This is a genomic window from Cohaesibacter haloalkalitolerans, assembly GCF_003574655.1.
GTDB classification, from domain to species: Bacteria; Pseudomonadota; Alphaproteobacteria; order Rhizobiales; family Cohaesibacteraceae; genus Cohaesibacter; species Cohaesibacter haloalkalitolerans.
On sequence record NZ_QNUM01000001.1, the window covers coordinates 230,687 to 288,041 of the forward strand.

Annotated in this window: 51 protein-coding genes and 1 pseudogene (2 of these 52 cut by a window edge); 20 read left to right on the forward strand and 32 right to left on the reverse strand. The window is 57.5% G+C overall.

The features are described from left to right. The 9 genes and pseudogenes from dut (DSL70_RS01020) to ubiE all read right to left on the reverse strand — a co-directional run. Positions 1-195 carry the 5' portion of a dUTP diphosphatase gene (gene dut, locus DSL70_RS01020; protein ID WP_119306029.1) on the reverse strand. 258 nt of this gene lie to the left of the window's left edge, so 195 of the gene's 453 nt are visible here — the first part of the coding sequence; the start codon lies at positions 193-195; its stop codon lies beyond the left edge, outside the window. Next, positions 192-677 carry an NUDIX hydrolase gene (locus tag DSL70_RS01025; protein WP_119306030.1) on the reverse strand — a complete coding sequence of 162 codons (486 nt, stop codon included), beginning with the start codon at positions 675-677 and terminating at the stop codon, positions 192-194. Before DSL70_RS01025 ends, dut (DSL70_RS01020) begins: the two co-directional genes overlap by 4 nt. Then, positions 674-2,725 carry a site-specific integrase gene (locus DSL70_RS01030; protein ID WP_119306031.1) on the reverse strand — a complete coding sequence of 684 codons (2,052 nt, stop codon included), beginning with the start codon at positions 2,723-2,725 and terminating at the stop codon, positions 674-676. Before DSL70_RS01030 ends, DSL70_RS01025 begins: the two co-directional genes overlap by 4 nt. Further along, complete coding sequence (locus tag DSL70_RS01035) at positions 2,722-4,959, reverse strand: hypothetical protein (RefSeq protein WP_119306032.1); 2,238 nt, start codon at positions 4,957-4,959, stop codon at positions 2,722-2,724. The genes DSL70_RS01030 and DSL70_RS01035 overlap by 4 nt, the downstream gene beginning before the upstream one ends. Next, positions 4,956-6,314: a site-specific integrase gene (locus DSL70_RS01040; RefSeq protein ID WP_119306033.1), complete on the reverse strand. Its 1,359-nt coding sequence runs from the start codon at positions 6,312-6,314 to the stop codon at positions 4,956-4,958. The genes DSL70_RS01035 and DSL70_RS01040 overlap by 4 nt, the downstream gene beginning before the upstream one ends. Positions 6,315-6,409: 95 nt before the next feature. Then, positions 6,410-6,697 (reverse strand): annotated as a pseudogene (gene dut / locus DSL70_RS01045) (dUTP diphosphatase); the annotation flags it as partial. A 52-nt stretch (positions 6,698-6,749) separates the two neighbouring features. Beyond that, positions 6,750-7,967, reverse strand: a complete 1,218-nt coding sequence (coaBC, locus tag DSL70_RS01050) for a bifunctional phosphopantothenoylcysteine decarboxylase/phosphopantothenate--cysteine ligase CoaBC (RefSeq protein ID WP_119306035.1) — start codon at positions 7,965-7,967, stop codon at positions 6,750-6,752. Between the two features lie 11 nt (positions 7,968-7,978). Beyond that, positions 7,979-9,565 (reverse strand): 2-polyprenylphenol 6-hydroxylase, encoded by a 1,587-nt coding sequence (gene ubiB, locus DSL70_RS01055; RefSeq protein WP_119306036.1) that lies wholly within the window; start codon positions 9,563-9,565, stop codon positions 7,979-7,981. Positions 9,566-9,581: 16 nt separating this feature from the next. Next, positions 9,582-10,373 (reverse strand): bifunctional demethylmenaquinone methyltransferase/2-methoxy-6-polyprenyl-1,4-benzoquinol methylase UbiE, encoded by a 792-nt coding sequence (gene ubiE / locus DSL70_RS01060; protein ID WP_119306037.1) that lies wholly within the window; start codon positions 10,371-10,373, stop codon positions 9,582-9,584. 170 nt (positions 10,374-10,543) lie between these two features. Here ubiE and DSL70_RS01065 point away from each other — a divergent pair, with 170 nt between their 5' ends. Continuing rightward, complete coding sequence (locus tag DSL70_RS01065) at positions 10,544-11,713, forward strand: aminotransferase class V-fold PLP-dependent enzyme (protein ID WP_119306038.1); 1,170 nt, start codon at positions 10,544-10,546, stop codon at positions 11,711-11,713. Positions 11,714-11,722: 9 nt separating this feature from the next. Next, positions 11,723-12,610 (forward strand): bifunctional DNA-formamidopyrimidine glycosylase/DNA-(apurinic or apyrimidinic site) lyase, encoded by an 888-nt coding sequence (gene mutM / locus DSL70_RS01070; protein ID WP_119306039.1) that lies wholly within the window; start codon positions 11,723-11,725, stop codon positions 12,608-12,610. A 44-nt stretch (positions 12,611-12,654) separates the two neighbouring features. On the opposite strand, the gene DSL70_RS01075 is transcribed toward mutM, so the two are convergent. The 7 genes from DSL70_RS01075 to rpmH form a co-directional block, all read right to left on the reverse strand. Further along, a complete protein-coding gene (locus DSL70_RS01075; protein WP_119306040.1) occupies positions 12,655-13,518 on the reverse strand; it encodes an aldo/keto reductase in 864 nt (287 codons plus the stop codon). A gap of 370 nt (positions 13,519-13,888) precedes the next feature. Then, entirely contained in the window at positions 13,889-14,791 is a 903-nt protein-coding gene (gene argB / locus DSL70_RS01080; protein WP_119306041.1) for an acetylglutamate kinase, read from the reverse strand. 131 nt (positions 14,792-14,922) lie between these two features. Then, positions 14,923-15,639 carry a ribosome biogenesis GTP-binding protein YihA/YsxC gene (gene yihA, locus DSL70_RS01085; RefSeq protein WP_119306042.1) on the reverse strand — a complete coding sequence of 239 codons (717 nt, stop codon included), beginning with the start codon at positions 15,637-15,639 and terminating at the stop codon, positions 14,923-14,925. A 90-nt stretch (positions 15,640-15,729) separates the two neighbouring features. Further along, positions 15,730-16,410, reverse strand: coding sequence for a CatB-related O-acetyltransferase (locus tag DSL70_RS01090; protein ID WP_119306043.1), 681 nt, complete (start codon positions 16,408-16,410; stop codon positions 15,730-15,732). Positions 16,411-16,729: 319 nt separating this feature from the next. Further along, positions 16,730-18,529: a membrane protein insertase YidC gene (gene yidC / locus DSL70_RS01095; RefSeq protein WP_119306044.1), complete on the reverse strand. Its 1,800-nt coding sequence runs from the start codon at positions 18,527-18,529 to the stop codon at positions 16,730-16,732. 228 nt (positions 18,530-18,757) lie between these two features. Then, entirely contained in the window at positions 18,758-19,201 is a 444-nt protein-coding gene (rnpA, locus tag DSL70_RS01100; RefSeq protein ID WP_119306562.1) for a ribonuclease P protein component, read from the reverse strand. A gap of 130 nt (positions 19,202-19,331) precedes the next feature. After that, complete coding sequence (gene rpmH, locus DSL70_RS01105; protein ID WP_119306045.1) at positions 19,332-19,466, reverse strand: 50S ribosomal protein L34; 135 nt, start codon at positions 19,464-19,466, stop codon at positions 19,332-19,334. Between the two features lie 390 nt (positions 19,467-19,856). Between rpmH and DSL70_RS01110 the strand changes: the two genes are divergently transcribed. The 3 genes from DSL70_RS01110 to arfB all read left to right on the forward strand — a co-directional run bounded on the left by DSL70_RS01110 (position 19,857) and on the right by arfB (position 22,700). Then, the gene (locus DSL70_RS01110; protein WP_119306046.1) at positions 19,857-20,654 is read left to right on the forward strand and encodes a TVP38/TMEM64 family protein; all 798 of its coding nucleotides are present in this window, start codon (positions 19,857-19,859) and stop codon (positions 20,652-20,654) included. A 61-nt stretch (positions 20,655-20,715) separates the two neighbouring features. Further along, positions 20,716-22,185: a dihydrolipoyl dehydrogenase family protein gene (locus DSL70_RS01115; protein WP_119306047.1), complete on the forward strand. Its 1,470-nt coding sequence runs from the start codon at positions 20,716-20,718 to the stop codon at positions 22,183-22,185. An 86-nt stretch (positions 22,186-22,271) separates the two neighbouring features. Next, positions 22,272-22,700: an alternative ribosome rescue aminoacyl-tRNA hydrolase ArfB gene (gene arfB / locus DSL70_RS01120; RefSeq protein ID WP_119306048.1), complete on the forward strand. Its 429-nt coding sequence runs from the start codon at positions 22,272-22,274 to the stop codon at positions 22,698-22,700. Positions 22,701-22,871: 171 nt separating this feature from the next. Here the strand turns inward: arfB and DSL70_RS01125 are convergent, their stop codons facing one another. Next, complete coding sequence (locus DSL70_RS01125; RefSeq protein WP_119306049.1) at positions 22,872-24,398, reverse strand: YifB family Mg chelatase-like AAA ATPase; 1,527 nt, start codon at positions 24,396-24,398, stop codon at positions 22,872-22,874. Between the two features lie 164 nt (positions 24,399-24,562). On the opposite strand from DSL70_RS01125, the gene DSL70_RS01130 reads away from it, so the two are divergent. Beyond that, the gene (locus tag DSL70_RS01130) at positions 24,563-25,090 is read left to right on the forward strand and encodes a methylated-DNA--[protein]-cysteine S-methyltransferase (RefSeq protein WP_205563124.1); all 528 of its coding nucleotides are present in this window, start codon (positions 24,563-24,565) and stop codon (positions 25,088-25,090) included. A 3-nt stretch (positions 25,091-25,093) separates the two neighbouring features. On the opposite strand, the gene DSL70_RS01135 is transcribed toward DSL70_RS01130, so the two are convergent. The 5 genes from DSL70_RS01135 to rsmI all read right to left on the reverse strand — a co-directional run bounded on the left by DSL70_RS01135 (position 25,094) and on the right by rsmI (position 29,583). After that, entirely contained in the window at positions 25,094-25,627 is a 534-nt protein-coding gene (locus tag DSL70_RS01135) for a methyltransferase family protein (protein ID WP_119306050.1), read from the reverse strand. Positions 25,628-25,673: 46 nt separating this feature from the next. Further along, complete coding sequence (locus tag DSL70_RS01140; protein ID WP_245418083.1) at positions 25,674-26,819, reverse strand: cytochrome-c peroxidase; 1,146 nt, start codon at positions 26,817-26,819, stop codon at positions 25,674-25,676. A 208-nt stretch (positions 26,820-27,027) separates the two neighbouring features. Next, a complete protein-coding gene (gshB, locus tag DSL70_RS01145; protein ID WP_119306052.1) occupies positions 27,028-27,981 on the reverse strand; it encodes a glutathione synthase in 954 nt (317 codons plus the stop codon). A 125-nt stretch (positions 27,982-28,106) separates the two neighbouring features. Then, positions 28,107-28,547: a YraN family protein gene (locus tag DSL70_RS01150; protein WP_119306053.1), complete on the reverse strand. Its 441-nt coding sequence runs from the start codon at positions 28,545-28,547 to the stop codon at positions 28,107-28,109. Positions 28,548-28,551: 4 nt separating this feature from the next. Beyond that, the gene (gene rsmI, locus DSL70_RS01155; protein WP_245418055.1) at positions 28,552-29,583 is read right to left on the reverse strand and encodes a 16S rRNA (cytidine(1402)-2'-O)-methyltransferase; all 1,032 of its coding nucleotides are present in this window, start codon (positions 29,581-29,583) and stop codon (positions 28,552-28,554) included. A gap of 403 nt (positions 29,584-29,986) precedes the next feature. Between rsmI and DSL70_RS01160 the strand changes: the two genes are divergently transcribed. Continuing rightward, positions 29,987-31,261 (forward strand): penicillin-binding protein activator, encoded by a 1,275-nt coding sequence (locus DSL70_RS01160; protein WP_162916268.1) that lies wholly within the window; start codon positions 29,987-29,989, stop codon positions 31,259-31,261. A 73-nt stretch (positions 31,262-31,334) separates the two neighbouring features. Here the strand turns inward: DSL70_RS01160 and hemW are convergent, their stop codons facing one another. The 3 genes from hemW to rph are packed head-to-tail and all read right to left on the reverse strand — an operon-like array spanning position 31,335 to position 33,954. Beyond that, positions 31,335-32,531 carry a radical SAM family heme chaperone HemW gene (gene hemW, locus DSL70_RS01165; RefSeq protein WP_162916269.1) on the reverse strand — a complete coding sequence of 399 codons (1,197 nt, stop codon included), beginning with the start codon at positions 32,529-32,531 and terminating at the stop codon, positions 31,335-31,337. Between the two features lie 24 nt (positions 32,532-32,555). Further along, on the reverse strand, positions 32,556-33,197 hold the full coding sequence (rdgB, locus tag DSL70_RS01170) for an RdgB/HAM1 family non-canonical purine NTP pyrophosphatase (RefSeq protein ID WP_119306056.1): 642 nt from the start codon (positions 33,195-33,197) through the stop codon (positions 32,556-32,558). Positions 33,198-33,228: 31 nt separating this feature from the next. Then, the gene (gene rph, locus DSL70_RS01175; RefSeq protein ID WP_119306565.1) at positions 33,229-33,954 is read right to left on the reverse strand and encodes a ribonuclease PH; all 726 of its coding nucleotides are present in this window, start codon (positions 33,952-33,954) and stop codon (positions 33,229-33,231) included. 295 nt (positions 33,955-34,249) lie between these two features. Between rph and hrcA the strand changes: the two genes are divergently transcribed. Then, positions 34,250-35,362, forward strand: coding sequence for a heat-inducible transcriptional repressor HrcA (gene hrcA, locus DSL70_RS01180; RefSeq protein ID WP_119306057.1), 1,113 nt, complete (start codon positions 34,250-34,252; stop codon positions 35,360-35,362). Between the two features lie 156 nt (positions 35,363-35,518). After that, positions 35,519-36,178 carry a nucleotide exchange factor GrpE gene (gene grpE, locus DSL70_RS01185; protein ID WP_119306058.1) on the forward strand — a complete coding sequence of 220 codons (660 nt, stop codon included), beginning with the start codon at positions 35,519-35,521 and terminating at the stop codon, positions 36,176-36,178. Between the two features lie 523 nt (positions 36,179-36,701). On the opposite strand, the gene DSL70_RS01190 is transcribed toward grpE, so the two are convergent. Continuing rightward, positions 36,702-37,634, reverse strand: coding sequence for a LysR substrate-binding domain-containing protein (locus DSL70_RS01190; protein WP_119306059.1), 933 nt, complete (start codon positions 37,632-37,634; stop codon positions 36,702-36,704). A gap of 227 nt (positions 37,635-37,861) precedes the next feature. After that, positions 37,862-41,566 carry a bifunctional proline dehydrogenase/L-glutamate gamma-semialdehyde dehydrogenase PutA gene (gene putA / locus DSL70_RS01195; protein WP_119306060.1) on the reverse strand — a complete coding sequence of 1,235 codons (3,705 nt, stop codon included), beginning with the start codon at positions 41,564-41,566 and terminating at the stop codon, positions 37,862-37,864. Between the two features lie 232 nt (positions 41,567-41,798). Here putA and DSL70_RS01200 point away from each other — a divergent pair, with 232 nt between their 5' ends. Next, complete coding sequence (locus tag DSL70_RS01200; RefSeq protein WP_119306061.1) at positions 41,799-42,248, forward strand: winged helix-turn-helix transcriptional regulator; 450 nt, start codon at positions 41,799-41,801, stop codon at positions 42,246-42,248. A gap of 56 nt (positions 42,249-42,304) precedes the next feature. Beyond that, positions 42,305-42,679 carry a hypothetical protein gene (locus tag DSL70_RS01205; protein ID WP_119306062.1) on the forward strand — a complete coding sequence of 125 codons (375 nt, stop codon included), beginning with the start codon at positions 42,305-42,307 and terminating at the stop codon, positions 42,677-42,679. 325 nt (positions 42,680-43,004) lie between these two features. Here the strand turns inward: DSL70_RS01205 and DSL70_RS01215 are convergent, their stop codons facing one another. The 4 genes from DSL70_RS01215 to DSL70_RS01230 form a co-directional block, all read right to left on the reverse strand. Next, positions 43,005-43,919 (reverse strand): diacylglycerol/lipid kinase family protein, encoded by a 915-nt coding sequence (locus DSL70_RS01215; protein ID WP_162916270.1) that lies wholly within the window; start codon positions 43,917-43,919, stop codon positions 43,005-43,007. A 38-nt stretch (positions 43,920-43,957) separates the two neighbouring features. Further along, entirely contained in the window at positions 43,958-45,184 is a 1,227-nt protein-coding gene (locus tag DSL70_RS01220; RefSeq protein WP_119306065.1) for a glycosyltransferase family protein, read from the reverse strand. 29 nt (positions 45,185-45,213) lie between these two features. After that, complete coding sequence (locus DSL70_RS01225; RefSeq protein WP_119306066.1) at positions 45,214-46,017, reverse strand: HAD-IIB family hydrolase; 804 nt, start codon at positions 46,015-46,017, stop codon at positions 45,214-45,216. Between the two features lie 188 nt (positions 46,018-46,205). Beyond that, on the reverse strand, positions 46,206-46,799 hold the full coding sequence (locus DSL70_RS01230; RefSeq protein WP_245418056.1) for an alpha-ketoglutarate-dependent dioxygenase AlkB family protein: 594 nt from the start codon (positions 46,797-46,799) through the stop codon (positions 46,206-46,208). Positions 46,800-47,162: 363 nt separating this feature from the next. Between DSL70_RS01230 and dnaK the strand changes: the two genes are divergently transcribed. From dnaK to pyrF, 6 genes are all read left to right on the forward strand, one after another. Then, a complete protein-coding gene (gene dnaK / locus DSL70_RS01240; protein ID WP_280955330.1) occupies positions 47,163-49,130 on the forward strand; it encodes a molecular chaperone DnaK in 1,968 nt (655 codons plus the stop codon). A gap of 109 nt (positions 49,131-49,239) precedes the next feature. Next, positions 49,240-50,142 (forward strand): FkbM family methyltransferase, encoded by a 903-nt coding sequence (locus DSL70_RS01245; RefSeq protein WP_119306070.1) that lies wholly within the window; start codon positions 49,240-49,242, stop codon positions 50,140-50,142. 4 nt (positions 50,143-50,146) lie between these two features. Then, the gene (gene dnaJ / locus DSL70_RS01250) at positions 50,147-51,271 is read left to right on the forward strand and encodes a molecular chaperone DnaJ (protein WP_119306071.1); all 1,125 of its coding nucleotides are present in this window, start codon (positions 50,147-50,149) and stop codon (positions 51,269-51,271) included. A 265-nt stretch (positions 51,272-51,536) separates the two neighbouring features. Beyond that, complete coding sequence (locus DSL70_RS01255) at positions 51,537-52,139, forward strand: class I SAM-dependent methyltransferase (protein ID WP_119306072.1); 603 nt, start codon at positions 51,537-51,539, stop codon at positions 52,137-52,139. A 170-nt stretch (positions 52,140-52,309) separates the two neighbouring features. Continuing rightward, positions 52,310-52,894, forward strand: coding sequence for an NADPH-dependent FMN reductase (locus DSL70_RS01260; protein ID WP_119306073.1), 585 nt, complete (start codon positions 52,310-52,312; stop codon positions 52,892-52,894). Between the two features lie 88 nt (positions 52,895-52,982). Further along, on the forward strand, positions 52,983-53,693 hold the full coding sequence (gene pyrF / locus DSL70_RS01265; protein WP_119306566.1) for an orotidine-5'-phosphate decarboxylase: 711 nt from the start codon (positions 52,983-52,985) through the stop codon (positions 53,691-53,693). Between the two features lie 112 nt (positions 53,694-53,805). Here the strand turns inward: pyrF and DSL70_RS01270 are convergent, their stop codons facing one another. After that, on the reverse strand, positions 53,806-54,438 hold the full coding sequence (locus DSL70_RS01270; RefSeq protein WP_119306074.1) for a DUF3592 domain-containing protein: 633 nt from the start codon (positions 54,436-54,438) through the stop codon (positions 53,806-53,808). A 565-nt stretch (positions 54,439-55,003) separates the two neighbouring features. Between DSL70_RS01270 and DSL70_RS01275 the strand changes: the two genes are divergently transcribed. The 3 genes from DSL70_RS01275 to dapB all read left to right on the forward strand — a co-directional run. Next, positions 55,004-56,092 (forward strand): polysaccharide pyruvyl transferase family protein, encoded by a 1,089-nt coding sequence (locus tag DSL70_RS01275; protein WP_162916271.1) that lies wholly within the window; start codon positions 55,004-55,006, stop codon positions 56,090-56,092. 74 nt (positions 56,093-56,166) lie between these two features. After that, a complete protein-coding gene (locus DSL70_RS01280) occupies positions 56,167-57,171 on the forward strand; it encodes an ELM1/GtrOC1 family putative glycosyltransferase (protein WP_119306076.1) in 1,005 nt (334 codons plus the stop codon). A gap of 126 nt (positions 57,172-57,297) precedes the next feature. Beyond that, positions 57,298-57,355 carry the beginning of a 4-hydroxy-tetrahydrodipicolinate reductase gene (gene dapB, locus DSL70_RS01285; RefSeq protein ID WP_205563125.1) on the forward strand. Its footprint extends 755 nt past the window's final position, so the window shows 58 of its 813 coding nt (coding positions 1-58); the start codon lies at positions 57,298-57,300; the stop codon falls past the right edge of the window.

A 57,355-nucleotide genomic window follows, 5' to 3' on the forward strand; every position in this document is an offset into this window, starting at 1 on the left:
GATCTGCATTTCCGTTCCGGAAGGTATTTCGACGGAAAATCCGGTGGGAACCAATGCTATGCAACCGGGACCGACCATCACATCTCCATCAGGAAGGCATGCCTGGAGATCCATTCCTGCCGCCCCTGGTGTCGCATAGGACGGAAGCGGGAGGTCGAGGTTCTCGGGCAGGCGCATGAACTTCACATTGGTCATTTGTTTTTCCTCGGGTCCAAAAGTACTATCTTGTTGCCGTCGTTGGACGACATATTCGCTATCTGGGTTTTCAATCGTTCTACTTGTTTGACCAGATCGTCGTGGGCGGCTTTCCACATGGCAGTTTCTGTCGCCAATTCCTTGAGGGTCTGTTCATAGTACCGGATAGTTTCTCGCCGGACTTTCTCCGCCTCAGGTTTTGAAGATGCGCCGGTTTTCTTTTTCTGGACAGCGAGCCATTGCCGAACATCTTCTCGTAGGTCGGCATGTCTCGCATTGCGGAGATAGGCCTCGCTGACCCCGGCCCGGCGTTGGATCTCTTGCATGGAAAGCCGACGGGGCTTGTCCGGATCCTCTGGATCGCAATAGTATCCCCGCTCGTCGATTTCGGCTTCTATGTCCTTCATCGCCCCAAGAATGGACTGCCGAGAAGCTTCCATTCGTTCCTTGTGATGTTTGGCCAATTGGTTTTCGTCAGTCATTGGCTGTTATCCAGATAGGCGATCAATTTGTCTCGTGTCCGACCCGGTAACCTATCGATATACCGACGGTCACATCCCCGGAGAGCGTCGCACAAGCGATCGTCCGTGACAAAATTATCAAGCGTTTTCTCGAACGACGCCAAGTTGGCGACGATCTGGTTTTGGAAGAATGTGCGACTTCCGTCAAAACTGACGTTGCTTTGTAACTGTTTTATAGCCATCTCGACCGTTCGGCGACGATCCTGTTCAGCGGCGGCAGCTTCTAGGCGGAATACACAACTTGGCGAGCATTTCCCTACGTCCCGTTTGCCGGTTACCTCCGAACAGAGGCCCTTCTGCTTAGCTGTTTGGCTAGTACAATAAATATCGTTACGGACCTTATGGATTTCCGGCAGGATTGCCATGAGGGAGCCCTCGTCATCCAAACTAGCATCCAAACTGGCCGCTTTTTTGCTCACTTCCAGCTTCGCTATCCGGAGGGTTTCGGCGGCATGACCACCATTATCATCGGCCTCAGCGATCAGCCTTTGTCGACGGACATACTGAACTTCCCTGCGGACGCGATCTGCGTCTGCTCGAAAGTCGGGATCCGAAAGCATATAGCCCATCGTCGTATTGAGATCCGTATGGCCGAGTACGGTATAGAGAACGTCGCTTGCGCCCTCTACAGCAAGACCCACAAGGCGGGCCGTGGTGTACCTGAATCGATGGGCTGTAATTCTTCCATCGATTTTACCGAGCGGCACGCCTTTAAGAGTTTGCACTTTTTTGCCGAATTCGCACACGAGGTTATCAAGAACAGCGACTCCAGTTGTATTTTTTGGCCCTACTATCCAGAGGAAATCGCCTTGATAGTCGAAGGTCTCAATTAGGCTTTGTTGTCGTTCAATTGCCTGGACCGCAAGAGCGGGCAACGGCCAATGCCGACTAGTTCCTTTAGGATCCTCTGATTCCTTGAATGTGTAGCCGGTAAGGTTCTCTGATCCGTTGATTCTGACTAACGGTTCCCGGGATAAAGTCATCATTTCGGAGATTCGTCCGCCGGTGGCCGTATTAAGGATAATCGCGTTAGCTGATTGACATACCCATAACAAGGACTTCACGCCACTAGGATTATCGACAGGCCACGACCCAAATTGCTTTTTTTCACGCGACGCACCAGTTTTCTTTCTTCGGCTACTGCCAGCCATATATATCGAGAGAGGAAATAGACGGCCCGGATAGAGTGTATCGCCGGTCCATTGGGCTATTAGTTGGTTTCGATATTTACTTATATTGCCCGATCGTCGTCCGCCATCTTGATCACATTTTATTGAAGAGATAAAAGTATAACAGGCTTCTAAGTCTTTCTGTATGCTAGCAAAGAAATGAGCTGCTTTAAGAATTTCAGTGAAGGCTTGGTCGGAGAACGGCCGTATGTGGTCTACTCCAGGCTTTATTGCCTTGACATCACCTGCAGGCCAATCATCGAACAGATGCGCATTAAATAGACCGTTCAAACGATGGACACAGAACTGAAAAAATGTCGGATGTATATCACGAAGTTCGTCAAAGGCCTCAGCTGACAGGTTCGCAAAGATTGGTCCCGGATCGGGGCAAGTCATGTCTCCAGTCGTTACTCGATCAGTCAGTTCCATCGCGGATCGAGCGGCTCTCAATAAAAAATTTGTATGCTTTACCCAGGTCCGTGGTTCTGGAGGCTCAAGCCTTTGTTTGGCACCAGAAACCGATTGTGTCATGTTCAACAACGCGATCCGTTTCAAACGCCTGACCAGATGTTCCGAACGAGCTTCGCCTCGGGACCAGCCCTCAGGGAGTACGTTTGCAAAATTGATCTTCCGATTGTTTTCTGCATAGTAATTTGGATTGACGAATGATTTCGGAACGATCCATTCATCATCGCCAATGATGACACCCTCGGAAGGCCCAAAAATTGAAAAATCAGCAAGGTCTTTCCACGGTAATGTCCAGGCTTGGTCAATCACAACAGATGCAGATGCGACAAGCTCTAGAGGCCCGTTCACACAACTTATATCAGACGAAATCATTGGTTCAGATCCTGTTCGCCCATTTGTTTAATACTACTAAGTTGAATGTCTTCAAAGATGTATGCATCACCTGACAAGAGTGCCTTGGTATGGGCCTCGACTATGGCGTCAAAGTCATGAGCGAGAATATCGTCTCGCAAAGCTTCACGAACCATTTCGATTCCCTTAAGTTCAACCAACAAACTGCTAGTATCGAACTCTTGCGGTGGTATTGTACGGCTCAGTTCGCGGAGTTCGGCATAACGGTTAGCCAGCGGATCTAGAGCGTCCGGCAAGAATATGGCTTGTTGGCAAAGTAGGCATCGTTGCGCCGGGCAAATGGTGCCAGCAAGATGATTGTGAACGATGCTTGCGGGAGGATTAAACGGGGCCTTGCACCCCATTCCGAATCTTCCGCGAAAGCCTTTTCCTATTCTATAGACTTCTAGCGCTTGCCGATCTCCCTCCGTAATTCCCCCTGTTGTCATCTCGATACGTAAGATGGTGGGATCGATAGAATGTCCATCTTGCGTTTCTCGAAGAATCGCTCCAGCTAGAACACGGTGTTTTTTGAACAATTCCTTTATCTGTCGCTTTTGGCGCAGATAATGTCGAGTAGACGCGATCGATTTGTGATTGAGGATGTTTTGAACTGCGAAGATATCACTACCGCTGGCATCATAGACGAAGGCGGCGTAGCCGTCACGAATGTCGCTAGGCCGCAGCAATTTGATCGCTTGGCTAAGCGTGTCCACGTTGTTGCCCCGCCGTTCCGCCCATTCGATAGCGAGCGGCTTTAGAGCTTTGTTGAAGGGAATTGAGACCGCAATGGTTTCCCCCAGAAGTCCTATGCATTCTTGACCTTTACCTTTTGGGTTGAAGTAGATCCAAGGCGAGCGCAGCTTACGTTCGATGAGGGCAATTTCTGCTCGGATTTCTGACGTTTGCGCCTCAGAAAGGAGGCGTAGTCTTACATCCCTAAGCAGCTCCCTTAGGAAACGTGTTCGGTCGATCTGCGTTTTGATAACCGCATAGGGTTGATACCGGGAACTCTTGAGGCTGAGAGCCGAATGCATGCGTTTAGTTTTCGGTCTGATAGCTCCGATATCGACTGTATCTTCTTTGCCCTCTTCCGATTCTTCTACGGCGACCAGAATCATCATGCTGCCGCGCCTGTCCTGACCCTTCGTTTCCTGCCCGGTTCGGTCGGAAAACCAATCATCGCTTTCCTCGAATGTCCCGTCGACGACGGTAATGGCTCGCGCAGTATCCAACCAACCTGTATGGAAACTTACTAAAGAATAGGCTGCCATGGTGTCATTCACTGAAGGTGCTATCATTCTGTACAGCGCATCTATCGAAGGGACAGGCCAGCCGCGATCTTTCCAGCCATTTTTACTTGCCCATGTTTCAATCTTGTGTAGTGCATTATTGATACGCACAATGTCAGATCGACTAATGTCATTTTCAAAAGCGACACGGTGTCGGATTCGCTCGCGGAGCAATACGAGAATGTTGCGCCAGCGATACCAAACTATGTTTCGTTGCCCACCTTTGCTCCCACGAGTGCCACCTCGGTGCCCGGTTTGGCCAAAGATGCGAGGATCCGTTCCGCGTAGGAGAGCTTTCTCGCCGCGTTCATGTTGTTTCCAACTGTTGTCGTGAACACGTTTCGCGGCATTGTAGACCGCCTTAAGTGCCCTCGGCTCAACATCTCGATGTTCCTTTACTTCTTTGGGAACTTCAATCTTTGGCCATCGGAGAGCGGCTTCTCCCTTCTCTTTACGGACTTTATCGACGCATATTCGGATATAACTTAGACATTTCGATTTTGATTTCAGATGTTCTCCTAGTCCATCAAGAAGGAATCGTTTATAGCCATGGCCATCGGCTGATGTGAGATCGTGACAACTAATGATGTTCCGCCCCTGCACCTGTTGCAGTTCGGTAAGGAATCGAAAGAATTTGACAATGTATCCCACTTTCGTGGCGAGCGTACCCAAGGATCTTCCATGTGTGTCGGCGCGAAAGATTGGGGCAAGTTCAAAAATCAACCTCGGACGACCGATGATTTCCATTTGATCGCTTCCGTCGTGGAACATTGTAAGGTCGACTTGCTTGAGTTCGTTTCTGTCCGTCCAATGCTCCCAAACCAAGGAGTTCGCTGGCAGCTCGACGACAGGTGCCGCTGGATTCAAAGTTCGGCTCTCAATCGTAAAGAGAGCGTCCGTTTGCGCCTTCTTGAATCGACTCATGAGATTTCTCCATCCAACCAATTAGACCAATCCCGAGAATATTTATTTCTGCCGAGTTGGCTTCGAAGCCAACGCAAGTAACGTTCCGTCGTCTCGGAAGAGACATGGCCCATGGCTGGCCGGATTATTTGCTCAATGAGATCACGAGCCATACCGTTGACCGTCGTCGAGGAGGGGATGTGGTTGTCGCTTCCCGCAAAACGAACTTCTTCCTTGATTAAAACCAATTCCGCATCAATGCGCCTGAGCACCTCGTAACAGGCCCAGGCATGGCGTCCCAGATGTATGGACCACCCCGGAAATGGCATTGTCTCCCTGCGGTTTTTGGATTTTTCCTGAGCCCAAATCTCCAAGAAACGCCGGTGAGAATACGGCCTGCCTGTCGAAGGAGACAAGAAAAGTTCCTTTGGCAAGGATTTCCCTTCGTTTCTCGCCTTGAAGACCTCTATGGCGCGTTTTCTGGGGCCTCTTATGTAGGCGTCTAGCCGAAACAGCAGGTTTCGATCTATCGATATTTTGCGGGGTTTGCCTTTCTTTTCGGGGTCACCAATCATACGATCCCCTTTTGTTCCATAATAGATTTTGACTCCGACCTCGGTTACGTCACCCGCGACCTGTTCGGGATCGCGAAGGTTCGGGATTTGCCGGGCACGGATCAGCCGCACCTCTTCGGATCGCATTCCGGTTTCAATTACCGTGCGGCACATTAGATAACCGGTATTCCCATGGTCACCTGGATGTTCGGCATGGATGCTTTCCAGCCAAGTGACGATTTCGGGGCGGGTAGGCAACCTGAGATCCTCGGGATCTTGACGTACTCTTCCCACCCGTCGGGATTGTGTCGTAGTCGGTTTGCCGGTCCTTGCCTGATTCTGGTAATGTATATGGGCTGGGAGCGAGTCTTGTGAGATTTCGAATGGGTCCCGCATGCCATGGTACGCGGCAAACGTCAAAAAATCCCCCACAGTCCCCATGCGCCGGTTAATGGTTGAGGCAGATAAGGGGTTGCCATCCGCAGTGCATTTCCCGAACTGCATGGCTGTCTGGTAAGTTTCCAGCAGTTGAATGTAACTGACCGTTTTCCAGTCGAGACGATACCGTTCACAATAAGTGTAAAAATGCTCAAGATCCCGACCATAGGCTTTCATGGAATTTTCGGACGGCTTTTTGTATCCGGAATACGCGCTTGCGGCACCTTTGTCGGCGGACCATCTCCCTGCCCCCCTTGCCACCAAGTATTCGTAGGCCTCGTGCAGCAATTTCCATTTGAATGTAAAAAGGATCGGAATGTGGGCCAGGGATGGACGGCCACATTTCTCGCAAGTAGCCCTATGAGGCATAACAAGAAAGGCCATGACGCAGACTCCCAAATGTTCTTACATACGTACACAAGAACATTTAGGGAACGAAATGTCAATATGAAAAACGGAATTTCTTAGGTGCGCGAGTATCCGCGGTAGTCGGAATCGATGGTGCCGGGGGTGTTGAGCAGGGTCACGCCAAACTTCAGCGCCAGACCGGAGCGCGGGCGGATCTGGGCTTCAAAGCCGCGTTCCATGGCCATGCAGAAGCCGGTCGGCACCAGCGCCCGGCCGCCGTTGGCCTTGAGGATCACCGGTTCGTCCGCCGGATTGGCGGCCTGAAGATCGAGCCCGGCAGCCTCCTTGCTCTGGTAGCGGGGCAATTCCAGCCCCTCGAAATGCGCAAGCGGCATGATGCTAAGACGTGGTTTGGCCATGTGATGTTTCCCCGTAAGACTTGAAACCGAGAGGCAGCCCGCCCGTCGGCTGTCAGATTTCGATGATCTCGTCCAGCGCTTCGCCGATGCGGGTAATGAGGCGGGTGGCAACCTCGCCCTTGCTCATGTCCTGCCAGGCCTCGATGCTGTCGGCGCGGATGATCTTGATCATGTTGTGATCGCCGCCCATGATACCGGTCTGAGGTGACACATCGTTGGCAATGATCCAGTCAACACCCTTTTTCGCCAGCTTTCTGGTGGCATTCTCTTCCAGATTCTGGGTTTCGGCTGCAAAACCGACCACCAGCTTCGGGCGCTTGTCCGGATGGGTGCCAACAAAGCGGGCGATGTCGGGGTTTTCCTCGAACTGCAACGCCGGAAAGCTGCCATCAGCCTGCTTCTTGATTTTCTCTGCGCCTTCGTTGGCCACATGCCAGTCAGCCACCGCAGCGGCCATGATGGCCACATCGGCGGGAAGATGGGCTTCGACGGCCGCATGCATCTGCCGGGCGGTTTCAACCCTGATGATCTCAACACCCTTTGGCGGATCAATTGCAACAGGACCGGACACGATCGTGACCCGCGCCCCAGCTGCGCGCGCGGCGACGGCAAGAGCATAACCCTGTTTGCCCGATGAGCGGTTGGCGATGTAGCGCACCGGATCGATGGGCTCATGGGTTGGACCGGCGGTGATCAGCACATGCTTTCCGGCGAGCGGCTTTGGGGTGTCATCGAGCAACGACCTGATTTCGGAGACGATCTCCTCAGGCTCGCTGAGACGGCCCGGGCCTTCCTCGTTGCAGGCCATCATGCCGACAGCCGGACCGACAAAGTGCAAGCCATCCTGATGCAGGGTGGCGAGATTGCGCTGGGTGGCCGGGTGGTACCACATGCGCACATTCATCGCAGGGGCAACCAGCACCGGCTTGTCGGTTGCCAGCAACATGGTGCTGGGCAGGTCATCGGCAATGCCGTTGGCCATCTTGGCGATCAGATTGGCGGTTGCTGGCGCGACGACCACCAGATCGGCGGCACGGGACAACTCGATATGGCCGATCTCGCTTTCCCTTGTCAGGTCAAACAGCTCGGTGAGCACCGGCTTGCCGGTCAGCGTCGCGATGGTTAGCGGGGCAACAAATTCCGTCGCCGCTCTGGTCATGATGACCTGAACCCCGGCGCCCTCCTTGAGCAACAGGCGGATGATGTCGAGCGCCTTGAAGGCGGCAATGCCGCCGGAAATGACGAGCAGGATGCGCTTGTTGGCCAGCATGAGACGAACTCCTAACTCCAGATGCGAACAGCGATGGCGGCAAGGGCGATGGCAATCACCCACAGGGCAAGGCGACCGGACCGGCCCTTGCGGGCCTCGGCGCGTCCGATGGCGGAAACCGTTTCGGAATCGAGACGGAGGCCATCGCGACCCATTTCATCAAAGCTTGCAGAAAGGCGCTCGGCGCGACGCGCCATCTCGGGTAGCTGCGCCGACAAGGTGCCGAGCACCGTCAGCCCTTCGGCCATCTCTTTGGCCTTGGCGATAGGGCCGAGATTCTTTTCCATCCAGTCCTTGACCACCGGTTCGGAGGTGTTCCACAGATTGAGGCTGTCATCAAGCATTCGCGCAACACCTTCGGCGACGACCATGGTCTTTTGCAACAGGATCAGTTCGGTGCGGGTGGCCATGCCAAACAGCTCGGTGAACTCGAATAGCTGCTGCAACAGACCTGCCATCGAGATTTCGGCAGAATCCCGGCCATGGATCGGCTCCCCGATCGACCGCAGGGCCTGAGCGAAGGTGTCGACATCCTGCGTCGAGGGTACATAACCCGCCTCGAAATGCACCATGGACACCCGGCGATAATCGCGCTTGATGAAACCATAGAGGATTTCAGCAAGGAAGCGCTGTTCCTTCATGCCGAGCCGTCCCATGATGCCAAAATCTACGGCGACCAGCTTGCCATCGGTGCCAAGAAACAGGTTGCCCGGATGCATGTCGGCATGGAAGAAGCCGTCGCGCAGGGCATGGCGCAGGAAAGACTGGATCACCGTGCGGCCAAGGGCGCTCAAATCATGGCCGGAGGCTTTGAGCGCGGCCATGTCGTTGAGCTTGATGCCGTCAATCCATTCCATGGTCATGACTGTCTTTTCCGACTTGCCCCAATAGATCGTCGGCACCCGGAAATTTTTATCCCCGGCACAATTCTCGGCCATTTCACTCATCGCGGCGGCCTCAAGGCGGAAATCCATTTCCAGACGGATCGACTGGGCCAGCGTGTCAACGACACCCACGGGCTTCAGGCGGCGGGACGGCACATGGACGGCTTCGATGAGACGGGCGGCGAGATAGAAACCGGCCAGATCATCCTGAAAGCGCTGGGCGACATTGGGGCGCAGGATCTTGACGGCAACATCCTGCCGCTCGCCGCTGGCGTCAACAAAGGTGGCGCGGTGCACCTGAGCAATGGACGCTGCGGCAATCGGCTCGGAGAAACTTTCAAACAGCGCTTCGACCGGTTTGCCAAGCGCGTCCTTCACGGCCTTTCGGGCTTCCTGCATGCTGAAGGCCGGTACGCGATCCTGAAGGGCCGTCAGCGCTTCGGCCAACTCGGGGCCGACCAGATCGGGGCGGGTTGCCAGAAACTGGCCCATCTTGACATAGCTCGGCCCCAGACGGTTGAGCGCAGCGCTCAGACGTTCGCCCTTGTTGCGGGCAGAGGCATTCCGGCGCTCGAACAGCTTGAGGAAAGAGAGCGCAATGCGGGGCCCTGTCGGCAGGTCCGCCGGTGGTTCGATGATGGAAAAGACGCCCTCACGAGCCAGAATATAGCCCGTATGCGCAAGGCGGAGCAGAGCAGATGACGCACCAATCATAATTGTCTTCCGATCCTTACAGCTTCCAGCCCGAATGCATGGCGGTGATGCCGCCGGACATGTTGCGGAAGGTCACCTGCTGGAAACCGGCATCCTCGATCATCATTTTGAAGCGTGCCTTGTTGGGAAACTTCCGGATCGACTGCACGAAATACTCATAGCTGGCCCGGTCGCCGGTCACGACATCACCGATGGTGGGGATGGCATTGAAGGAAAACAGGTCATAGGCCTTGTCGAGCAGCGGCATGTCAACATTTGAGAATTCCAGACACATGAAGCGGCCGCCCCGTTTCAGCACGCGATAGGCCTCGGACAGGGCCTTGTCGATGCGGGGCACATTGCGAATGCCATAGGCGATGGTATAGGCGTCGAAACTGTTGTCTTCAAACGGCAGTTCCTCGGCATTGCCCTCGACGAATTCAAGATTGTTGATGAGACCATTGGCCTTGGCGCGGTCCTTGCCGACGGCAAGCATGGAGCCGTTGATGTCGAACACCGTGCACCGGGCGTTGCCACGCGAGCGTTCAACGACGCGGAAGGAGATGTCGCCCGTGCCACCGGCCACATCAAGCAGCCTGAACGGCACGCGTCCACTCTGGGGCGGATTGAGCCAGGCCACGAAGGCATCTTTCCAGAGCCGGTGCATGCCGCCGCTCATCAGGTCGTTCATCATGTCGTAGCGATCGGCCACGTGATGGAAAACTTCGTTGACCCGCGGTTGCTTTTCGCCCTCTCCGACCTGTTCAAAGCCGAAGGAAGTCGCCATTTCGGTGACCTTTTCCGTGCGATCCCTGTTTTGTGCCGCCATGATTTACGTCCTCAGCTCAACCGGTTGCGGGAGCGATTGTCATTTCGTTTCCGCCGGACAATAGCCCATCTGATCCGTAAATACCATGTTTCGAAATGGCTTTTCTTGTGTTGCTTTCGTCCCATTGTTAAGCTGGCCATCTCGTTATCGGCTCACGTTTGGGGGTTCCCATGGATATTGAAAAACTGCGCAGCGAAACACCGGGACTGACCCATGGCATTCATCTGATGGCCTGCGGCTCGGCGCTGGCACCACAGCCGGTTCTCAATGCTGTGATGGCCTATCTCGATCTCGAGGCAAAGGTCGGCGGATACGAAGCTCATGCGCAACAGGCAGAGATGCTCGACGGGGTCTATGAATCTGTCGCCCGCCTGATCGGAGCCAAACGGCACGAGATCGCCATCATGGAAAATGCAACCGCCGCCTGGTGCCAGCCCTTCTATGCGCTGCCGCTCAAGCCAGGCGACCGCATCATCACCTGTCAGGCGGAATATGCGGCCAACTATGTGGCCTATCTGCATCGCCAGAAGAAGGACGGGATTGAAATCGACGTCGTGCCCAATGACGAGACCGGAGCGATGGATCTGGCTGCCCTCGAAAACCTGATTTGCGACAAGACTGCGCTCATCACCATCACCTGGGTGCCAACCAACGGCGGGCTGGTCAATCCAGCAGCCGCTGTCGGGGCGATCGCCAGAAAGCACGGCATCCCCTATCTGCTGGACGCCTGTCAGGCAGTGGGGCAGATGCCGGTTGATGTGGAGGCATTGCAGTGCGATTTCCTGTCGGCGACGGGGCGGAAGTTCCTGCGTGGGCCACGCGGCACCGGCTTTCTTTATATTCGCGAAAAGTGGCTTCAAAGCATGGAGCCGGTAGCGCTTGATCACTTCTCCGCGCCTTTGGTTGACAGCGGCCACTATGCGGTCCGGGAGGATGCACGACGGTTCGAGACCTGGGAGAACAGCTACGCCTTGCGCGCTGGTCTGAAGGTGGCCTGCGACTATGCCATGGCCATCGGGCTGGAGGCGATCCAGCAGCGGGCCTGGAGACTGGCCGCTGAGCTGCGACAAAAACTGGCCGGGTTGCCCGGATGCCGTATCATGGATCTGGGGGCCGAGAAATGCGCCATCATCAGCTTCACCATCGACGGGCTGGACCCGCAATTGGCGGTCCACAGCCTCAGGACCGAGGGCATCGCCATCGGCATGACGCGACCCACCAGTTCGCTTCTGGATGCGGAGCAGCGGCAGTTGCCGGTGATGCTCCGCGTATCGCCGCATTACTACAACAACGAAGCCGATCTCGATGCCTGCGTTGCTGCCCTCAAATCGCTCCTGTGAGACCTGATCATGCCTGAATTGCCAGAGGTGGAAACCGTGCGGCGCGGCCTGCAGCCGGTGCTTGAGAATGCAACCATCGAGCGGGCCGAAATTCGCCGCGAGAATCTGCGCTTTGCCTTTCCGGAAGGTCTCGCCGAGCGGCTTGCCGGGCGGCAGGTCATTGGCCTTGGCCGGCGGGCGAAATATCTGTTGGCCGATCTCGATGACGGCATGGTTCTTGTCATGCATCTGGGCATGTCGGGATCGTTCCGCGTGGTGACGCCCGAGGAGCAGCATCTGATTGCGGAAGCGAGCTTTCATCTTGCCCGCGGCAAGCTTCCCCAGCACGATCATGTGGTGCTGCACCTCACATCTGGAGCCTCGATCCTTTACAATGATCCGCGCCGCTTCGGCTTTTTCGACCTCATCGCCCGCGTGACACTGGCCGAGCATCCCTATTTTGCCAAACTTGGCGTCGAGCCGGTGGGCAATGCTCTTGATGCGGCCTATCTGGCGGAGAAGTTTGCGGGCCGGAAGACGCCGCTCAAGTCGGCATTGCTCGATCAGCATGTCATTGCCGGGCTCGGCAACATCTATGTCTGCGAGGCGTTGTTCCGTTCGGGGCTCGACCCGAGGCGGGCGGCGGGTACACTTGTCACCAGGAACGGCAAGCCATCGGCGAAACTTGGGCTGCTGACAGACGAGATTCGCGCCACCATTGCCGAAGCGATCGAGGCGGGTGGGTCGACCCTGCGCGACCACACAAGAGCAGACGGTAGCCTTGGCTATTTCCAGCATCGCTTCAAGGTTTATGACCGGGAAGGCGCGCCCTGCCCAAATGAGGGCTGTTCCGGCACCATCGAACGGATCACCCAGAGTGGGCGCTCGACCTTCTTCTGCCCGAATTGCCAAAAATAAAGGGGCGCGAGCGCCCCTTTATCTAATCACAATGACCCGTTGGCTTACATCTTGCCGCCATAGACCGGGAACATGCTGGCGTCGCCATAGTCCTTGATCCGGTCGATGGTTTTCAGGGCTTCCATGTCGTCTGCGGAAATCTCGAAATCCACGTCCGCATTGGACTTCATGTGGGCCGGATTTGCAGTTTTCGGCAGGGGCAGCAGGCCCAGTTCCAGACAGTAGCGAATGCAGAGCTGCGGAACGCTGACGCCATATTTCTTTGCCATTTCGGCGATTTCCGGATTGTCGAGAATCTTGCCATGCGCGACCGGAGAATAGGCCTCGACCAGAATGCCCTTGCTCTGGCTGTAGTCAATCAGCTCGAACGGGGTGTTGGAAACATGGGCAAGGATCTGGTTGATCATCGGCTTGATCTTGGCGTTGTCGATGATGTTGTCCAAGTCTTCCTTCTGGAAGTTGGAAACACCGATTGCGCGGATCTTGCCAGCTTCATAGGCTTCTTCCAGAGCACGCCATGCTTCGAGGTTGCCTTCAAAGAAGCGTTCTTCGCCAGCGAAATCACCCCAAGGCTGCGGGCTGTGAATGATCATCAGGTCGATATAGTCGAGACCGAGCGTCTTTAGCGAGCCTTCGATGGCAGCCTTCGAATCGGCATAATTCTTATGCGATGCATCGAGCTTGGTCGTGACAAACAGTTCTTCACGGGCAACGCCACAGGCGCGGATGCCTTCGCCGACACCTCGCTCGTTGGCATAGGCCTGAGCAGTGTCGATGTGGCGGTAACCGAGTTTGACGGCCGCGACAACAGCATCGGCAACAGCATTGTCATCGATCATCCATGTGCCGAGGGCCAGCTTCGGAATCTTGACATCGTTGGACAGGGTAAAGGTTTCTTGCAAAATCATTGTTCACGTTCCTCGAAAGGGTTGGTGCATTTTGTCTGCGGATCGGACTGACGGTGCCAGGCGTTCTGCTTGCCGTGCCTGCATCTCGTCTGCCCGGACAAAAGGCCTTGCAGCATTGAAATTCACTTCGGTCCAGATTGCTCCGTGACCGTTACCATTAAAATAGTCTGCGTGGGGCTAGAGGATAATCCGCGCCGGATAGATTTGACTTATGAATCCCACGCATCAATCAAACGCAAAACCTTGGTAAATCCCGCCGGGTGCCAATAGTCGCCCCGCACGCCAGCCTTCAGGTCGTCGCAAACCAAAACGGGGTGCCGAGGCACCCCGTTTATCAAATTGACTTAATACAGCCTTGTAAGGACGAACCTCAGCGCGTCAACAGAGTGCCCGCGCCACCTTCGGTGAACAGCTCCAGAAGCACCGCGTGGGGCACCTTGCCATCGAGAATGACGACGCCCTCGACGCCCTTGTTGAGCGCATCGATGCAGGTCTCAACCTTCGGGATCATGCCGCCGGAGATCGTGCCATCGGCAATCAGCCTGTGGGCCTCGGTGATTGTCAGGGCCTTGATGAGATTGCCTTCCTTGTCCAGCACGCCCGGAACATCCGTCAGGAACAACAGGCGCTTGGCGTCGACCGCACCGGCAATCGCACCGGCAAAGGTATCGGCATTGATGTTGTAGGTAGCACCGTCAATGCCCGGCGCGACCGGTGCAATCACCGGAATGAGCGCGTCCTTGGCCACGATATCCAGCACGGAGCGGTCCACCTTCTTGGGGTCGCCCACAAAGCCCAGATCCACCACTTCCTCGATCTTGCTGTCCGGGTCGCGGATGGTGCGGGTCAGTTTTTCAGCCAGCACCATGTTGCCATCCTTGCCGCACAGGCCGATGGCCCGGCCGCCTTCGGCATTGATGTTGCGCACGATGGACTTGTTGATGGAACCAGCCAGCACCATCTCGACCACTTCCACCGTGTGGGCATCGGTCACGCGCAGGCCACCCTTGAACTCGGACTTGATTCCGAGTTTGTCGAGCATCGACTTGATCTGCGGACCTCCGCCGTGCACCACGACGGGTTTGACGCCAGCCTGCTTGAGCAGCACGATGTCACGCGCAAAGGCCTGGCTGAGTTCGGCTTCACCCATGGCATGACCGCCGTATTTGACCACGACCGTCTGGCCATCATAGCGCTGCATGAAGGGAAGCGCTTCAGAAATGGTTCTGGCACGATTGGCCGGGGAGCTGGATGGAGTGGATGTCTCGGACATGGCGCTTCTCTACTTCGAGCAGGTTGGAAAACTGAGACCGCTGTATAGCGTCTTATTTCACGAGACGCAAGAAAGACGGAGTGATATGCCGAATTTATCACCGTTCATGAAACATTATTTGGACATCGAAATCACATACCGTCTGCCAACAGCTGCATTTCTGCCCGTAACCGATTGATTCCTATCTTCTTGTCGGAAGATGTCAGCAGGATTTCCGGATGCGCCGCAGGCCGCTTCTTCAGGCCGAGCTGCACCTTCTCCATCACCTTCACGAGATCCGACAGTTTGGTCTTGTCCACCTTGGTCAAGACCACCTGATAGTTGACAGCGGCCTTGTCCAGCGTGGTCATGACTTCGGTGTCATTTTCCTTGAGGCCATGACGGCTGTCGATCAGCACATAGACCCGGCGCAGGTTCGGGCGACCGCGCAGATAGTCCAGAATCAGCTCGTTCCAGGCGGCGACTTCCTTCTTGGACGCCTTGGCATAGCCATAGCCCGGCATGTCGCAGATCACCAGCGAGGCTTCCTTCTCGGGACGGAAAAAGTTGAGCTCCTTGGTGCGGCCGGGCGTGTTGGAGGTGCGCGCCAAGGTCTTGCGCCCCGTGATGGCATTGAGCAAGGACGACTTGCCAACGTTGGAGCGACCGGCAAAGGCCACCTCGACCCCCTCGATCGGCGGTAACTGGTGGAAGAATTTCGTGCCCCACATGAAGTCCCAGGTCTGGGCAAACAGCAAGCGGCCACGCTCGGCCAGAGCCGGATCTACCTCATCATCACCCACAAGCTCAGCAAGGCTGGAGGCGCCTTCAGCAGTGGGAGCGATATCCTCATCATGTTCTTCGGTCATCGGTGCGGTCTTCCTAAGCGGTCTTCAAAAGGGAAAGGGCAGGCTTTGGTTAGCCTGCCTTTTACAGGGAAACAAGCGCGAAAGCGAGTTCTATGCGCCTTCGCCGCTCGAAAAGCTCTGGCAAGCCGCTTCCAGTGCTGCCACATCGGCCCCCTGGATCAGTTGGCGATGGCGGGTGATCTGCTCGATGGGCCAATCCCACCAGGCCAGCGCCAGCAGACGCTCCACCACATCATCCGCAAAGCGCCTGCGGATTACCCGTCCCGGATTGCCGACAACGATGGCATAGTCCGGCACGTCGCTGGCCACAACAGCCTCGGCGCCAATGATAGCCCCGGACCCGATGGTCACGCCGGGCATGACCCGAGCATTGCGCCCCATCCAGATGTCATTGCCGAGACGGGTGTCACCACGGGACAATTGCCGGAAGGCATCAATATCGAACCCTTCCCCCCAGCTACCGCCCATGATGGCAAAGGGATAGGTGGAGATGCCGCGCATATCATGGTTGGCACCGTTCATGATGAAGGTGACGCCAGTGGCCAGAGCGCAGAATTTGCCGATGATCAGGTGATCTCCGAGGAAGTCATAATGATAGAGCACGTTCTTGTGCTCGAAGGCTTCCGGTGCCTCCGGGTCATCATAATAGGTGTAGTCACCCACTTCAATCAGCGGGTTGGTGATCAGGGGCTTGAGGAAGGCAGTGCGTTTGAAGGCAGGAATCGGATAGGGATCATCCGGGTCTGGATAGGTGAAAAGCTGGTCTTGCATGAGACGGAACCCTTTGGCTGGGAAGACTGATGAACGGGACGGCGGGCAACAGATGCATCACGCGCATCCGCCCTCTCGCGAGCCCTGAAACGGGCGAGGACGGCGGGCGGCAAGGATCGGATCTGTTGCGGTCAGTTGTTCATCGAACCGGTTCGCTCTTGGTTGCAAGAATGGGCAGGACAGACGCAGAATAGCACGATTGCCGGAGAGGTCCAGCGTTTCAGCCGCCTTCTGGCTGCAGTTGCCATCCGGCGTTGTTTTACTGCAACAAAAAGGGCGGCCAATGGCCGCCCGATTGTTTCTTTCAGGGATCCCGAGCCTATTCGCTCTTCGGCTTCGAGCGCGAGAAGGTATCCTTGATATTCTGCCAGATCTCGATCTTGGTCCCATGCTTCTTCATGATGGTTGCCTGCTGGATGATGGACAGCGAGTTGTTCCATGCCCAGTAGATCACCAGACCGGCCGGCATGCGGGCCAGCATGAAAGTGAACATGATCGGCATCCAGGTGAAGATCATCTTCTGGGTCGGATCCGGAGGCGTCGGGTTCAGTTTCATCTGAACGAACATGGTCACACCCATGATCAGCGGCCAGATGCCGATGGCGAGGAAGGCAGGCGTATCCCACGGAACCAGACCGAACAGGGTGAACAGGTTGGTCGGGTCCGGAGCGGACAGGTCCTGAATCCAGCCAAAGAACGGCGCATGGCGCATTTCGATGGTGGTGTAGAGCACCTTGTAGAGGGAGAAGAAGACCGGAATCTGAATGGCGATCGGCAGACAGCCAGCCAGCGGATTGACCTTCTCTTCCTGATAGAGCTTCATGATAGCCTGCTGCTGAGCCTGCTTGTCATCGCCCATGTTCTTCTTGATTTCTTCCATCTTCGGCTGCAGCAGCTTCATCTTGGCCATGGAAGCATAGGACTTGCTGGCCAGTGGGAAGAAGATCGCCTTGACGATGACGGTGATCAGCAGCACGGCAATACCGAAGTTGCCGACCAGACCATAGAGTTGGTCGATGGCCCAGAACATCGGCTTGGTGATGAAGTAGAACCAGCCCCAGTCGATCATCAGGTCGAAGTTGAGAGCGCTGGTTGTGTCTTCAACCTTGCGCAGAGTTGCAACTTCCTTGGCCCCTGCGAACAGGTTGGTCTTGTAGGACACGCTGGCACCGGCGGCCACATTGACCGCATCGCCCAGATAGTCGGACTGATAGGCCGGCTTGCCGGCGATTTCATTGTAGCGGAAGCTTGGCTGGAAGGTCTGGCCCTGCGGCGGAATGACGGCCGTTGCCCAGTATTTGTCGGTGATGCCAACCCAGCCCTTTGCCGTCTTGGAAGGCTGCTCGATCTTCTTCTCGGCAATATCCTTGTATTTGACTTCCTGCAGGCCGTCTTCGCCATCAACGCCGATCAGGCCTTCATGCAGAATGTAGATGCCGGAGGTATTGATGGTGCCGTGACGCGAAATCAACCCGTAGGGATAAAGCGCAACCGCTGCATCGGTGGTGTTTTCAACTTTCTGGTCGATGGTAAACAGATAGTTGTTATCCACAGAGACGGTCCGCACGAAGGTCAGGCCAGTGCCATTGTCCCAAGTCAGCACAAGCGGCTTGTCAAGGGTCAGCTTGGCGCCTTCAGGGGCAGTCCATACGGTGTTGGCGTTTGGCAGGGCGATGTCGCCGGAGCCGGAAACCCAGCCGAACTCGGCGTAATAGGGGTTCTGGGAGCCGGAAGGTGCCATCAGCGTGATGGTCGGGCTGCCCTCGTCCAGGGTTTCGCGATACTCGTTCAGATGCAGGTCATCGATACGGGCGCCGGTCAGGTTGATGGAACCGGACAGCTTGGGCGTATCGATATCGATGCGAGCCGATTGGGACAGGGCTGCCTGCGGGCTGAGCGGAACGGCGCCTGCCGTCGTTGCCGCTGCGGGTGACGTGCCCGGAGCTGGTGCGGTGTTGGTCTGTTCGGTGGTTCCTGCTTGCTCTGCCTGCTGGGCTGCAAGTTGTTCCTGCCGAGCCTTCTCTGCTTCCATGCGCGGTCCGGCGACAAAATACTGCCATCCCAGCAACACAATGAAAGACAGGGCAATGGCAAGGAAGAGATTGCGATTATTTTCCATCGACTTTCTTCATCCCATTATTGAGTGCCGAACTTGCTTTCCGACCCGTGTGGTTAAGATCTGACAAATCCGACTTGATACACACCCAATTGGCGGCTTGATGCTGCCGAGTCAAGTGTTTCGTTTCATTTTGAGCGCCTCGACCCGGCTACCCGGTGGCAGGGATCAGGACAATTTCGTAAGCTTGTTGATGAACTGCATCCTGACGTGACTGACGTAGACAGGAGATCAGTTCCGGTCTTGCACCTCTTCATAACCCGGCTTGCCGGTTTGAGAAGGGCTTCTTGATGACTGGTCGGCCTTTACGGTTCGAATGGGCGTACGACGTCCCCTATCGGTCTTGCCAGAAGCAAGATCGCGCACACATCCCTTGAAATCTGCACAGAGAGAATCGAAAGGCAGATGCAACGCGCCTATACGCCCGATGAGAACATAGTCCCAACCGGATTGAAGAATCTCCGGCCCCAGAAGTCTCGCCACTTCGCGCAACCGGCGTTTCACCCTGTTGCGAATCACTGCGTTGCCGACCTTCTTGGTCACCGTGAAACCGACACGAGCCGGATCCTTGTCTTCTGGCACGCGCTTGATGGCCTGAAGCACAAAACCGCGACGCGAGAGTCGTCCCCCCTTGGCCGCGGCTAAGAATTCGCTGCGCTTTTTCAATCGAAGCATGTTGCCTCCTTGAAGCGCTTCTTGGGACAGCATCAAGAGGGAGACCCTCGCAAAATGGTTGTCCCGGACATGCAAAACCGCCAGATTTGAAGCACGACAGCTTAAATTCTGGCGGTTGATGCGATTTGCCTTAGGCAGAGAGACGCTTGCGTCCTTTTGCACGGCGGCGAGCCAAGACCTCACGGCCATTTTTGGTTGCCATGCGAGCCCGGAAGCCGTGGCGGCGCTTGCGCACCAGTCGGCTTGGCTGATAAGTCCGTTTCATGGGCTTTATACCGCTTGCGCGGCCCCTTATTTGATTTTCTCAAATCCTACCAGAGCGGTAAAAAGAAGCGCCTCCAGAGAGACGCTTTCCGCTATCCTGATACACTTGGTCCGGCTTATACGGAGATGCGGGCTTTGAGTCAATCGTCAGCAACGAAAAAACGCCAAATTTTGCCCCTGTTGCACGCAACAATCGACTCATTCACCGCAAACACCGTCGATAATCACATGATGAGGCGTTCCGGTCACGCTGCCGTGACGCGCCATCAACCGCCGATCAAATGACGGTGAGAGGCCCCTCAAGGCGTAATTTTCAGGCTATATACGACTTATCTGGAATTTAGCCTTCAGGGCTTATCCTTCATTGTAGAGGCAGCAAGGACATGTGTTGATGACCGATCAGGCCAACCAAATCAGTCAGGGATCGACTATGGCAGGCACTTTGAAAAAGTGGAGTCCGTTGCTGATTCTGCTGGCCCTGATGCTGTTCGGATTCTCGCAGGGCTGGCACCATTATTTCACCCTTGAAACGCTTGTCCGCAATCGCGAAAGGCTTTCCGGCTATGTCGCCGATCACTTCGCCCTGACGCTCATCGGCTATGGGCTGCTCTATGCGCTGGCCGTGGCGATTTCCTTTCCCGGCGCGAGCTTCCTGACGATTGTCGGCGGACTGCTGTTTGGCTGGGTGGTGGGGGGCACTGCCACGATTCTGGCGGCAACGATCGGAGCCGGAGCGGTCTTTCTTGCGGCACGCTCGGCCTTCGGTTCATCGCTCAGGGCACGGGCAGGCAGCTTTGCCGAACGGTTTGCCTCCGGCTTCCGGCAGGATGCCTTCAGCTACATGCTGTTTCTGCGGCTTGTGCCGCTGTTTCCCTTCTGGCTGGTCAACATCGTGCCCGCCCTCTTTGAGGTGCGGCTCGGAACCTATCTCGTGGCGACCCTTATCGGTATCCTGCCCGGCACCTTCGCCTATGCACTGGTGGGTGCCGGGCTCGACAGCGTGATTGCCGCTCAGCTGGCGAGCAATCCTGCCTGTCTGGAAGACCCGGCTTGTTCCCTTTCCCTCGACACCAGCTCGGTGATCACGGGCGAACTGATCGCCGCCTTTGTCGCAATGGGGGTTGTTTCCCTGTTGCCGCCGCTCCTAAAGGCATGGCGAAGAAAACGGGGCGGTTCAGAATCCGCTTGAGAAACCCCGTGAACAGGCGTCATAAATACTAATGCTGGCACTCATCTGATTGGAACAAGCCATGAGCGAGCAATTTCGAGCCGACATCTGTATCATCGGGGCAGGGTCCGGAGGGCTGACTGTCGCGGCAGCGATGGCAGCCTTTGGCGAAACAGTTGTGTTGTTTGAAAAGGGCGACATGGGCGGTGACTGCCTGAATACCGGCTGCGTGCCCTCCAAGGCCATGATCGCTGCGGCAAAACGCGCCCAGTCCATGCGCGAAGCCAGCCGGTTCGGGGTGAGTTCTGTGGAGCCAAGAATCGACTATCAGGCCGTCCATGATCATATCCGCTCGGTCATTGCGGCCATTGCACCCAATGATTCAGTCGAGCGCTTCGAAGCGCTGGGTGTGCGAGTCATCAAGTCTGCCGCCCGGTTCAAGGACAAGCGAACCGTGGTCAGCGCCGACGGGGAGATCGAGGTCAAGGCCCGTGCCTTCGTCATCGCCACCGGTTCTTCGCCTGCCATTCCGCCCATCAGCGGGCTCGATACTGTCGACTATCTGACCAACGAGACCTTTTTTTCTCTCACAGAGCGCCCGGACAAGCTCGTGATCATCGGCGGTGGCCCGATCGGACTGGAACTGGCGCAGGCCCAGCGACGGCTCGGAGCCGAGGTCGTCGTGCTGGAAGCCTTCTCGCTGCTATCAAGAGAAGACCCGGAACTTTCCTCACTGGTCGGCAACCGGCTGCGCCGCGAAGGGATCACCATCCACGAGGGTGCAAAGATCACCCGCATCGATCCGCCGACCAACCCGGAGGCCCATCCTCACGGCGCAAGAATCCGTTTTAGCGTGCCTCGGGAAGACGGCAAAGGCGAGACGGACGAGGAAATCCTCGACGCCAGCCATCTGCTGGTCGCGACGGGCCGGACAGCCAATGTCGACGGGCTCGGGCTGGAGGCCGCCGGGATTGGCTATGACAGGCGCGGAATTGCCGTCAAACCGACCCTCAGGACCAGCAACCGCCGGGTCTATGCCATCGGCGATGTAACCGGCGGCATGCAGTTCACCCATGTGGCTGGCTATCATGCCGGGTTGGTGGTGCGCAACATTCTGTTCAGGCTCGGCGCCAAGGAAGACCTCGGCATCCTGCCGCGGGTGACCTTCACCGACCCAGAACTGGCCCATGTGGGCTTTGACGAGGGGCAGGCTCGCCAAAAATTCGGCAAGATCCGCATCTTGCGCTGGCCCTATGGCGACAACGACCGGGCACAGGCGGAGCGGCAGACCGGCGGGTTTATCAAGATCATCCTCAACAGGAAGGGTGTGGTGATCGGCGCTTCGGTGGTGGGCGCCAATGCAGGCGAGATCATCAACATGTGGGCGCTAATTGTTTCGCAGAAGATGAATATCAAAGCCGTAACGGGCTATGTCTCGCCCTATCCAACCTTCTCGGAGATCGGGCGCAGGGCCGCAATCAGCTCCTTTTCCGATCTTCCGGGTAAATCTGGCGTCCGGTCCATCATCTCGCTGCTCAAAAAATTCGGATAGGGGATGCAACGCGGCACATTTCGGGGTAAGACTGGCTTCTGTTGACGAAATTTGACCAGAAGCCCTAAACGACCCCAGAGCCCCCCATGTCCGAGCGCATAGTCATCAAGGAAGGCCTGAGCCTCGATGCAGACGAACTGCAGGAGCGCTTCATTCGTTCGTCCGGTCCGGGCGGGCAGAATGTCAACAAGGTATCCACAGCAGTTGAATTGCGCTTCGATGTGCGCAACTCACCGTCCCTGCCAGCTTATATCAAGGCCAATCTTCGGCGGCAGGCTGCCCATCTGATGACGCAGGAGGGCGAACTGGTGATGCAGGTGCAAACTCATCGCACCCAGGCCAGAAATCGCGAAGAGGCCATCGAGCGTCTTGTTGCCCTGATCGAGAAAGCCGCCTATCGACCGAAACGGCGCATCGCCACCAAGCCGACCAAGGCCAGCAAACAGCGCCGCATGGACAGCAAGACCAAGCGCGGCACGATCAAGAAGCTGAGATCCTCGAAGTCCTACGACTGATCGCCGACTTGCCCCCTGACTGGCCCCCCTGACTGGCCAATGATTGACCGCCTGCTGACCACCATTGGCAATTTGCAGCGACATCAGCCCACTCTCTCCACCTTCCTTCCACTCGACAAAAGCCGGGCAGCTCCCTTTCAGATTGACCTGCTCCACCTTCCTGTGCCCCTTTCAGGCCACCAACGATGGCGTGGCCACGCGATAACCAAGGGCTTCGGCGATTTCCTCACTGCCCGGCTGCGGACGTCCGGCAAGGTCTGCAAGGGTACGCGCCAACTTCAGCACCCTGTGATAGCCACGGGCAGACAGGGCCATGGTCTCGGCCGCATGGGCAAGCAGAATGCGGGCGTCTCCCTTCAGCTCGCAGATCTGCTCGATCAGGCTGGCCGGGCATTGGGCATTGGTGATGATATGGCCGACCCCGAGCGCCGCGAAGCGTTCCCGCTGCACCTTCCTCGCCTGTCTGACCCGAGCGCCGACCTCGGCCGATCCCTCCTTTGCGGGTGGCAGCATCAGATCGCTGGCCGAGACCGCGGGCACTTCCACCCGAAGATCGAACCGGTCCAGCAAGGGCCCGGATATGCGCGCCTGATAGTCGGCCGCACAGTGGGCTCCGCGTTTGCAGACATAGCCCGGTTCACCGGCATGGCCACAACGGCAGGGATTCATGGCGGCAATCAGCTGAAAGCGGGCCGGATAGGTCACCCGGTGGTTGGCCCGAGCGATCACCGCCTCACCGCTTTCAATCGGTTGCCGCAAACTGTCGAGCACCTGCGGCGAGAATTCGGGCAGTTCATCCAGAAACAGGATGCCATTGTGCGCCAGCGCCACTTCCCCCGGCTTGGCCCGCATGCCGCCACCGACCATGGCAGCCATGGAGGCGGAATGGTGAGGGTTGCGAAACGGCCGCTCGGCGGTCAACTGTCCGTTGGGCAACAGACCGGCAATGGAATGGATCATCGAGACATCCAACAGCTCGGCTGGGGTAAGCGGCGGCAGAATGGTTGGCAGGCGAGAGGCAAGCATCGACTTGCCGGAACCGGGCGGGCCGACCATCAGCATGTTGTGGCCACCGGCAGCGGTCACCTCGAGCGCCCGCTTGGCCATCTCCTGACCCTTGATGTCCCGAAGGTCGAGAAAGGAATCACCGGGTTGGCGAATCGACGCCCTCGGGCGGGAGAGCACCTGACTGCCCTTGAAATGATTGGCCAGCGCAATGAGGCTGTCGGGGGCCAGTATGTCCATGTCCGGATCGGCCCATGCCGCTTCCGGCCCGCATGAAGCCGGGCAGATCAGCCCACGCTCCTCGATATTGGCGGCAATGGCAGCAGGCAGAACCCCGACCACGGCGGCCAGCCGACCATCCAGAGACAATTCGCCAAGCACGGTGAAGGCGTCAAGACAGTCGGCAGGAATGGCGCCGATGGCGGCCATCAGGCCAAGGGCAATCGGCAGATCGAAGTGACTGCCCTCCTTGGGCAGGTCGGCGGGAGCCAGATTGATGGTGATGCGCTTGGGTGGCAGCGACAGGCCGGAAGCAGAAAGCGCCGCCCGTACCCGCTCACGGCTCTCACCAACCGCCTTGTCGGGCAAGCCGACAATGGTGAAGGCAGGCAAACCGGAGGCCACGTGAACCTGCACATCCACCGGCGTTGCCGCTATGCCCTGAAAGGAAACTGTCTGAACATGGGAAACCATGGCGAACTCGATAGTGAAAATGCATAAAACTATTTATACGTGATGAAGATGTTTCGGCAACTTTATGATGCTTTCGGTTGCACTTCAAGAACAATATGTGAACAAACGCTTTTGCTTCACAAGGAATTCAGCTACAGTGAAGGTAACCAACCAACAGGTGACACGTGACCGAACAGGACATCTGCTTTTGCTACCATGAGAGCCCCATCGGGGCGCTGCTGCTTTCAGGCAGCCAGGAGTGCATCCATGCGCTGACCTTTCCAAAGGAGGGGGAACCGGCGCTGGCTAACGTGCGCTGGCGCAAGGATGCGGACGCTTTTGCCAAGGTGCGTCGCGAGCTTGATGCCTATTTCAACAAGACGCTGCAGCGTTTCACCGTTCCCTACCTGCTCAAGGGCTCTCCCTTCCAGCTTGCTGTCTGGAGGGCGCTTTGCGCCATCCCCTATGGCAGCGTGACCAACTATGGCGATATCGCCGTGCGGGTCGGCAAACCCAAGGGTGCCCAAGCGGTCGGCATGGCCAATCATGCCAATCCGCTACCGATCATTGTCCCCTGTCACCGGGTCATCGGAGCGGACGGATCACTGGTGGGGTTCGGAGGCGGGCTGGAACTGAAGACATGGCTGCTGGCGCATGAGGGCATCACCCCGGGCAACATCTGCAGTCCGGGGCAGTTGGGTTTCGATTTCTGAAGTCTAGATCCAGCGGCGCACGCGGGCGCAATAGTCGGCGTAATCCGCACCGAATGCTGCCCCGAGATAGGCTTCCTCGCGGGGAATGACGAAGCGATCCAGATAGACAAACATGATGAGGAACGCCAGCAGGAAGGGCAGGCTGTCGAACAGGATGGTGCCACCGAGCAGCATGACCACGAAGCCAACATACATGGGATTGCGACTGAAGCGAAAGGCGCCGCCGTCGACAAGGCGGGATGCGGCCACTGCCGTGTTGAGGCTGGTGCCGACCAGACGGAAATGCACAAAGCCCCACCCCATGAAGGCAAAGCCCGCCATGCCGATGAGAAACCCCGCAATGACCAGCACCACCACAGGCACTCCGACCGCAGACAATGGGCCAATGTCGAAGAAGAAAGTCCATTCGAGCGCCAGCGCACCGCCACCACACAAAACAAAGATCAGCGGCGGGATGGCAAAACGAATGCCCGGAGACGTCGGGGAGGGCGACGCCGGGAAAGCCGGGGCGTTTGGCTTTTGCTGATGTGTACGCATGGTCCTTGTTTCTTTCTCGTCCCGCCCGCCGCAATGTCGGCGGAGCCTAGTCGTCCAGCAGATGCTCGTAACGCTGGTCGGTCAGCGTCTTGAGGAAGGCAACCAGTGCCTTGATGCGGCGGTCATCAAGGGCAGGGCCTTCGGTCAGCTTTTTCATGTCGATGGTTGCCGTCACCTCAGGCTCGCCCCATGGCTCGCCGGTTTCCGGGTTGACCGCAGCGCTTTTCGCCCTTGAATTGTATTTGTTGTAGAAGCGGATGACGGTTTCAAGATCGTTGAACACCCCATTGTGCATATAGGGGGCGGTGACAGCTACATTGCGCAGGGTGCTGGTCTTGTATTTGCCGTCTTCGACCGGATCATCAACAGCGCCATTCTCAAGCAGGCCGTGGTCGACAAACCCCTGCCCCTTGCCATTGGCTGCCCGCAGGGCCTTGTTCACCGGCACGCCAATGTTGAAATACTGGTAGTTGGTGAAGGTTTCCTTCTCCATGCCCGGCCGCTGGCGTAGCTGGTGGCAGAGATTGCAATTGGTGAACTGCTGGGAGAAGAACAGCGTCCGCCCCAGTTCCTCGTCAGGCGTGAACTCCACCTCGCCGCGCAGATAGCGATCATATCGGGAATCGAACGGGCTGAAGAAGTCCGTGCGCTCGAAGGCGGCAATGGCTTCGGTCATGGCACGATAGGCGCGATCTGGCTCCTCGAAGACATCCGCGCCATAGAGCAGACGGAAGCCGTTGAGATATTCCTCATTCTCCTTGAGCCGCTCGACGACCGATGCCTTGTCCGGCATGCCCATTTCGATCGGGTTGAGCGGCGGCCCGCCAGCCTGCCCTTCCAGATCGGGTTCGCGACCATCGTGAAACTGGCCACCCACGAAGTGGCCTTCCCTGTCGCGGTGGAATTTCGGGCTGAAGGCCGCATAGCTGGCGGTTGGCGCGTTGCGATCGCCAATCGAGCTGTCATCATCACCCAGCGATGCGGCGCGTCCGGCTGGACCATCGAGCCCATTGGGGCGTGGATCGGCAAAGCCGGCTTCCGGCGCATGGCAGGTGGCGCAGGCCTGATTGCGGTTTCTGGAAAGATTTTCGTCAAAAAACAGCGCAGCGCCCAGACCTTCAAGCGTCGCCTTGTCGGCGGGAAGGGTCGGCAGATCTTCTGCAACGGTCCGGGTGGCGACACCGGCAGACATCAGGGCAGAGAGGGAGACGCACAGGGCCATCCCCCGCAGCGTTACCAGTCGGGACATGCTATCCTCATTCAAAGCATAGCGGCTGGCTGGTCACACCAGGCGCAAGACAAATGCGGTCCTACAAGGTCTCTTGAACCCGTAGATACACATATGTCCTGCAACTGGTCAAGCATTGTCAAAAGGGGCGATTACCCCTCAGAACCGGATCCTAGGCGCGTTTGGCCTCGATATTGTCCCAGATCATGGCAGCGATATCGATGCCACTCAGTTTCTGGATGGAGCGAATGCCCGTCGGCGAGGTGACGTTGATTTCGGTGAGATAGCCACCGATGACGTCAATACCGACCAGAATGAAGCCCATCTCCTTGAGGGACGGTCCGATGCGGGCGCAGATTTCCTTTTCGCGTTCGGTCAGTTCGGTCTTGGCCGCAGCCCCACCACGCACCATGTTGGAGCGCAGGTCATCATCAGCCGGAATGCGGTTGACGGCACCGGCGGGTTCGCCATCGACCAAGAGGATACGCTTGTCACCAGCCTTGACGTCGGGCAGGAACTTCTGGGCAACCCAAGGCTCACGGAAAATGTCGCCGAAAAGTGCCACCAGTGAGCCAAAATTCTGGTCATGTTCACCAACGCGGAACACCGCTGCACCACCATGACCGTAAAGCGGCTTCATGACGATTTCGCCGTGCTTGGCCTTGAAAGCCCGCAGTTCCTGTTCCGACCGGGTGATGATGGTCGGCGGCATCAGATCGGGGAAGTGGGTGACGAAAATCTTCTCGGGGGCGTTGCGCACGTTGGCCGGATCGTTGACCACCAGTGTCTTGGGGTGAATGCGCTCAAGCATGTGGGTGGCGGAAATATAGTTAAGGTCGAACGGCGGGTCCTGGCGCATGTGGATGACGTCGAAATCGGCGAGATTGGTGCGGACCCCTTCGCCGAGGGTGAAGTAGTTGCTGGTGTCGTCGCGCACTTCAACCGGCTCGACCGTGGCAAAGACCTCACCATCTTCCATGGCCATCGTATCGACAGTGTAGTGGAAGATCTCATGACCGCGCTTCTGCGCTTCCAGCATCATGGCGAAGGTGGAGTCCCCCGTGATCTTGATGCTTCTGATGTGATCCATTTGAAACGCGACTTTGAGCGTGCGGGACTGAGCCATGACGGATGCTCCGGCTTGTAAAGGATGGGATGGTCCGGAGCGTTGGTCCGGAAGAAAAATGTCTCCCCCTATATGTCCGCTTTGGAGCCACATTTCAAGATGCGCAGATGCAGACAGCAACCGGCTCAAAAGGCTTCGAAAGCGGATTCGATGTGGGACCAGTGCGGCACTGGGCCCTCCCCCTTGGCAAAGGCCATGATGTCAAAGCGATAGCTGTCGACGCTCTGGTCCTCGAACTGCGCGATATAGTGCCCGGCGGCGGCAACGATCCGGGCCTGATTGCGCGGCGTGATGGCGTAAAGGGCATCGTCCATCCGGTCGCGATATTTCACCTCCAGAAAGACCACAAGGTCATCCTTGCGGCAGACCAGATCAATTTCGCCGCCTTGAGCCTTGTAACGCCGATTGAGGATGGCAAACCCCTTGGTGCGCATGATCCAGCCCGCCCAGCGTTCCACCCGCAGGCCCCGATCGTAACTTTCCTTGCGGTGCTGGGCTTTTCGACCCAAGCCGTCCAGCGTCTTGTCGACCTTGCCAGGTGTTGTTGGTTGGGTTGGCTCTGCCATGGCATCAGGTCCTGTCGCCAGTGGCCATTTCGTCCTTCAGCTCCTGGGCGCGCTTGTAGATCTCGTTCTTCTTTGCCCCAACTTTCTGGGCAATCTCGGCGGACAGGGCTTTGATATGCTCCCCGCGCTCGAGGCCGGCAAGGATCATCGCGTCGATGTCTTCCTCATCCGGCTCCTGCTCCACGGCGGGGCCGATCAGGATGACCGCTTCGCCCTTCGGGGCGTCGGCAGTGGCATAGTGGTCGGCAAGTTCCCGCAGCGTTCCGCGATGAAACTCCTCGAATTTCTTGGTCAGTTCCCTTGCAACCACCACCTCGCGCCCCTCGCCCAGAAGCGCGGCCATGGCGGGCAGAACAGCCCCGAGCCGCCGGGGGCTTTCATAGAAAACGAGGGTTCCCGGCACATCGGCCAGATCGGCCAGTTTGCGGTCTCTGGCCCCGGCCTTCTGGGGCAGGAAGCCGGCAAAGTGAATCTGGTCGGTGGGAAGACCGCCTGCCACCAGCGCCGAGAGCATCGCCGAGGCCCCCGGGATCGGCACCACGGCGTGCCCCTCGGCCAGCATGTCGGCGACCAGCTTGTAGCCCGGGTCGGAGAGCAGCGGCGTACCGGCATCGGAAATCAGCGCCACCGACTTGCCCTCGCCGAGGGCGTTGAGCAGATAGGGGCGCTGCTTGTCGGCATTGTGTTCGTGATAGGTGATGAGGCGGGTGTGAATACCATAATGGGTCAATAGCTTGCGCGACACCCGGGTATCCTCGCAGGCGATGATATCGCAGGCGGCCAGCACCTCCAGCGCCCGGATCGTCATGTCCTTGAGATTGCCGATCGGTGTGGCGACGATATAGAGCGCCGTGGCAAGGCCTGGTGCCGTTGCCTTGTTGCCAAGCAGGATGAAATCCCGGCGACCGTGTCCGGCTGCATCGTCCAGATCCTGCATCTCGTCCGCCTCTGGCCCGTCCTCTGGCCGGTTCTCTGGCCCGTCGGCCAGATTGTCCGCAAGCTCATGGTCAGGATCATTTTCGTCTATGCCGTTCATTCCCACCTCGTTGTGGCCTTGTTTTCAAGCGGATCACCCAGCCCCGGCGACCCGTCTTTTGCCTTTGCTGCCCCCTGCCCTCACCCTTTGGCTGAAGCCTGAGGCAGACCCGACCCGCGCTGCCGATGATGTGCATGGTCAGGATATTTCGCGACAAATAGGCCACAGTTTTGTTGAAATGTCATACTATTCCGTGTCTGAAGTCCAACTTGCTTGTTATCGAACCATAATTCTGACAAATCAAGAACACAAACGTGCGTCGGTGTTGAGATCATACAGAGACGCATTCGTGCATAGATAGCTCTTTACGAGCTTGTTCGAATGTGCTGCCATAGGCCACAACCATTTCGACACGACACACAAAGCACTCACTACGGACATGCGGTCTGATTTGGAGGCCAAATTGATAGGTTTTTTTCGCTCGTCCCCCCTCGTTCGCCCGCATATGCGTAGCTTGATCAAGCATGCTGTTTCAGGCACCGTCGTTGGTGTGACAGCGCTGCTCGCCGCGTGCAATCCGACCACCCTGTCCGGCCCCGGCTTTGGCACTGGCACCAACCAGCCGCTGACCATTGCCGAACCCACGGGCGAAGTGCTCGGCTCCGGCTCGGTCCGGGTTGCGCTGCTGGCTCCGATTTCTGCACAAGGCATCTTTGGCCAGTCCGGTCAGGCGCTGCGCAATGCCGCCGCCATGGCCTTGCAGGATTACAGCTCTGCCGACCTGCAGGTCATCGTCAAGGACGTTGGCCAGAACACCAGTGAAGCCTCGCAGCAGGCCAGCAAGGCGCTTGCCGAAGGAGCCCAGCTTGTCATCGGGCCGTTGCGCTCCGATGCGGTCAAGCGGGCGGGCATGGTGCTGAAACCGGCCGGTGTGCCGATGATCGCCTTCACGACCGATACGGGCGCAGCAGCCCAAGGCGTCTATCTCATCAACTTCTCGCCAGAGAATGATGTCGAGCGGATCATTTCCTATGCCGCATCGCAAGGCAAGCGCAGTCTTGCCGCGATTGTGCCGCAGACGCCATATGGCAATATCGTCGAGGCGGCCCTGCGTCAGAATGCAGCCCGTTATGGCGTGCGTGTCATGACCATCGAGAATTACAAGTCCGGCAACCAGCCTGACCCGTTCGGCCTGCAAAATGCTGCCGAGCAGATTGCCAAGCTCAAAGACCAGATCGATGCCGTCTTCGTTCCGGAAGCAGCCGCAGCGGTCTCAGCGGCCCAGCTCCTTGCCGGGCAGGGCGTGCGCAACAAGTCCGTCACCTTCCTTGGTACCGGCCAGTGGGATCAGCCGACGATCACACGGGAACCGATGCTGGACGGCGCCTGGTATCCGGCTCCGCCGCGGGTGCTGCGCAATCTTGATGGCCGCACCATCGGCTTTGACAGCTTTGCCCGGCGCTATGCTGCGCAGTTCGGCTCCGAGCCCCCGCGTGTTGCCTCGCTGGCCTATGACAGCGTGATTCTGGCCGCTGCCCTTGTGGCACAGGCTGGCGAACGGCGCTTTGCCGCAGACACCCTGACGGATCCAAACGGCTTCATCGGCTTTGGTGACGGCTTCTTCCGCTTCCGCCGGGATGGCACATCCCAGCGCAGCCTTGCCATCATGCAGATCTCCAAGGGCTCGTCCAGCATTGTCAGCGATGCACCGATGTCGGCCGCAGGCCTGCCGAAATAAGACCTTCAACCGGTCAAGCAAAAGGGAGCCCCGGGGCTCCCTTTTTTATTGCCTGTTGTTCTGGTGAGGCGCGCTAGCCACTGGCCAGATCGGCGACCAGTGCATTGAGCACGAGGAAACCGGCACGGGTGGCGCGGATGCGGTCGCCTTCGCGCAGCAGAAGCCCCTCCTCGACCAGTCCACCAATGCGCTTGTCGTTCAGCCTGCGCCCGGCCAGCCTTTCGTAGCGGCCAAGAGAAATGCCCTCCCGCACACGCAGACCCATGATGAGAAACTCGTCGCTCTGCTCTTCAAGGGTCAGGATTTCTTCCTCGATGGCGCCGGTTCCCTGCTGCTCTACGCGCTTCAACCAGCTTTCCGGATGGCGTTCGTTGCTGGTGGCCAGCCTGCCGTTGGCCAGTTGCAGCCGTCCATGGGCACCCGCCCCGACGCCGACATAGTCGCCATAGCGCCAGTAGGTCAGGTTGTGGCGGGATTCATAACCCGGCCGGGCATGATTGGAAATCTCGTAATTTGGCAATCCATGCATGGCGAGCCGCTCGTGGGTCATCTCGTAAAGCGCCACAGAGGTGTCTTCATCCGGCAGCTCGAACTTGCCGTTGCGATAGAGCGCAAAGAAGGGGGTATCCTGCTCGATGGTCAGCTGATAGAGCGACAGGTGATCGGCGGCCAGCGCTATGGCCTCATCCAGTTCCTTCGCCCAGGCCTCAGGTGTCTGGTGGGGGCGGGCATAGATGAGATCGAATGACATGCGGGCAAAATGCTGCTGCGCCAGTTTGATGGCAGCTTTCGCTTCCTCGGCGCTGTGCATCCGGCCCAGAAACCGCAGCTGGTCATCATAGAGCGACTGCACGCCGAGCGAGACGCGATTGACCCCGGCGCTGGCATAGCCCTTGAAATGCTCCGCTTCCACCGAGGTGGGGTTGGCTTCCAGCGTGATCTCCGCGTCCGGTGCCACGGTCCACAAATTCGCGATGGTATCAAGCAGGCGCCCGACGATGGCTGGCTGCATCAGCGAAGGTGTGCCGCCGCCAAAGAACACCGATGTCACTGGCGCGTTTCGCCCTGCGCCCTTCAGCCGTGATGCATAGAGCTCAAGTTCGGAAATCATTGCGGAAGCAAAACGATCCTGATCCACCGGCTGATGGCGCACATGGGAGTTGAAATCGCAATAGGGGCATTTGGCCTTGCAAAAAGGCCAGTGCAGATAAATGCCAAAGCCGGGATTGTCTGGTCCCGGCTTTGCAAGTTGTTGATTGTCAGGGTGCATGAGCTCACCTGTCACCATGGGCGGTTACCCTTCAAGGCACGCATCGGCAAACAGCTTGAAGGCGCGGGAGCGATGGGACAGGGCCGTCTGGTCGCCCGGCTTCCAGCCGTGTTTCTGGGTCGGTTCCATTTCGCCAAAGGTGATGGAATGTCCTTCCGGCTGGAACATCGGATCGTAGCCGAAGCCCTTCTCACCGCGCGGTGGCCAGACGGCCAGTCCTTCCACTTCGCCGCGGAAGAATTGGGTTTCCCCATCCGGCCAGGCAAGGCAGAGAACGGCGACAAAGCGGCAGCCGCGTTTTTCCGGCGTGGTGGCTCCAAGCGCCTGCAGCTTTTCCTCGACGTTGCGCATGGCCTGCGCGAAGTCGCGGTCCGGCCCGGCCCAACGGGCGGAATAGATACCCGGATCGCCATCCAGCGCATCGACCGCAAAACCGGAGTCATCGGCAAGCGCCGGCAGGCCCGTTGCCTTGGCCGCCGCCATTGCCTTCAGTTCCGCATTGGCCTCGAAGGTCATACCGGTTTCTTCCGGCTCTTCCAGTTCCAGCTCGGTTGCGGTCTTGATGCTGAGACCATAATGGCCAAGCAGATCCTTGATTTCGCGGATCTTGCCCTTGTTGTGGCTGGCCACCACCAGAGGGGTGTCTGCGGTCAGTTTGTTCGCCATGCGGCTTTACTCCTGAGGCTATTCTTGAAGGCTATTCCTGGGGCTGGGCTTCAAGCTGCTGGACAACCAGTTCGCCGATGCCCTTCTTGGCAAGCGCCATCAACTTGGCTAATTCCTCTTCGGAGAATGGTTCGCCTTCGGCGGTGCCCTGAATTTCAACGATACCGCCCTTGCCGGTCATGACGAAGTTGGAATCGGTTTCGGCATCGGAATCTTCCAGATAATCAAGGTCAAGCACCGGAGTGCCATTGTAGATGCCGCAGGAAATGGCTGCGACCTGATCCTTGATGACCTTGGCGTCAGCCGCAATCATGCCCCGGGCGCGCATCCATTCGATGCAGTCATTCAGCGCCACCCAGGCGCCGGTGATAGAGGCAGTGCGGGTGCCGCCATCGGCCTGCAACACGTCGCAGTCAACGGTGATCTGACGCTCGCCGAGGGCTTCCAGATCGACAACTGCGCGCAGCGAGCGGCCGATCAGGCGCTGGATTTCCTGAGTGCGGCCGGACTGCTTGCCAGCGCTGGCCTCGCGGCGCATACGGTCGCCGGTGGCGCGGGGCAGCATGCCATATTCCGCCGTCACCCAACCACGGTTCTGCCCACGCAGCCAGGGCGGAATGCGCTCTTCAAGGCTGGCGATGCACAGCACATGGGTGTCGCCGCATTTGATCAGGCAAGAGCCCTCCGCGTGTTTTGAGACATTGCGGGTCATGGTGACGACGCGTTTCTGGTCGGGATTCCGTTTGGAAGGGCGCATGATGCTCTCCTGCCTTGCTTTCATGAGATTAAAAATTATCTGGCGCTCAGGTCATCTGCTGCGATAAACAGCTTTTCCTGCAGGATTCCGCCCTTATATACTTTCAAGTAGGGGAAAGAATCAGCTGATACGAGCGCCCTTGTGGCGTTTCCTAAGGCTTCTTAAAAGCGGGAGGGGCAAGTGACAAGGGGCGCTTGCAGCTTTTCCTGCTTTTGGGGCATAAATAGCCAGTCTTGATGCAGCGGCCCTGTCCTTATCACCTTGTGAACCGGACGGCCTTGATACGGGTAGTGACATGTTTGAACGTGATCGTCTCAATCAGATTCCGCCATTGATCGGAATGGATGACCGGGTGAAGGATATTTTCCGTCACATCGTGGAATCCTATCTGTCCACTGGTGATCCGGTCGGATCGCGAAACATCTCCCGCGCCCTGCCGATTTCGCTGTCTCCCGCCTCGGTGCGCAATGTGATGTCCGATCTGGAGCAGTTGGGGCTGATCTATTCGCCCCATACCAGCGCCGGGCGGTTGCCGACGGAAATGGGCCTGCGCTTCTTCGTGGATGCCATGATGGAGTTCGGCGACCTGTCCAACGACGAGCGCAATGCCATCAAGCGCCAGATGGTTGCCTCCCATCAACCCGATGCGGGCTTTGAAACCCTGTTGACCAAGGCCAGCCAGATGCTGTCCGGCCTTTCGTCCGGGGCAGGGCTGGTGCTGGCCAACAAGCAGGACCAGCGCCTCAAGCATGTGGAGTTTGTGCGGCTGGAAGCGACAAAGGCGCTGGTGGTCCTCGTCGATGAGGATGACAAGGTCGAGAACCGTCTGATGACCCTGCCCAAGGGCCTTCCGGCCTCGGCGCTCACCGAGGCGAGCAATTTTCTCAATGCCCATATCCGCGGCAAGACCCTTTCGGAGGCCCAGCGCGAAATCGAAACCCATCGCGGCGAGCTGCAGGCCGAACTTGACGACCTCACTGCCAGGCTGGTGGAATCCGGCGTTGCGACATGGGCAGGGGCCAGCGCCGATCATCCGCAGAGTCTGATCATCCGTGGCCGGTCGAAGCTTCTGGAAAACGTCAGCGCCCAGGAGGATCTGGAACGCATCCGGCACCTGTTTGATGATCTGGAATCCAAGAAGGATTTCATCCAGCTGCTTGAATTGGCCGAAAAGGGCGACGGCGTACGCATCTATATCGGCTCGGAGAACCAGCTGTTTTCCCTGTCCGGTTCGTCGGTCATCGTCTCGCCCTATCGCGACGCCAACCAGAAGATTGTCGGCGTGCTCGGCGTCATCGGGCCGACGCGGCTCAACTATGCCCGCATCGTGCCGATGGTCGATTACACGGCGCGCGTGCTTAGCAGCATGTTGTCGGATCCGGCAAGACGGTTTGAAACCAACGAGTGACGACACAATCGGGCCAATAATGGGGCTTTATCCAACTCTTTGCCGCAGAGCCCTTGATTTTTGTGCCAGAAAGCTCGATATCCGGGGCAACCTTATGGATCGCACTGATACTGCTCATTATGACTGATGGGCAACCAAGCAAATAGAGGCTGACAAATGTCTGACGAAACCCGTAACTCCGAAGCTGTCGTAGACCCGCTTGCCGAGGCTCCGGCTGAAGAGGTTTCCCAAGCGGAGCCTTATCTCAACCCGCTGGAAGCGGCAGAGCTTCGCATCGCGGAAATGGAAAAAGAAGCGTCCGAAATGAAGGACCATCTGCTGCGCACCGTTGCCGAGATGGAAAACCTGCGTCGTCGCACCGAAAAGGAAATCAGCGACGCCAAGCAGTATTCCGTTGCCAGCTTCGCCCGCGACATGCTGGCGGTGGCCGACAACCTGCGCCGTGGTCTTGAAGTGATCCCGGACGAGGAAAAGGCCGCAGCGGAAGGCACGCTGAAGGCGCTGCTCGAAGGCACCGAGATGACCGAACGGGAAATGCTCAAGACGCTTGAGAAGCATGGCGTCAAGAAGCTCGACCCGGAAGGCGAGAAATTCGACCCGAACTATCATCAGGCAATGTTTGAAGTGCCCAACCCGAATGTTCCGAACAACACGGTTATTCAGGTGATGCAGGCGGGCTATGTCATCGGCACCCGCGTGCTGCGCCCTGCGATGGTCGGGGTTGCCAAGGGTGGCCCGAAAATCGCGCCACAAGCCGCTGGCGACGCAGGCGGGCAGGGAACCTCCGATAGCGAAGGTCTCGACCGTAGCATCTGAGACAGCTGTTGCTGATGCCGTTTCCCTTATCGTAAAGGGAAACCAATCCATCTTATTGGACAAGATCGTCGCCCGGACCATTCCGGGCGATTTTTTTCGCCTTTGTGGCTGCATATGAATGCGTTTATATTTCAAGGGATTGAAAAGGACATCAAGCGGCAATCCTCAATCCTTCTCTTTACGTTAGCGGAATGGTCTGCTGAGCGATTGCGGGTTCCAATCTTCCCTTTACGGAAAGTGCAAATGTCGAAAGTATGAGGCATTTTTCCAAACTGCGCTGTTTCGTCGCATAGGTTTAACACCAATAGAAACGCCAGAATGACCTTGATCAAAGTGCGCGCGATGTGCGCAGTCTAGATTGATTGTAACCTTGTGGTTCGGGCTTGCCAGTGCGTCTCTCTCCTCCCCTCGACGTTCCTCTGCTGGTGCTACGCCCATGGATCACATTCTCAAGGAGGCTCCAGCTTGGGGGTCTCCTTTTTTCTTTTCTTTGCAATCCTCTTGAGGCGTTTGCAGCGGGCAATCAGACAGCTGGACAAACTGCCGGGCGATGATCCGCCGTTCTCAATGCCTGCAACAACCAGGCGCGCAGTTGGATTGCGGCGGGCGACCGATGGCCCCGATGCCGGATCAGATGGTAACTCTGGCCAGTAGAGACAGGCTCTTCGGTGAGCGGTACGAGCGAATGATCGGCAAGAGACGTGGCAGCCAGCGCCAAGTGAACCATGGCGATCCCGCGGCCCTGCCGGGCAGCCTCCAGCAGCAGCCAGTGATTGGGATAGCGTGGCCCGACAGTCCAGTCGAGTGTAGCCGGCTTTGACGCCGCGCTGGTCTGCAATTGGCTCCATTGCTGCCAATCACCCTCCCAAAGGCCATCATGCAGCAGGGTGACCGCAGTCCAGTCAGCCAGCGACCGCAACCCCAGAAGATCGCGATATTGCTCGGTGCAGACCGGCATGATTGCGTCCTCGAACAGCAGTTCGGACAGCAAACCGCTCTTCTCGGTGGGCGTAAGGGCGATGATCAGATCGCTGTCTTGTTCCCTTTCGAAATGGCCATGCCGATTTTCGGTTTCCACATGTACCATCACGCCGGGGTTGGCGGTCTGGAATTCGGCCAGATGCGGGCCGAGCCAGCCGTCAGCAAAGGCTCTGGGTGCGGATATCGTTACGGAAACGGTCTGATCTTCCTGCGCTGCCGGGGGCAGCAGGCGGGCAATGTCGTCCAGCAGACGGGTTGCTTCGGGCAGAAGCCTTTCGGCACGGGGCGTCAGTGCCACGCCGTTGGAATGACGCTCGAACAGGGCCTCACCCAGCCAGCTTTCCATGCCTTTGACATGCTGGCTGACGGCGGTGGCGGTGACGTCTAGCTCTACGGCCGCCCGCGCGAATGATCCGTTTCTGGCTGCCGCTTCAAATGCCCTGAGAGCACTGAAAGGGGGGAGTTTTCTTGGCACAATGGTCCTCGAGACTGCTGCGCTGTCCTTGTCATGCTGTCTTCCCCTGTTTTACAGGACGCAGGAGAATTCACAAGCAGGGATTGGAAACGGTTGCCCGGAAAATCTGCCGATAGCCTGAACAGAGTCTGACCAAAGACGGCCCACCCATAAAAAGACCCCGAAAGCACGAGACTTCCGGGGCTTCCAGGAATAGGGGTCTTCATTCAGTCTTTGACTGTTTTTGTTTATTTGGCTTCGCCCTCGGCTGCGGCAAGCAATGTTGCGTTGCCACCGGCCGCGGTGGTGTCAACACAGACATGGCGTTCGAGGCTGAAGCGGAACGGATTGGCTTCCGTGATCAGAGGCAGCAGCGCCCCGTCCCGCTTGGCCAGTCCCTTGCGAACCTTGCGCAGGGTGTCGTTGTCGGCCATATAGGCGATGGCATCGACCCCTTCCAGCTTGCCCATGGCTTCCGGATCCAGAATACCTTCAAGACCGATGACCGGCGCACCACTCTCGGAGAGTTTGCCAGCCATCACCTTGGCACCCGGACCAACGAGGACCACGCCGTTGCCAGCCACCAGAGCCGCGACGGTCTGCAGAAGCGCCATCTGTTCGGTTGCACCGGCGACCAGCACCACACCGCGCGGCGCAAAGGTCAGGCGGTTGGATTCGCCCGTCGGTCCAGACATCTCCCGCGGGCTCATGTCGCGACGCAGGAAGCTATCGAAGGATACCGGCAGGTTATAGGCGCTCTTGAGCGCGGCAAAGCGGAATTCCTTGCCCTCCCAGGCCTTGCGTCTGGTCTTGTCGGCCCGGATCTGGTGAATGGCATATTGCACCTCGGTCACCGGAGCGGCTTCCCCTTCCGGTACGGCAGGTTCCTCATGCTTGTTGGGCAGGTAGAAGCGTTCCACATAGTTTGGACCGCCCGCTTTCGGGCCGGTGCCGGAGAACCCCTCGCCACCGAATGGCTGGGAGGCAACGACGGCGCCAATCTGGTTGCGGTTGATATAGGCGTTGCCAACCTTGATCTGGTCGATCACTTCCTGCACGCGATTGTCCATGCGGGTGTGCAGGCCGAATGTCAGGCCGAAGTCCTTGGCGTTGATGGCCGCGATGACATCATTGAGTTTGCCTGCCTTGAATTTGGCAACATGCAGAACCGGACCGAAGATTTCCTCTTCCAGTTCCTCGATGCCGCTGAGCTCGATGATGGTCGGAGCACAGAAGACGCCTTTTTTCGGTGTGGTCAGCTGTTTGATCAGCTTGCCCTTGCCGCGCATCCTGTCGCAGTGATTGTCGATACCGGCCTTGGCGGCTTCGTCGATCACCGGTCCGATGTCGGTCGACCAGTCCCATGGATTGCCAAGCGAAAGCTGATCGACAGCCCCCTGCAGCATGGTCATGACATGATCATAGATATCTTCCTGAACATACAGCATGCGCAGGGCGGAACAACGCTGACCTGCCGACTGGAACGCAGACGAAACGACATCCTTGACAGCCTGTTCCGGCAGGGCCGTCGAGTCGACGATCATGGCGTTCAGACCACCGGTTTCGGCAATCAGCGGGGCGCTCGGATCGAGCGTCTCGGCCATGGCGCGGTTGATGGTCTGGGCGGTATCGGTGGAACCCGTGAAGCAGACGCCAGCGATGCGCGGATCGGAGGTGATCGGCGTACCGACAACGGAACCGCTGCCCGGCAGCAGCTGGATGGCGCCCTTTGGAACACCAGCCTCATGCATCAGCTGGACCGCGCGGAAGGCCATGATGCCGGTCGGGCCAGCTGGCTTGGCGATGACCGCATTGCCGGCAGCGAGCGCTGCGAAGATCTGGCCGGAGAAGATGGCCAGCGGGAAGTTCCATGGCGAGATGCAGGCGATGGTGCCGCGTGCCGTCCGGCCATTCCTGGCTTCCTTTTCGATCCGCTCGGCTTCGGCGGCATAGTAATAGGCAAAGTCAACCGCTTCACGCACTTCACCGATGGCGTCGGTCATCACCTTGCCAGCCTCACGGGCGGCAATGGCGAAGAATTCCGGCGCATTGGCTTCGTAGAGCTCACCCACTTTGGTGAGAATGGCGGAGCGTTCGGCAGCCGGTTTGGCCGACCATTCGGCAAAGCCTTTTTCACTGGCAGCCAGTGCCTTTTCGACGTCGGCCGGAGCAGCCTTGACGATCGTGCCGATCTGTTCGTCACGATCTGCCGGATTATAGACCGGAACGGCTGCTTCCTTGGATTTGTAACCGTCGATAAGCGGTGTCACCTCCCAGAGGCAGGACTTGAACTTGTTGCGCTCGGCGTCGATGGCGGCAATGGTCAGCGGATCGGTGTGATCCCAGCCGGTGGAGTTGCGACGGATGCCCTTGAAGATGTCCTTTGGCTTGGTCAGGAACGGGTTCCCGACGGCGTCGCCCAGTTCGCGCACCTTGGCAAACGGATCCCCGGCGATTTCTTCCGGCGAGATGTCGGTGTCGACGATCTGGTTGACGAAGGAGGAGTTGGAGCCGTTTTCAAGCAGGCGGCGGACCAGATAGGCCAGCAGATCGGAATGGGCACCGACCGGCGCATAGATGCGGCAGGCGACCTTTTCCTGCTTGACGAGGGTGTCATGCAGGGCATCGCCCATGCCATGCAGGCGCTGCAGCTCGTAGGAGCCCTTGCCAACGCGGGCGGAGACGGCCATTTCCATCACGGCGGTTGCCGTGTGGGCGTTGTGCGAGGCGAACTGCGGATAGATGTGGTCGGTCATGTCGAACAGACGACGGGCGTTCGACAGATAGGAAACATCGGAGTTCGCCTTGCGGGTAAAGACCGGGAAGCCTTCCAGACCCATGACCTGTGCGCGCTTGATTTCGCTGTCCCAGTAGGCGCCCTTGACGAGACGGATCGTGATCTTGCGATCGAGTTTCCTGGACAGCATGTAGAGCCAGTCGATGACGAAGGAGGCGCGATGGCCGAAAGCCTGCACGACCACGCCGAAGCCGTCCCAGCCGGCGAGGGCAGGATTGGACAGAACCGCTTCGATGACATCAAGCGACAGATCAAGGCGATCCATTTCCTCGGCGTCGATGGTGAAATTCATGTTGGCCGAGCGAGCGAGCAGGGCAAGACCGAAGGTGCGTGACACCAGTTCGGACATGACGCGGGCCTTCTTGCCTTCTTCATAGCGCGGATGCAGGGCAGAAAGCTTGACCGACAGGCCGGGGTTCTTGTGTACCGATGGTGACTTGCAGTAGGGGGCCAGAGTGGCGATGGCCTTGGAATAGGCCAGATGATACTTGATGCCGTCCGCTTCGGTGCGGGCTGCCTCGCCAAGCATGTCATAGGAATAGGTGAAGCCCTTGGCTTCGTAATGCTTGCCGCGCTCGATGGCCTTCTCGATGGTGGTGCCCAGCACGAACTGGCGGCCCAGCTCCTTCATGGCCTGACCGACGGCGGTGCGGATCACCGGCTCGCCAAGGCGCTTGACCATGGAGCGCATGGAGGCGGCGAGACCTTCCTCTTCCTTTTCCTTCAGGATGCTGCCGGTCAGCATCAGGCCCCAAGTGGAGGCGTTGATGAGCGAAGAGGTGGATTGGCCCAGATGCTGGCCCCATTCGCTGGGGGTGATCTTGTCGGAGATCAGGGCATCGATGGTCTCGGCATCCGGCACGCGCAGCAGCGCTTCGGACAGGCACATCAGCGCCACGCCCTCACGGGTCGACAGACCATATTCGGCGAGGAAGTTTTCCATCATCGACGGCTTGGTTGTGGTGCGGATGGTACGGATGAGGTCGGCCGCGCGCTGGGAAATGCGCAGGCTCATGCGTTCATCCATGTGGGCTTCTTCAATCAACCGGCGGACGTTGCTGGCTTCATCGGCCAGATAGTGCTCGCGAATGACCTGACGCAGCTCGGATAGGCGGGCGTCCAGATCGGTGCTTGAATCAAAAGACTGCTGATCCATAGGGCTCTCCTGGAAAGTGAGATCCTGACGATTATGATGGGCGCTTTGATCTGCTTTTGACGCAGTTTCATTGTCAGACGCGACAACCGGCAGGCTAGGTGATTGTGATTTATTATCGTTCAAGAATAGCTGAAATCGGCTAGGCAGAGTGACCATAGTTCTGATAGATTTAGGATATTCGCACGAATTTTTTGGCCAAATTTTTGCAAATTCTCTACGAAATGGATATCTGATGGACAATTTGGATAAGATAGACCGAAATATCCTTGCAATTCTCGCAGATGACGGTCGCATCACCGTGACCGAGCTGGCGAAAAAGGTCGGTTTGTCCAAGACACCGTGCCAGATCCGCATGCGCAGACTGGAGGAGGGGGGCTTCATCCGGGGCTATGGCGCCATTCTCGATCCGGAGAAGCTCGGCGAGGGCCATATCGCCTTTGTGCAGGTGACCCTCAGCGACACCCGCTCGGAAGCGCTCAATGCCTTCAACGAGGCCACGCGCCATATCCGCGAGATCGAGCAATGCCACATGATTGCATCAAATTTCGACTATCTCCTGAAGATCCGCACCCGCGACATGAGCAACTATCGCAAGGTGCTGGGCGAAAAGATCTCCGCTCTTCCCTATGTCTCCCACACCTCCACCTTCGTGGTGATGGAAAGCGTTAAGGATAGGGGTTAGAAACAATTTAAGGTTGTCTTGATAGATGTAACCAAACGCATTTGTCTGGATGTTTCATGGATACACAATTTCACACTGAAAAAAGGGTCTATTTTCTTAAAAAGAAGCCTTTGATCAAAGTAATGGCATTGTTTTTGGTTTTCGCAATTGGCAGCTATTTTTTAAAAAATCGCAACCTTAATGATCCATTAGAACACTATGAGTTGTTGGTTTCTTTCTATTTTTTTCAGGACTTTCACTCCTTGCATCGTTGGTTCTCTTTTCGACTTTCCGTAGATCTAGTCACCCAAGGCTTGAGTTCAATCAGGAAGGATTGCTATGGGTCGGGGTTCTCAAAAGCAGATTTTTTCGCTGGGAAGATACCACGCGAGCAGTTGAACGCAGCCATAATGCAGGCAGATGGCCTGCTACATACGTCGTTCGTTATCTGAAATTCTCTCTTAATGAGCAAAGACTGGGAGCGAGAGACCGCGCCCGAAAGAAAATTGATTGGCTAATACAAACTGATGTGTTGGAGGATTCTCCTGCTATGGTGGGTTTGTTCAATCAATATCGGGATGCTCGTATCAATGAAATCGCAAGGCATGATCCAACGCTATCCATCAAAGACAAGGAGCTTTTGCCGCGCGTAAAGCCCTTCCTCCCTTGGCCACTTGTTATTGTCGCCCTATTTGGGCCCATATTGATTATGGCATTGGCATATTTTGTCTTGATTGCCCCCAAGTAGCTCTGGTTGCCAGAGAGCAGGCCACCCCATCACGGCACCAGAACCGACAATTCCCTGTGATGCAGTTCGATGGTGATTTCATCAGGCAGGTCATAGAGTTCGCCATCGCGGACGCATTGTGAGCCCTGCGGCTTTTCGTGCACCGTCAGCTTGACGCATTTTGCCGTCTGGATATCCAGATCGGGATTGTTCGGCGTCTGCCCGATCAGCAGGTCGGCGCCGAGCACCAGCGCCTTCTGCCAGGTGAGCTTGCCCGCCATGTAGACGCCCAGCTCACCGCCATCGAGTTTCTCGGCATAGGGCGGGGCGGTAGAGCCAAACAGATTGTTCGAAACTGACAGGGCACTCAACTGACGCTCAATGCGCCTGCCGTCCAGTTCGATGGTTACCCCACAGGTCGGCATGTGGGCGATGGTTTCCCAGAAGGCCCGCGCGCTGGCCAGCATCTTGGTGACGCGGGATTGATAGGGAATACTGTTTCGCTTCCGTATCATTCTCGGGTGGAGGCCGACTGAAAACTGATGGACAAAGGGAGCGCCATTGGCTGTGGCGATGTCGCTGTTCCTTATCCGGCCATTGGCAAGGGCGTTGATCGCCATCTCGACATCAAGCGGAATGCTAAGCGCCCGGGCGTAGAGATTCATCGTGCCACCGGGCAGGACGGCCAGCGTCTTGCCGTTGCGCCATGCGGTGTCTGCAGCAGCCGAAACCGTGCCGTCGCCCCCGCCGGCCAGCAGGATGTCGAAATCGCCCGCCTCAGTATGCTCTTTCATGCCGGCGATGAGTTCGGCCCCGCCGCCGGTGTAGACCGTCAGGTCATAGCCCTTCTGTCCAAAGGACCTTTCCAGCATGTCCCGCACCGTGTCGAGTTCGAGCATCTGGAAAGTACCACTGCCGGTGTTGAGAAAGGCGGCCACGCGCCGGGATGGACCCGTTTCACTCATGCACTCAATGTCTCCGTACTCCATGCCCGCCTGATGGATCAAACGGCGCCATAGTCTTCGTTGTCCTGCTTCACCGCATTGAAGAAATCGAGCAGCAGATCGTAATCGGCGGCGCTGACACGGCTCCAGTTGGGAATGAAGGGCACTTCCATCGGATTGTCCATATAGGCGGCACCGGCTTCGACGATGTTGGCGGCAAACAGCTCGCAGCTGCGCTCCTCTACGTGGCGATCGGTGTGCAGGCCGTTCATCATGGCGTCATTGTAATAGGTCTCGACCATGTCCAGCGACAGGCGCAGATAGGTTGCCTTGAGCGTGCGGAAGAACTCGCCCGAGAAGATCACGCCATCAATCGCCAGCTTGCGATAGAGCGCCTTGGCGATGTCGGTGGACATGCGCGACAGGCCCGCCGAGGCGTCTTCCTCGGACAGGGGCTGGTGCTTGTGATCATAGATATCGGCGATTTCCACCTGACAGACCGCCTTGGAGGAGAAATTGCGATGCACCTCGGACAGGACACCGATTTCCAGCCCCCAGTCGGACGGAATGCGCATATCCGGCAGCATGTAGGTGCGCATGGCAAATTCACCGGCCAGCGGATAGCGGAAGGCCTGCAGATATTCCAGATATTCGTTGTTGCCGATCAGCTTGCGCAGCGCCAGCAGCAGCGGCGTGATGAACAGCCGGGTCACGCGACCATTGAGCTTGCCGTCGGCGATGCGAGGGTAAAAGCCCTTGCAGAACTGGTAGGAGAAGTTGGGATTGGCCACCGGATAGACCAGCCGGGCCAGCATTTCCTTGTTGTAGGTGATGATGTCGCAATCATGCAGCGCCACCACGTCGCTGTTCTTGGCCGACAGGACGTAGCCCATGCAATACCAGACATTGCGCCCCTTGCCGGGTTCGGTCGGCGCAAGGCCCAATGCCTTCAGCCGGGCGTCGACAGCCTTCAGGCGCGGGCCGTCATTCCACAGCACCACATGGTCCTGCGGCAGGCGGGCGAAATACTGCTTGGCATAGCGATACTGCGCTTCATCAGCACGATCCAGCCCGATCACGATCTGGTTGATGAATTTGGCCTTGGCCAGCTCATCAAGGATATTGGCAAGGGCAGGCTGTTCGAGCTCGGAGAACAGGGAAGGCAGAATCAGCGTGATTTTCCTGTTCTGGGCGTATTGTTCCAGAATGCGTTCCATATTCTCCGCCGATGCGGTCGGAAAATGATGCAGGGTCGCAACCTTGCCATTCTGATGAAAATCTCCCATGAGAGGCTCCCTTCCTTGAAAATGATCGATTAAGCCAGCGATTGCAGATCGCTCGGGCCAATAAATTTCAGTATCGCTTCATTCCAGCCAACGGGGCCAGCGGCTTTGGTGCGGATGATGCGGCCGTCATCCTCACCCGACAGATGGGGCAGGGGGCAGCCCTCAGGGTTGTCGATAATGACCCCGATATCCGCAGCTTCCAGCATTTCAATGTCATTGGCCGCATCGCCAAGCGCAATGGTCGTCACCGCACCCGGTTCCTCGGAAAGGTCCGCCATCAGCCGGGTCATCTGGTCGGCCTTGGTAGCCCCGAAAGACAGCGTGTAGTAGCGACCACCCTGTCGCGCCTTCAGGCCCCTGGTTTCAAGATAGGTCTCGAAACGCCGCTTCTCATCGATGGTGCCGGAAAAAACACCCGGTTCGGAGAAAAGACGTCGACCAGCCAGTGCGGCCTTGTCCATAGACAGGCCGGTGCGGGCTGAAATCTCTTCGATGCTCCAGTCGCCAAAACCGGCAAAGAGGCGGCGCAATTCGGCAGGCATCCCTTGCAGGATCGCCCGAAGGCGCTGGTAATCGCTGTCGGCGCTCACAAGGCTTTCCGGGTCGGCCCCGGCAGGCAACAGCCCGGCTCCGTTCTCGACGATCGCCGGGCAATGGGCAAAGCCCAGTTCGGTGCGCAAGGGGGCAATTTCGAAGGCGGTCTTGCTGGAGGCCAGAATGAGCGGAATGGCCCGTTTGTGCAGCAGCGCCAGCGCCGGTCTGGCCGGGGCGTAGGAGTAGCTGGCGTGATCCAGCAAGGTTCCATCGAGATCGGTAAAAATGACGAAGGACATATCCTGCCTGACGGTTGGCCTGTTACGGCGCGCAAAAACATTAGTAAGTAGATAGCACTAATTCTGAATCGACACCAGACAGGCCAAAACCCAGACAGGCCAAAACCATGAACGGAAGGCGCTCCTGCGCAATCTGCAACCGCCCTGTCACCATGCCCCTGTTGTCTTGCAGCCATGGTACGGTCTGATCATTGCGTGCGCGTGACCCGTCTCATGGTCAGGTTGATCCGCCCGGGTTCCTTCAGCAACAGCGAGGTTCCCGGATAGATCCTGTCGATGCCGTGGTAGGCCAGCCGGTCCTCGCCATCGAGAATGAAGAGATCGCCTGACCTGAGGGTATAACTCCTGGTGGGGTCCTTTCGTTCCCTGCCACCGAGACGAAAGCGGGCATCGTCACCCAGCGAGACCGAGAGGATCGGCGCGTCGAAATCCTCCTCATCATTGTCCACATGCAATCCCATTCTGGCGTCCGGGCTGTAATGGTTGATGAGGCAGGCTTCAGGGGAAAGGGCATAGCCGGTCGTCTGATCCCACAGATCCAGAAGGCTTTGCGGTATCGGCGGCCATGGCTCGCCGGTGACCGGATGGGTCGGCTGGTAGCGGTAGCCGGACTTGTCCGAGACCCAGCCAAGCGGGCCGCAATTGCTCATGCGGACAGAGAAGGGCCGCCCCCAGCGCGGCATGGTTGGCGTGAAGAGGGGCGCCCTTGCGACAAGTGCGCGAATCTCGCCGACAAGGTCCTTCTGGGCCGCGTCATCCAGATAGGCTGGCAAATACTGCATATCCCCTTGCTCCCCTTTGATTTTCATCATTACGACCCGACCGGACGCATGCGACTCATCATGGCGTGATTCGTTCCCCGGCAGAATCACCTGATTCGCGCAGCCTTTGCCGCAAGGAATGTCAGAGATGTGGGGAATTTTTGCCTTTAACCTGACCTTAACTTGCCTGACCCTCTTTATTTTCGCGCATCACTCTTATAAGAGAGGTGCCAATTTTCAAAAAACGTCGCAAATGCATTCAAAGATGCTGGATTTGCGCCTTGCAGTCCGCCTAGACGGCTCCTATATGTGCCTTGAATGTAAATCCCAACCCGCGCAACACTTGCGCATCTTCATGGGGGCTGGGCCGATATATCGGCGCTTATAACCGCTTTTGAAGGGTTTGACCGGCCTGCCGAAAGGAGAAAGAGAATGAGCAAAGTCATTGGTATTGACTTGGGTACCACCAACTCGTGCGTATCCATCATGGATGGCAAAGAACCAAAAGTCATCGAAAACGCGGAAGGTGCACGTACAACTCCTTCCATGATCGCCTTCACGGATGATGGCGAGCGTCTGGCAGGCCAGCCGGCAAAACGTCAGGCTGTGACCAACCCGATGAACACACTGTTCGCAGTGAAGCGCCTCATCGGCCGCCGTTACGATGATCCGGCCGTAACAAAAGACAAGGATCTGGTCCCGTTCAAGATCGTCAAGGGCGACAACGGCGACGCATGGGTCGAAGTAGAGGGTACCAAATACTCTCCTTCCCAGGTATCTGCCATGATCCTGCAGAAGATGAAGGAAACCGCAGAGGACTACCTCGGCGAGCCTGTTACCCAGGCTGTCATCACGGTTCCGGCATACTTCAACGACGCCCAGCGTCAGGCAACCAAGGACGCAGGCAAGATCGCCGGCATGGAAGTGCTGCGTATCATCAACGAGCCAACCGCAGCAGCTCTGGCCTATGGCCTCGACAAGAACGACGGCAAGACCATCGCGGTTTATGACCTTGGTGGTGGTACCTTCGACGTGTCCGTTCTGGAAATCGGCGATGGCGTGTTCGAAGTGAAGTCCACCAACGGTGATACCTTCCTTGGTGGTGAAGACTTCGACATGCGTCTGGTCGACTATCTGGCAGAAGAGTTCAAGAAAGAGAACGGCATTGACCTCAAGAAGGACAATCTGGCTCTGCAGCGCCTGAAGGAAGCTTCCGAAAAGGCCAAGATCGAGCTCAGCTCTGCGACCCAGACCGAGATCAACCTGCCATATATCACCGCTGATGCGTCTGGTCCGAAACACCTGACCCTGAAGCTGACCCGCGCCAAATTCGAAGCGCTGGTGGATGATCTGATCAAACGCACCATCAAACCGTGCGAAGCTGCGCTGAAAGACGCCGGCCTTTCCGCTTCCGAAATCGACGAAGTGGTTCTGGTTGGTGGCATGACCCGTATGCCAAAGGTTCAGGCTGCGGTGAAACAGTTCTTCGGCAAGGAACCGCACAAGGGTGTGAACCCGGACGAAGTGGTTGCCATGGGTGCTGCCATTCAGGCAGGCGTGCTGCAGGGCGACGTCAAGGACGTTCTGCTGCTCGACGTGACCCCGTTGTCTCTGGGTATCGAAACCCTGGGCGGTGTGTTCACCCGCCTCATCGACCGCAACACCACGATCCCGACCAAGAAGAGCCAGGTCTTCTCCACGGCTGATGACAATCAGAATGCCGTGACGATCCGCGTCTTCCAGGGCGAGCGTGAAATGGCCGCCGACAACAAGATGCTTGGCCAGTTCGATCTGGTTGGTATCCCGCCGGCACCACGTGGCGTTCCGCAGATCGAAGTGACCTTCGACATCGACGCCAACGGCATCGTCAACGTGTCCGCTCTCGACAAGGGCACCGGCAAGGAGCAGAAGATCTCGATCCGTGCTTCTGGTGGTCTGTCCGACGCCGACATCGAAAAGATGGTCAAGGACGCTGAAGCCAACGCTGAAGCCGACAAGAAACGTCGTGAGCTCGTTGAAGCCAAGAACCAGGGTGAAGCTCTGGTCCATTCGGCCGAGAAATCTGTTGCTGAATATGGCGACAAGGTCTCCAGCGCTGACAAGTCTGCCATCGAGTCTGCCATCGCCGACCTGAAGGCTGCGCTTGAAGGTGACGATCTGGAAGACATCAAGGCCAAGACCGATGCCATGACGCAGGCTTCCATGAAGCTGGGTGAAGCCATGTATGCTGCCCAGCAGTCTGATGAAGAAGCCCGCGCTGCGGCTGACGCTGCTGCCGACGCGGCCAAAGATGAAGACATCGTCGACGCGGACTTCGAAGAAGTTCATGACGACGATGCGAAAAAATCCTAATCTGGGTTGAAAAGAACAGCACAGCTCGCCAAGGGCTGTGCTGTTCCCTTTTTGTCAAAAGCTGAAATCCGTTTTCTGTTTTGACCAAAGACTCGGAGAGGGCAGCATCATGAGCGAACGGGAACAGCTGGAACCGGCATTTGGTACCTACACCTTGCCACGGCCCCTTGCGGCCTTGCGCAACTTTGCCAATGATCGGGGCGCGTCCTATTACGACAAGCGGATTGCATCGCTTATTCGCAGATTGCTCTATTCCATCAGCAAGGCACCGTATGACGTTACGGTCTTCCGGAACCAGCGCGTCAGGCTTTTCCCCAAAAGCAATCGCTGCGAGAAGAGGGCCTTTGTCGGTCTGTCTTCCTGGGACGATCAGGAACGGGCAGCCATTGCCGCGGATATCGCACGGCATGACGACCACACACCGTTCGTCTTTCTTGATTGTGGCGCCAACGTCGGCCTTTACAGCCTGTTTGCGCGCGACGAGACCCTTGCCAGAGGCAAGATTTTTCGGGGCATGGCGATAGAGCCGGACCCGATCAACCAGAAGAGACTGGCCTTCAATCTGGCCGCATCTGGTGCCCGAGAGATCATTCTGGCCCCTGTTGCGGTTGGTCGGGAGAATTCAACGGTGCAGTTTGTCAGCGCTGTCAGCAATCGCGGCGAGGCGCATGTACTTACCGGCAAGGAATCCCTGCCGGAAGGTGCTGTCGTCAGCGTGCCGATGCGTCCGCTTCTCGATCTGCTTGGCGAGCATGGCTTCGATCATATCGATGTCATGAAAATCGACGTTGAGGGCCACGAGATTCATGCTCTTGAGCCTTTCTTCAAGACGGCGCCGAGAGACCTGTGGCCGCGCAAAATTCTCATCGAGGTCGGGCGCAGTCAGGTCAGCGAAGCCCTCAAGATGTGCCTGTCGATCGGCTACAAGGTCGAAAAGGCCATTAACATAAACGCATATTTGAGCCTGGAAGCGCCTGAAACGCGGCTTGCTTCCAGCCAGCCAGGAAACTAGACGCATGTCCAAAGCCGATTATTACGAAACGCTAGGGGTGTCCCGTGGGGCTGACGACAAGGAATTGAAGAGCGCCTTCCGCAAGAAGGCCATGCAGTTTCACCCCGATCGCAATCCGGACAACCCGGATGCGGAAGCGCGTTTCAAGGAAGTCAACGAGGCCTATGAGGTCCTGAAGGATCGCGAGAAGCGCGCAGCCTATGATCGCTATGGCCATGCGGCCTTTGAACAGGGCGGCATGGGCCAGGGCTTTGGCAATGACTTCGGCTCCTCCATGTCCGATATCTTCGAGGATATCTTCGGCGACATGATGGGTGGAGGCAGACGGTCGCGTGGGCGCGAGCGTGGGGCCGACTTGCGCTACAACATGGAGATCACCCTTGAAGAGGCCTTTCACGGCAAGACTGCCGAGATCGAAGTGCCGACATCGGTGACCTGCAAATCCTGCTCCGGCAACGGCGCCAAACCCGGCACCTCTCCCAAACCATGCCCGACCTGTGGCGGGATGGGCAAGGTCCGTGCGACGCAGGGCTTTTTCACCGTGGAACGCACCTGCCCGAACTGTCATGGCCGTGGGGAAATCATCGATGATCCGTGCGACAGCTGTGGCGGCGTCGGCCGGACCACGGAAAACCGTACGCTTTCGGTCAACATTCCGGCCGGGATCGAAGACGGCACCCGCATTCGTCTGTCCGGCGAAGGCGAAGCCGGTGTCAGGGGAGGGCCTCCGGGCGACCTCTATATCTTCCTGACGCAGAAGCCGCATGATCTGTTCCAGCGGGACGGCGCCGACATCTTCTGCCGCGTGCCGATTTCCATTACCACCGCCATTCTGGGCGGCCAGTTCGAGGTTCCGACCGTTGATGGCGGCAAGACCCGTGTGCGCGTGCCGGAAGGCACCCAGAGCGGCAAACAGTTCCGTCTGCGCGGCAAGGGCATGCCGGTGCTGCGCAGCCAGCAGTATGGTGACATGTATATTCAGGTGGAAGTCGAGACGCCGCGCAAGCTGACCAAGCGCCAGCGCGAGCTGATACAGGAATTCGATTCGCTGACTAGCGCAGACAATCATCCCGACAGCACAGGCTTCTTTGCCAAGGTGAAGGATTTCATCGAGCGCATCAGTGAATAGCCGCCATGGCAGTCCAGTCGTTTGAAAAGGAGATATCCAGCGGATATCTCCTTTTTTATTGGACATGTCTTTGCAGCCGTTCGCTGCGGGGTCAATTCGTCAAAATTTCAATGTCTCTTGCGCAGCCGGTCTTTTCTCTGACATAGTTAGACCTTACATGTTTATTGGCAGTTTATTTTGTCTGGTGCGAAGATGTTTCATGCACCAATTGGCCTTCCGGTCAGGTGTGCTCCCACCCCCGGAGTGATGTGATTTTGAGGATCCAATGCTCAAACAATTGCGAAATCATCCTTTAAAAGACCATATTCCGGACGAAATCCGCTTTTTGCGCCAGTGGTTTGACAATCCGATCAAGACCGGTGCGGTTGCTCCTTCGAGCCCGGCGCTGGCCCGCAAGATGGCCTCCTACATTCCCGACGACCTGCAAGGTCCGGTGTTGGAACTCGGCCCGGGAACCGGCGTGGTCACCCATGCTGTCCTGCAGCGCGGTGTCGATCCGTCGCGGGTACTGGCCGTCGAATATTCCAGCGACTTCGTCGCGATGCTGCGCGATCGCTTCGCCGGGGTATCGGTGATCGAGGGAGACGCCTATGATTTCGAGACGATACGGCAGAATCACATCCGCGAACCGCTGACAGCCGTCGTGTCCAGCCTGCCGCTTTTCACCAAACCCAAGCCAATGCGCAAGCGGCTCATTTCGCTCTGCCTTGATGCTCTGGCACCCGGTGCACCATTCATCCAGTTTTCCTACGCCCTCGTGCCGCCAGTGCCCGAGAAGGAAGGCAATTTCACGATCGAAACAAGCAACTGGATACTGGGGAACCTGCCACCCGCCAGAGTCTGGGTCTATCGACGCCCGGTGAATTGAGAATCCGGCCAAAAGTCAGGCTCGCCTTGCCCTTATCCTGGCAGACGCTTGCGCAACAGGTCGCAGCCTTGTTGTCACAAATCTCAAAAGAGGGATTGCACAAGACACCCGTGCAATCCTACTAATGCCTTTAGCACAACACAGCATTCCTCTTGCAAAGGCATATCATCATGCAGCAAATCCGCCTTCTCTGTTTTGCCGGCTCCATCCGATCCGGCAGTCTCAACCAGCGTCTTGCCGGTGCCATGGCCAAAGAACTGAGCCTTCTGGAGATGGATGTCACTTTTCTGTCCCTGACAGACTATCCCCTGCCGCTATTCAATGCCGATGACGAGAAGGATAAGGGCCTGCCCGAGAATGCCGTCAAGCTGGCCAGAATGATCGCGGCACATGATGGCATCTTTATCGCCAGCCCGGAACACAACGGCTCCGTCACACCCTTGCTGAAAAACACGCTGGACTGGATATCCCGTGTCCCGGTGCAAGCGCGGGGGCCATTTTCCGGCCCTGTCTATGCAATCGGGGCTGCGTCACCGGGCAAACTGGGCGGCATGCGCTCGCTGGCTCATTTGCGCGATATCCTGACCGCTCTGGGCGCCCTGACCATTCCCGAGCAGATCAGCGTCAGCGCCGCTCATGAGGCCTTTGATGCCAAAGGCAGCCTGAAAGATGATCGGGATGCCGCCTTTCTGAGCGCCTGCGCGCGCAACCTCGTTCATCTGGGGCAGAGGAAAAAGCCGCTGGAATGGACCTGACCAAGAAAGCACGCGCCAGATCTGGACCTTGGTCGAGTGAAGTGATAAGGCTTTGCAAATTTTTTCCGACCCCAGAGGAGTGCTGCAGATGTCCCTTTCCCCTCGTGACCGCCTGATCGTTCCGCTCGATGTTCCAAGTGTCGATGATGCCCGCGCCATCATCGCAGATCTCGGAGAGACCGTTTCCTTCTACAAGATCGGATATCAGCTTGGCTATGCCGGCGGATTTGACCTTGCCCGGGAACTGATTGCCGAGGGCAAGGATGTCTTCATGGACCTGAAGCTGCTGGACATTGACAACACCATCGAAAAGGGCGTTGCCTCGATCTCGGCAATGGGTGCCAAATTCCTGACCATCCATGCCTATCCCAAGGCGATGCGGTCGGCGGTGGCTGGCAAGGGGAACAGCCGCCTCAATCTGCTGGGTGTCACGGTTCTGACCTCCATGGATGATGCCGACCTTGTGGATGCGGGCTATCGCTTTACCGCCACCGAACTGGTGGCCAAGCGCGCTGCCGATGCCCGAGCAGCTGGCATGGACGGGATTGTCTGTTCGGCACAGGAAGCCGAAGCCATGCGCTCCATCGTCGGACCGGACATGGCCATCGTCACGCCAGGCATCCGCCCGGACGGTAGCGATGTCGGAGACCAGAAGCGCGTCATGACCCCTAAGCGGGCAATTGCCGCCGGTGCCGACTATCTGGTGGTCGGGCGTCCGATCCTGGCCGCCCATGACCGCAAGGCCATGGCAGCCGAGATTATCGACGACATCAGCGCCGCCCTCGCCGAACGAGCCTGAGGCCAACAGATCAGTGCTGCAACTCTCTTTGCAGCACTGATTGAAAGGTGCACATCGACAATCGCCAGCATTCTTGCCAAGCGGTTTCAGGCACAAAGCGGCACGCCAAATGTCAGGCTGGCTGTGGCACGAGCCCATTGAACTCGCCGAATCGCCAATTCCGGCGCTGTGTCTTCATCGTGCGCCAATACTGGATTTGCGCCATCATCAGGCTGATGAACATCAACACCAGGCCGGGTGCTATCAATGCATAGACATAGGTCAGCGGATTGGTCTTGAGAAATGATTCCGTCCGATCCTGCGGGTTGACATGGGCGAGCACCGTCCGGCCGATAGAATAGGCGGCGATTTGCCGTTTGACCTGACCGGGCGACTTTGAGCGGATCTGCATGAGGGACAATTGATGCCCCGTCATCAGCTTCCCATTATCGACAAACTGATACTCGATTTTTGCCGTAAAGACAGGAGCCCTATCCTTGTAAGGCATCCGAACGACGTCTGCGCGGGTGATGGTCACCTCACGCTGATCCCACCCCTTGATCGTATGAGCCGAGGAAAAATGGGCAAGACCGACAATGAACAGCATGAGGCCGATCATGATCAGGGAAAATCTGATGATGTCGAAGGACTCGATGCGCCCGGCGCTCCGTTGCCGTGAGTTGACGGCATGGGCCTTGCGATCCCTCGGGGTGGCGTGATGAATACCCTTTGAACCGGGATAGTGGTATGCGGACTGATAACGCATGGCATTACTCTCGGCTTTAAAGAAATGATGAATTTATGAAATTATTAATTTTCCATTAAAATATTTATATCACAGCAATGAATGGAAAGGCGATTCCCCAATTGGAGTCTATCAGTATTTTTTATTAGGCTGATATGACATGGCCATGAAGCCGCCAGTCTATCTATATTTTGGCCAGTGATTGGCAGAGTCTTCCGCTGACAACTCTACTTAACCTGATGAACCACAGAGTCATCATCTCGCAGGAATGATCATTACTTTCGGAGTGCAGAGTCTTGCTGACAGAAAAGTCTTTCAGATCCAGAGAAGAACTTTCCATCCCAAGACCTGAGAGTCGGAAAGGCGCCAGAATGCCGGGCTTTGCCACTCCTTTTCTGAACTCGAGACCCATCAATTCCTTGCAAACCTGGCCGATATTGCCTTGGCGACCATGCGTCGATGCAATTGTCAATTGACCGCTGATCCACTATCATCCGCTTCAAGTCCGGCGCAGGCCCGGTCCGGTTTGAAACCGCCACCTTCGGTCGTCGGAACGCACTCCCTCTTCAAGCAGCAAGGGTTTCCCATGAAGATTCTGAGAGCTGTCCTCTTCAACGACACATCGGCTCTGGGGCACCACGGCTGCCGTCTGGTTTGCGAGCAGATCGGCTATTTCTGCCATCGTTACGGCATCGAGATCGTCGCCCGCTACACCAGCGACATGACCATTGCCATCGACGCTGACAGGATCGATCTCGTCATCATCAATGGCGAGGGCAGCCTGCATGACGACAGCCCGTCGTCCTTTGCCATCGCCCGTGCCAGCCGCTGGGGCGCCGACCACAATGTTCCGGTTTTTCTCATCAACTCGCTGTTTCAAAATCTGGGTGAGACGATCCGTTCCGATCTGGCTTCAGCGACGGCCATTTTCGTGCGCGATCAACAGAGCCTCAAGGAGGCGGAAAAGGCCGGACTTGCCGCACGCCATGTGCCTGATCTGACCCTTTCCTTTGATCCCTCAGAGGTCGGCAGCAACGGCAAGCCAGGCAATGGCGGCGCTGTGACCTTCACCGACAGCACGCTCAAGGCCATCAGCCGCCGTCTGCGCAATCGAGCAGCGCGGCTCAAGAGTAGTCGTTTCCTGTCTCTTGCCGCGATCCCCGAGACTTTGGGGAAAGGCCCGTTTGGCAATTTCAAGCGCACCAGCCTGTTCTGGATCAAGCATCTCGTCGGCAAGGGCTCTTCGGGTGCGATCGGCAATCCCAAATATGCCTACTGCATTCCCCGCGCTGCCGATTTTCGGGCCCTTTTCCAATCCGGCATATCGCTGCTGGTGGCTGGGCGGTTTCATGCAGTCTGTTACGCCCTGCTGTATGATGTTCCCTTCTGCGCCCTCAAGTCCAATAGTTGGAAGACTGAGGCATTGCTTGAGGAAGCCGGGCTCAGACATCGCCTGATCGACATCGACAGTCTGGAAGCAATGGACCTCGCTGCGCTCGAAACGGCTTTCGGGGCTTTTTCAGAGGAAGAACTGGCCAGCATCCAGGCATTTCGACAGTCCTGTCGCAAGAAGGCTGACGCGATGTTCGGAGAGATCAGACGGATGTGCGACGAACAGGCCGCCGAAAGAAGGGCCCTTGACGGGGCTCCCATTTTGGTCAATCCATCCCTGTAACGAAGCGATGCAGGCGCTTACGGCTCAAGACACCCGGTTTTGGGCACCCGTCCAGCTGGTTTTAAGGAAGTTTCATGCGAATTCTTGTGTTGAGGGATGACAAGCCCGGTCACTATCACCAGAGCGAGGCCGTCGCAATGGCGCTCGGGAGATTGGGCCCGGTGGACGTGGAATGGCTGACCGTCCCCCAGCGTGGCCTGCTGCCACAGCAAACCGTGCGTGTCCTGTGCGCCAAGTCGGTACTGCCCCTGTCTTTCCTCGAATTCATTTCGCTATCGAACCGATTAAGGCCCCAACAGAAGCCAGACCTTGTCGTCTCGGCGGGCGGCCGGACACTGCCCTATCTGCTGCTGCTGGCCCGTCGCTATGGTTGCCAGAGCCTGTTTTCCGGCAGCATCCGCAACATTCCGGCTGATCGCTTTACTGCGATCCTGCATATTTCCAAGTCCTATCTGCGCTATCCCAATGCCATCGTCACGCTGAAGCCAAGTCCGGTGGGCCGTGACACCAGCAAGGATCTCTCGCTGGGCCCAGATTTTTCAGGCTCCTATCGGGCGCTGATGGTCGGGGCGCCAACCCGGTCGCATCCGCTATCCGATGGGGACTGGACGGCGCTGCTGTCCTTCCTTGAGACCAACCTTGCCAGCCGCAACTGGGTGATTTCCAGCTCCCGCCGCACACCAGCCAGTTGGCAGAAGGATCTTGCCGACCTTGCCGCGCGTCATCCGGAACGGCTCGTTTTCCGTGACTATGCCAAAACAGGGCCGGGCGAAGCGATTTCCGTCATGCTGGACGCAGATGAGATTTTTGTCACCTCCGATTCCATCTCCATGGTCACCGAGGCCGTCGCCTGTCGCAAGCCCGTGGCCGCCCTTGTTCCTGCCGCTTCGATCCAATCGGCAGACGAGAAGGACTATTATGAGATGCTGGTTGAAAAGGGGTGGCTGACGCTCATTGACTGCTCTCGGCTTTCGCCTCCAATGGCAGCCGATGCGATCAGCTGCTTGACCCCGATGCAGGAAGACTATCTTCTGGGGCTCGGCCGCCTGCTGGCTGACAAGCTTTCCCTGTTGCCATAAAATTCATGCATTCTTCGGAATAGGACCGGCAAATGAATGCATTGGACTTGCACTAAGGTCACATACCGCATAGAAGAAAGCCTGAATATTTTGCCTCCTTCTCGAAACCAAAGGTGGGATTCCGTCATGACCGACATACGGCTTGTTGTTGTAGGTGCTCAGGGGCGCATGGGTCGTGCACTCA

What these genes read in the sequence shown, in the direction of transcription:
- rnpA (WP_119306562.1), bottom strand. Translation starts at nt 19,201, where the DNA reads ATGCTTCGATTGAAAAAGCGCAGCGAATTCTTAGCCGCGGCCAAGGGG.
- DSL70_RS01025 (WP_119306030.1), bottom strand. Translation starts at nt 677, where the DNA reads ATGACTGACGAAAACCAATTGGCCAAACATCACAAGGAACGAATGGAA.
- DSL70_RS01075 (WP_119306040.1), bottom strand. Translation starts at nt 13,518, where the DNA reads ATGATTTTGCAAGAAACCTTTACCCTGTCCAACGATGTCAAGATTCCG.
- DSL70_RS01135 (WP_119306050.1), bottom strand. Translation starts at nt 25,627, where the DNA reads ATGCGTACACATCAGCAAAAGCCAAACGCCCCGGCTTTCCCGGCGTCG.
- DSL70_RS01140 (WP_245418083.1), bottom strand. Translation starts at nt 26,819, where the DNA reads ATGTCTGCCGGTGTCGCCACCCGGACCGTTGCAGAAGATCTGCCGACC.
- DSL70_RS01030 (WP_119306031.1), bottom strand. Translation starts at nt 2,725, where the DNA reads ATGATTTCGTCTGATATAAGTTGTGTGAACGGGCCTCTAGAGCTTGTC.
- DSL70_RS01115 (WP_119306047.1), top strand. Translation starts at nt 20,716, where the DNA reads ATGAGCGAGCAATTTCGAGCCGACATCTGTATCATCGGGGCAGGGTCC.
- argB (WP_119306041.1), bottom strand. Translation starts at nt 14,791, where the DNA reads ATGTCCGAGACATCCACTCCATCCAGCTCCCCGGCCAATCGTGCCAGA.
- DSL70_RS01110 (WP_119306046.1), top strand. Translation starts at nt 19,857, where the DNA reads ATGACCGATCAGGCCAACCAAATCAGTCAGGGATCGACTATGGCAGGC.
- DSL70_RS01280 (WP_119306076.1), top strand. Translation starts at nt 56,167, where the DNA reads ATGCGAATTCTTGTGTTGAGGGATGACAAGCCCGGTCACTATCACCAG.
- DSL70_RS01215 (WP_162916270.1), bottom strand. Translation starts at nt 43,919, where the DNA reads ATGAGTGAAACGGGTCCATCCCGGCGCGTGGCCGCCTTTCTCAACACC.
- rdgB (WP_119306056.1), bottom strand. Translation starts at nt 33,197, where the DNA reads ATGGCGAACAAACTGACCGCAGACACCCCTCTGGTGGTGGCCAGCCAC.
- arfB (WP_119306048.1), top strand. Translation starts at nt 22,272, where the DNA reads ATGTCCGAGCGCATAGTCATCAAGGAAGGCCTGAGCCTCGATGCAGAC.
- yihA (WP_119306042.1), bottom strand. Translation starts at nt 15,639, where the DNA reads ATGACCGAAGAACATGATGAGGATATCGCTCCCACTGCTGAAGGCGCC.
- DSL70_RS01225 (WP_119306066.1), bottom strand. Translation starts at nt 46,017, where the DNA reads ATGTCCTTCGTCATTTTTACCGATCTCGATGGAACCTTGCTGGATCAC.
- DSL70_RS01220 (WP_119306065.1), bottom strand. Translation starts at nt 45,184, where the DNA reads ATGGGAGATTTTCATCAGAATGGCAAGGTTGCGACCCTGCATCATTTT.
- yidC (WP_119306044.1), bottom strand. Translation starts at nt 18,529, where the DNA reads ATGGAAAATAATCGCAATCTCTTCCTTGCCATTGCCCTGTCTTTCATT.
- DSL70_RS01040 (WP_119306033.1), bottom strand. Translation starts at nt 6,314, where the DNA reads ATGGCCTTTCTTGTTATGCCTCATAGGGCTACTTGCGAGAAATGTGGC.
- DSL70_RS01150 (WP_119306053.1), bottom strand. Translation starts at nt 28,547, where the DNA reads ATGGCAGAGCCAACCCAACCAACAACACCTGGCAAGGTCGACAAGACG.
- pyrF (WP_119306566.1), top strand. Translation starts at nt 52,983, where the DNA reads ATGTCCCTTTCCCCTCGTGACCGCCTGATCGTTCCGCTCGATGTTCCA.
- ubiE (WP_119306037.1), bottom strand. Translation starts at nt 10,373, where the DNA reads ATGGCGGCACAAAACAGGGATCGCACGGAAAAGGTCACCGAAATGGCG.
- rpmH (WP_119306045.1), bottom strand. Translation starts at nt 19,466, where the DNA reads ATGAAACGGACTTATCAGCCAAGCCGACTGGTGCGCAAGCGCCGCCAC.
- DSL70_RS01090 (WP_119306043.1), bottom strand. Translation starts at nt 16,410, where the DNA reads ATGCAAGACCAGCTTTTCACCTATCCAGACCCGGATGATCCCTATCCG.
- rsmI (WP_245418055.1), bottom strand. Translation starts at nt 29,583, where the DNA reads ATGAACGGCATAGACGAAAATGATCCTGACCATGAGCTTGCGGACAAT.
- grpE (WP_119306058.1), top strand. Translation starts at nt 35,519, where the DNA reads ATGTCTGACGAAACCCGTAACTCCGAAGCTGTCGTAGACCCGCTTGCC.
- DSL70_RS01245 (WP_119306070.1), top strand. Translation starts at nt 49,240, where the DNA reads ATGAGCGAACGGGAACAGCTGGAACCGGCATTTGGTACCTACACCTTG.
- hrcA (WP_119306057.1), top strand. Translation starts at nt 34,250, where the DNA reads ATGTTTGAACGTGATCGTCTCAATCAGATTCCGCCATTGATCGGAATG.
- DSL70_RS01255 (WP_119306072.1), top strand. Translation starts at nt 51,537, where the DNA reads ATGCTCAAACAATTGCGAAATCATCCTTTAAAAGACCATATTCCGGAC.
- ubiB (WP_119306036.1), bottom strand. Translation starts at nt 9,565, where the DNA reads ATGATTGGTGCGTCATCTGCTCTGCTCCGCCTTGCGCATACGGGCTAT.
- DSL70_RS01065 (WP_119306038.1), top strand. Translation starts at nt 10,544, where the DNA reads ATGGATATTGAAAAACTGCGCAGCGAAACACCGGGACTGACCCATGGC.
- DSL70_RS01270 (WP_119306074.1), bottom strand. Translation starts at nt 54,438, where the DNA reads ATGCGTTATCAGTCCGCATACCACTATCCCGGTTCAAAGGGTATTCAT.
- DSL70_RS01275 (WP_162916271.1), top strand. Translation starts at nt 55,004, where the DNA reads ATGAAGATTCTGAGAGCTGTCCTCTTCAACGACACATCGGCTCTGGGG.
- DSL70_RS01200 (WP_119306061.1), top strand. Translation starts at nt 41,799, where the DNA reads ATGGACAATTTGGATAAGATAGACCGAAATATCCTTGCAATTCTCGCA.
- gshB (WP_119306052.1), bottom strand. Translation starts at nt 27,981, where the DNA reads ATGGCTCAGTCCCGCACGCTCAAAGTCGCGTTTCAAATGGATCACATC.
- DSL70_RS01035 (WP_119306032.1), bottom strand. Translation starts at nt 4,959, where the DNA reads ATGAGTCGATTCAAGAAGGCGCAAACGGACGCTCTCTTTACGATTGAG.
- coaBC (WP_119306035.1), bottom strand. Translation starts at nt 7,967, where the DNA reads ATGCTGGCCAACAAGCGCATCCTGCTCGTCATTTCCGGCGGCATTGCC.
- rph (WP_119306565.1), bottom strand. Translation starts at nt 33,954, where the DNA reads ATGCGCCCTTCCAAACGGAATCCCGACCAGAAACGCGTCGTCACCATG.
- mutM (WP_119306039.1), top strand. Translation starts at nt 11,723, where the DNA reads ATGCCTGAATTGCCAGAGGTGGAAACCGTGCGGCGCGGCCTGCAGCCG.
- DSL70_RS01125 (WP_119306049.1), bottom strand. Translation starts at nt 24,398, where the DNA reads ATGGTTTCCCATGTTCAGACAGTTTCCTTTCAGGGCATAGCGGCAACG.
- DSL70_RS01260 (WP_119306073.1), top strand. Translation starts at nt 52,310, where the DNA reads ATGCAGCAAATCCGCCTTCTCTGTTTTGCCGGCTCCATCCGATCCGGC.
- dnaJ (WP_119306071.1), top strand. Translation starts at nt 50,147, where the DNA reads ATGTCCAAAGCCGATTATTACGAAACGCTAGGGGTGTCCCGTGGGGCT.
- hemW (WP_162916269.1), bottom strand. Translation starts at nt 32,531, where the DNA reads ATGCACCCTGACAATCAACAACTTGCAAAGCCGGGACCAGACAATCCC.
- putA (WP_119306060.1), bottom strand. Translation starts at nt 41,566, where the DNA reads ATGGATCAGCAGTCTTTTGATTCAAGCACCGATCTGGACGCCCGCCTA.
- DSL70_RS01205 (WP_119306062.1), top strand. Translation starts at nt 42,305, where the DNA reads ATGGATACACAATTTCACACTGAAAAAAGGGTCTATTTTCTTAAAAAG.
- DSL70_RS01230 (WP_245418056.1), bottom strand. Translation starts at nt 46,799, where the DNA reads ATGCAGTATTTGCCAGCCTATCTGGATGACGCGGCCCAGAAGGACCTT.